Annotated in this window: 59 protein-coding genes (2 of these 59 only partly in view); 38 read left to right on the plus strand and 21 right to left on the minus strand. The window is 61.8% G+C overall.

Annotated features, from left to right (window positions below):
• The 8 genes from HL657_RS09450 to HL657_RS09485 all read left to right on the plus strand — a co-directional run.
• Nucleotides 1–1,063, plus strand: partial view of a PEGA domain-containing protein gene (locus HL657_RS09450; protein ID WP_317296569.1) — the end only. Its footprint begins 1,523 nt before the window's first position; only the last 1,063 of its 2,586 coding nucleotides appear in the window; its start codon lies beyond the left edge, outside the window; its stop codon occupies nt 1,061–1,063.
• Nucleotides 1,060–2,259 carry a metallophosphoesterase family protein gene (locus HL657_RS09455; protein WP_317296570.1) on the plus strand — a complete coding sequence of 400 codons (1,200 nt, stop codon included), beginning with the start codon at nt 1,060–1,062 and terminating at the stop codon, nt 2,257–2,259. Before HL657_RS09450 ends, HL657_RS09455 begins: the two co-directional genes overlap by 4 nt.
• A 17-nt stretch (nt 2,260–2,276) precedes the next feature.
• Nucleotides 2,277–3,095: an argininosuccinate synthase gene (locus HL657_RS09460; RefSeq protein ID WP_317296571.1), complete on the plus strand. Its 819-nt coding sequence runs from the start codon at nt 2,277–2,279 to the stop codon at nt 3,093–3,095.
• Complete coding sequence (locus tag HL657_RS09465) at nt 3,092–3,661, plus strand: molybdopterin-dependent oxidoreductase (RefSeq protein ID WP_317296572.1); 570 nt, start codon at nt 3,092–3,094, stop codon at nt 3,659–3,661. The genes HL657_RS09460 and HL657_RS09465 overlap by 4 nt, the downstream gene beginning before the upstream one ends.
• Nucleotides 3,658–4,656, plus strand: coding sequence for a tungstate ABC transporter substrate-binding protein WtpA (gene wtpA, locus HL657_RS09470; protein ID WP_317296573.1), 999 nt, complete (start codon nt 3,658–3,660; stop codon nt 4,654–4,656). Before HL657_RS09465 ends, wtpA begins: the two co-directional genes overlap by 4 nt.
• Before the next feature lie 202 nt (nt 4,657–4,858).
• Nucleotides 4,859–6,148: a phenylacetate--CoA ligase family protein gene (locus HL657_RS09475; protein ID WP_317296574.1), complete on the plus strand. Its 1,290-nt coding sequence runs from the start codon at nt 4,859–4,861 to the stop codon at nt 6,146–6,148.
• Nucleotides 6,148–7,449: a phenylacetate--CoA ligase family protein gene (locus HL657_RS09480; RefSeq protein WP_317296575.1), complete on the plus strand. Its 1,302-nt coding sequence runs from the start codon at nt 6,148–6,150 to the stop codon at nt 7,447–7,449. Before HL657_RS09475 ends, HL657_RS09480 begins: the two co-directional genes overlap by 1 nt.
• Nucleotides 7,449–7,880 carry an ACT domain-containing protein gene (locus tag HL657_RS09485; RefSeq protein ID WP_317296576.1) on the plus strand — a complete coding sequence of 144 codons (432 nt, stop codon included), beginning with the start codon at nt 7,449–7,451 and terminating at the stop codon, nt 7,878–7,880. The genes HL657_RS09480 and HL657_RS09485 overlap by 1 nt, the downstream gene beginning before the upstream one ends.
• A 6-nt stretch (nt 7,881–7,886) precedes the next feature.
• Here the strand turns inward: HL657_RS09485 and HL657_RS09490 are convergent, their stop codons facing one another.
• The 4 genes from HL657_RS09490 to hxlA form a co-directional block, all read right to left on the minus strand.
• The gene (locus HL657_RS09490) at nt 7,887–8,255 is read right to left on the minus strand and encodes a P-II family nitrogen regulator (RefSeq protein ID WP_317296577.1); all 369 of its coding nucleotides are present in this window, start codon (nt 8,253–8,255) and stop codon (nt 7,887–7,889) included.
• Nucleotides 8,252–8,983 carry a DUF1538 domain-containing protein gene (locus HL657_RS09495; RefSeq protein WP_317296578.1) on the minus strand — a complete coding sequence of 244 codons (732 nt, stop codon included), beginning with the start codon at nt 8,981–8,983 and terminating at the stop codon, nt 8,252–8,254. The genes HL657_RS09490 and HL657_RS09495 overlap by 4 nt, the downstream gene beginning before the upstream one ends.
• On the minus strand, nt 8,980–9,672 hold the full coding sequence (locus HL657_RS09500) for a DUF1538 domain-containing protein (protein ID WP_317296579.1): 693 nt from the start codon (nt 9,670–9,672) through the stop codon (nt 8,980–8,982). The genes HL657_RS09495 and HL657_RS09500 overlap by 4 nt, the downstream gene beginning before the upstream one ends.
• 77 nt (nt 9,673–9,749) lie before the next feature.
• Complete coding sequence (gene hxlA / locus HL657_RS09505) at nt 9,750–11,039, minus strand: 3-hexulose-6-phosphate synthase (protein ID WP_317296580.1); 1,290 nt, start codon at nt 11,037–11,039, stop codon at nt 9,750–9,752.
• Between the two features lie 102 nt (nt 11,040–11,141).
• Here hxlA and HL657_RS09510 point away from each other — a divergent pair, with 102 nt between their 5' ends.
• Nucleotides 11,142–12,104, plus strand: a complete 963-nt coding sequence (locus tag HL657_RS09510; protein ID WP_317296581.1) for a TIGR03557 family F420-dependent LLM class oxidoreductase — start codon at nt 11,142–11,144, stop codon at nt 12,102–12,104.
• A gap of 555 nt (nt 12,105–12,659) precedes the next feature.
• On the opposite strand, the gene HL657_RS09515 is transcribed toward HL657_RS09510, so the two are convergent.
• Both HL657_RS09515 and HL657_RS09520 read right to left on the minus strand, forming a co-directional pair.
• On the minus strand, nt 12,660–12,998 hold the full coding sequence (locus tag HL657_RS09515) for a P-II family nitrogen regulator (RefSeq protein ID WP_317296582.1): 339 nt from the start codon (nt 12,996–12,998) through the stop codon (nt 12,660–12,662).
• Nucleotides 12,999–13,008: 10 nt separating this feature from the next.
• Nucleotides 13,009–14,202, minus strand: a complete 1,194-nt coding sequence (locus HL657_RS09520; RefSeq protein ID WP_317296583.1) for an ammonium transporter — start codon at nt 14,200–14,202, stop codon at nt 13,009–13,011.
• A 144-nt stretch (nt 14,203–14,346) separates the two neighbouring features.
• Here HL657_RS09520 and HL657_RS09525 point away from each other — a divergent pair, with 144 nt between their 5' ends.
• Entirely contained in the window at nt 14,347–14,895 is a 549-nt protein-coding gene (locus tag HL657_RS09525) for a DUF2115 domain-containing protein (protein ID WP_317296584.1), read from the plus strand.
• A gap of 65 nt (nt 14,896–14,960) precedes the next feature.
• Here the strand turns inward: HL657_RS09525 and HL657_RS09530 are convergent, their stop codons facing one another.
• The 5 genes from HL657_RS09530 to cobT form a co-directional block, all read right to left on the minus strand.
• Nucleotides 14,961–15,488, minus strand: a complete 528-nt coding sequence (locus tag HL657_RS09530) for a nitroreductase family protein (protein ID WP_317296585.1) — start codon at nt 15,486–15,488, stop codon at nt 14,961–14,963.
• Nucleotides 15,489–15,563: 75 nt separating this feature from the next.
• A complete protein-coding gene (locus HL657_RS09535; protein WP_317296586.1) occupies nt 15,564–16,760 on the minus strand; it encodes a TraB/GumN family protein in 1,197 nt (398 codons plus the stop codon).
• Complete coding sequence (locus tag HL657_RS09540) at nt 16,753–17,295, minus strand: YkgJ family cysteine cluster protein (RefSeq protein WP_317296587.1); 543 nt, start codon at nt 17,293–17,295, stop codon at nt 16,753–16,755. Before HL657_RS09540 ends, HL657_RS09535 begins: the two co-directional genes overlap by 8 nt.
• On the minus strand, nt 17,283–17,837 hold the full coding sequence (locus HL657_RS09545) for a GMP synthase subunit A (protein ID WP_317296588.1): 555 nt from the start codon (nt 17,835–17,837) through the stop codon (nt 17,283–17,285). Before HL657_RS09545 ends, HL657_RS09540 begins: the two co-directional genes overlap by 13 nt.
• Nucleotides 17,838–17,874: 37 nt before the next feature.
• Nucleotides 17,875–18,891: a nicotinate mononucleotide-dependent phosphoribosyltransferase CobT gene (cobT, locus tag HL657_RS09550; protein WP_317296589.1), complete on the minus strand. Its 1,017-nt coding sequence runs from the start codon at nt 18,889–18,891 to the stop codon at nt 17,875–17,877.
• A gap of 321 nt (nt 18,892–19,212) precedes the next feature.
• On the opposite strand from cobT, the gene HL657_RS09555 reads away from it, so the two are divergent.
• The 3 genes from HL657_RS09555 to HL657_RS09565 are packed head-to-tail and all read left to right on the plus strand — an operon-like array spanning nt 19,213 to nt 21,279.
• Nucleotides 19,213–19,656, plus strand: a complete 444-nt coding sequence (locus HL657_RS09555) for a phosphatidylglycerophosphatase A (protein WP_317296590.1) — start codon at nt 19,213–19,215, stop codon at nt 19,654–19,656.
• Nucleotides 19,653–20,363, plus strand: coding sequence for an adenosylcobinamide-GDP ribazoletransferase (gene cobS / locus HL657_RS09560; protein ID WP_317296591.1), 711 nt, complete (start codon nt 19,653–19,655; stop codon nt 20,361–20,363). Before HL657_RS09555 ends, cobS begins: the two co-directional genes overlap by 4 nt.
• Nucleotides 20,364–20,403: 40 nt before the next feature.
• On the plus strand, nt 20,404–21,279 hold the full coding sequence (locus HL657_RS09565) for a 4Fe-4S binding protein (protein WP_394804653.1): 876 nt from the start codon (nt 20,404–20,406) through the stop codon (nt 21,277–21,279).
• A 70-nt stretch (nt 21,280–21,349) separates the two neighbouring features.
• Here the strand turns inward: HL657_RS09565 and HL657_RS09570 are convergent, their stop codons facing one another.
• Nucleotides 21,350–21,652, minus strand: coding sequence for a hypothetical protein (locus tag HL657_RS09570; RefSeq protein ID WP_317296593.1), 303 nt, complete (start codon nt 21,650–21,652; stop codon nt 21,350–21,352).
• 178 nt (nt 21,653–21,830) lie between these two features.
• Here HL657_RS09570 and tuf point away from each other — a divergent pair, with 178 nt between their 5' ends.
• Genes tuf through HL657_RS09585 form a run of 3 tightly spaced genes read left to right on the plus strand, consistent with a single transcriptional unit; the run spans nt 21,831 to nt 25,143 of the window.
• A complete protein-coding gene (gene tuf / locus HL657_RS09575) occupies nt 21,831–23,108 on the plus strand; it encodes a translation elongation factor EF-1 subunit alpha (protein WP_317296594.1) in 1,278 nt (425 codons plus the stop codon).
• Between the two features lie 31 nt (nt 23,109–23,139).
• Complete coding sequence (gene rpsJ, locus HL657_RS09580; RefSeq protein WP_011843573.1) at nt 23,140–23,448, plus strand: 30S ribosomal protein S10; 309 nt, start codon at nt 23,140–23,142, stop codon at nt 23,446–23,448.
• A 12-nt stretch (nt 23,449–23,460) separates the two neighbouring features.
• A complete protein-coding gene (locus tag HL657_RS09585) occupies nt 23,461–25,143 on the plus strand; it encodes a flippase activity-associated protein Agl23 (RefSeq protein WP_317296595.1) in 1,683 nt (560 codons plus the stop codon).
• Nucleotides 25,144–26,093: 950 nt separating this feature from the next.
• Here the strand turns inward: HL657_RS09585 and HL657_RS09590 are convergent.
• Together HL657_RS09590 and HL657_RS09595 are read right to left on the minus strand one after the other, a co-directional pair.
• Entirely contained in the window at nt 26,094–27,185 is a 1,092-nt protein-coding gene (locus HL657_RS09590) for a hypothetical protein (protein ID WP_317296596.1), read from the minus strand.
• A 9-nt stretch (nt 27,186–27,194) separates the two neighbouring features.
• A complete protein-coding gene (locus HL657_RS09595) occupies nt 27,195–28,361 on the minus strand; it encodes a tubulin/FtsZ family protein (RefSeq protein ID WP_317296597.1) in 1,167 nt (388 codons plus the stop codon).
• Nucleotides 28,362–28,475: 114 nt separating this feature from the next.
• Between HL657_RS09595 and HL657_RS09600 the strand changes: the two genes are divergently transcribed.
• From HL657_RS09600 to HL657_RS09670, 15 genes are all read left to right on the plus strand, one after another.
• Nucleotides 28,476–29,708: an NAD(P)/FAD-dependent oxidoreductase gene (locus tag HL657_RS09600; RefSeq protein ID WP_317296598.1), complete on the plus strand. Its 1,233-nt coding sequence runs from the start codon at nt 28,476–28,478 to the stop codon at nt 29,706–29,708.
• Nucleotides 29,701–30,420, plus strand: a complete 720-nt coding sequence (locus tag HL657_RS09605; RefSeq protein WP_317296599.1) for a dolichyl-phosphate beta-glucosyltransferase — start codon at nt 29,701–29,703, stop codon at nt 30,418–30,420. Before HL657_RS09600 ends, HL657_RS09605 begins: the two co-directional genes overlap by 8 nt.
• The gene (locus HL657_RS09610; protein WP_317296600.1) at nt 30,404–31,384 is read left to right on the plus strand and encodes a lysylphosphatidylglycerol synthase transmembrane domain-containing protein; all 981 of its coding nucleotides are present in this window, start codon (nt 30,404–30,406) and stop codon (nt 31,382–31,384) included. The genes HL657_RS09605 and HL657_RS09610 overlap by 17 nt, the downstream gene beginning before the upstream one ends.
• The gene (locus HL657_RS09615; protein ID WP_317296601.1) at nt 31,374–33,374 is read left to right on the plus strand and encodes a DUF2298 domain-containing protein; all 2,001 of its coding nucleotides are present in this window, start codon (nt 31,374–31,376) and stop codon (nt 33,372–33,374) included. Before HL657_RS09610 ends, HL657_RS09615 begins: the two co-directional genes overlap by 11 nt.
• A gap of 182 nt (nt 33,375–33,556) precedes the next feature.
• Nucleotides 33,557–33,925, plus strand: a complete 369-nt coding sequence (rpl7ae, locus tag HL657_RS09620; RefSeq protein WP_250988318.1) for a 50S ribosomal protein L7Ae — start codon at nt 33,557–33,559, stop codon at nt 33,923–33,925.
• 10 nt (nt 33,926–33,935) lie between these two features.
• Nucleotides 33,936–34,145, plus strand: coding sequence for a 30S ribosomal protein S28e (locus HL657_RS09625; protein WP_011843564.1), 210 nt, complete (start codon nt 33,936–33,938; stop codon nt 34,143–34,145).
• Nucleotides 34,146–34,147: 2 nt separating this feature from the next.
• Nucleotides 34,148–34,339 (plus strand): 50S ribosomal protein L24e, encoded by a 192-nt coding sequence (locus HL657_RS09630; protein ID WP_317296602.1) that lies wholly within the window; start codon nt 34,148–34,150, stop codon nt 34,337–34,339.
• 5 nt (nt 34,340–34,344) lie between these two features.
• Nucleotides 34,345–34,794 carry a nucleoside-diphosphate kinase gene (ndk, locus tag HL657_RS09635; RefSeq protein ID WP_317296603.1) on the plus strand — a complete coding sequence of 150 codons (450 nt, stop codon included), beginning with the start codon at nt 34,345–34,347 and terminating at the stop codon, nt 34,792–34,794.
• A 711-nt stretch (nt 34,795–35,505) separates the two neighbouring features.
• The gene (locus tag HL657_RS09640) at nt 35,506–36,159 is read left to right on the plus strand and encodes a MarC family protein (protein WP_317296604.1); all 654 of its coding nucleotides are present in this window, start codon (nt 35,506–35,508) and stop codon (nt 36,157–36,159) included.
• Nucleotides 36,156–36,356 carry a hypothetical protein gene (locus tag HL657_RS09645; RefSeq protein WP_317296605.1) on the plus strand — a complete coding sequence of 67 codons (201 nt, stop codon included), beginning with the start codon at nt 36,156–36,158 and terminating at the stop codon, nt 36,354–36,356. The genes HL657_RS09640 and HL657_RS09645 overlap by 4 nt, the downstream gene beginning before the upstream one ends.
• Nucleotides 36,357–36,358: 2 nt before the next feature.
• Nucleotides 36,359–37,156, plus strand: a complete 798-nt coding sequence (locus HL657_RS09650; RefSeq protein WP_317296606.1) for a nitrilase-related carbon-nitrogen hydrolase — start codon at nt 36,359–36,361, stop codon at nt 37,154–37,156.
• Between the two features lie 9 nt (nt 37,157–37,165).
• Nucleotides 37,166–37,912: a metal-dependent hydrolase gene (locus HL657_RS09655; protein ID WP_317296607.1), complete on the plus strand. Its 747-nt coding sequence runs from the start codon at nt 37,166–37,168 to the stop codon at nt 37,910–37,912.
• A 61-nt stretch (nt 37,913–37,973) separates the two neighbouring features.
• A complete protein-coding gene (thrC, locus tag HL657_RS09660) occupies nt 37,974–39,179 on the plus strand; it encodes a threonine synthase (protein WP_317296608.1) in 1,206 nt (401 codons plus the stop codon).
• Between the two features lie 17 nt (nt 39,180–39,196).
• Nucleotides 39,197–39,733, plus strand: coding sequence for a DUF5803 family protein (locus HL657_RS09665; RefSeq protein ID WP_317296609.1), 537 nt, complete (start codon nt 39,197–39,199; stop codon nt 39,731–39,733).
• Complete coding sequence (locus HL657_RS09670) at nt 39,730–40,305, plus strand: LysE family translocator (protein WP_317296610.1); 576 nt, start codon at nt 39,730–39,732, stop codon at nt 40,303–40,305. The genes HL657_RS09665 and HL657_RS09670 overlap by 4 nt, the downstream gene beginning before the upstream one ends.
• Here the strand turns inward: HL657_RS09670 and HL657_RS09675 are convergent.
• The 7 genes from HL657_RS09675 to HL657_RS09705 all read right to left on the minus strand — a co-directional run bounded on the left by HL657_RS09675 (nt 40,280) and on the right by HL657_RS09705 (nt 45,784).
• Entirely contained in the window at nt 40,280–41,188 is a 909-nt protein-coding gene (locus HL657_RS09675) for a thiamine pyrophosphate-dependent enzyme (protein WP_317296611.1), read from the minus strand. The two genes, HL657_RS09670 and HL657_RS09675, sit on opposite strands and share 26 nt — an antisense overlap.
• On the minus strand, nt 41,189–42,343 hold the full coding sequence (locus HL657_RS09680) for a transketolase C-terminal domain-containing protein (RefSeq protein ID WP_317296612.1): 1,155 nt from the start codon (nt 42,341–42,343) through the stop codon (nt 41,189–41,191).
• The gene (locus tag HL657_RS09685; RefSeq protein ID WP_317296613.1) at nt 42,343–42,603 is read right to left on the minus strand and encodes a 4Fe-4S binding protein; all 261 of its coding nucleotides are present in this window, start codon (nt 42,601–42,603) and stop codon (nt 42,343–42,345) included. The genes HL657_RS09680 and HL657_RS09685 overlap by 1 nt, the downstream gene beginning before the upstream one ends.
• The gene (locus tag HL657_RS09690; RefSeq protein ID WP_317296614.1) at nt 42,603–43,148 is read right to left on the minus strand and encodes a pyruvate ferredoxin oxidoreductase subunit gamma; all 546 of its coding nucleotides are present in this window, start codon (nt 43,146–43,148) and stop codon (nt 42,603–42,605) included. Before HL657_RS09690 ends, HL657_RS09685 begins: the two co-directional genes overlap by 1 nt.
• A 129-nt stretch (nt 43,149–43,277) precedes the next feature.
• Nucleotides 43,278–43,895, minus strand: a complete 618-nt coding sequence (gene hxlB / locus HL657_RS09695; protein ID WP_317296615.1) for a 6-phospho-3-hexuloisomerase — start codon at nt 43,893–43,895, stop codon at nt 43,278–43,280.
• 74 nt (nt 43,896–43,969) lie between these two features.
• Complete coding sequence (locus HL657_RS09700) at nt 43,970–44,842, minus strand: methanogenesis marker 12 protein (RefSeq protein ID WP_317296616.1); 873 nt, start codon at nt 44,840–44,842, stop codon at nt 43,970–43,972.
• A gap of 66 nt (nt 44,843–44,908) precedes the next feature.
• Complete coding sequence (locus tag HL657_RS09705; protein ID WP_317296617.1) at nt 44,909–45,784, minus strand: DUF368 domain-containing protein; 876 nt, start codon at nt 45,782–45,784, stop codon at nt 44,909–44,911.
• 310 nt (nt 45,785–46,094) lie between these two features.
• Between HL657_RS09705 and HL657_RS09710 the strand changes: the two genes are divergently transcribed.
• The 7 genes from HL657_RS09710 to HL657_RS09740 form a co-directional block, all read left to right on the plus strand.
• A complete protein-coding gene (locus tag HL657_RS09710) occupies nt 46,095–47,024 on the plus strand; it encodes an NAD-dependent epimerase/dehydratase family protein (protein WP_317296618.1) in 930 nt (309 codons plus the stop codon).
• A 64-nt stretch (nt 47,025–47,088) separates the two neighbouring features.
• Nucleotides 47,089–48,243, plus strand: a complete 1,155-nt coding sequence (locus HL657_RS09715) for a cofactor-independent phosphoglycerate mutase (protein WP_317296619.1) — start codon at nt 47,089–47,091, stop codon at nt 48,241–48,243.
• A gap of 71 nt (nt 48,244–48,314) precedes the next feature.
• A complete protein-coding gene (locus HL657_RS09720) occupies nt 48,315–49,862 on the plus strand; it encodes a beta-ribofuranosylaminobenzene 5'-phosphate synthase (protein ID WP_317296620.1) in 1,548 nt (515 codons plus the stop codon).
• Between the two features lie 153 nt (nt 49,863–50,015).
• Nucleotides 50,016–51,065 (plus strand): glycosyltransferase family 2 protein, encoded by a 1,050-nt coding sequence (locus tag HL657_RS09725; RefSeq protein WP_317296621.1) that lies wholly within the window; start codon nt 50,016–50,018, stop codon nt 51,063–51,065.
• Between the two features lie 649 nt (nt 51,066–51,714).
• Nucleotides 51,715–53,916 (plus strand): CARDB domain-containing protein, encoded by a 2,202-nt coding sequence (locus HL657_RS09730; RefSeq protein ID WP_317296622.1) that lies wholly within the window; start codon nt 51,715–51,717, stop codon nt 53,914–53,916.
• Between the two features lie 242 nt (nt 53,917–54,158).
• A complete protein-coding gene (locus HL657_RS09735; RefSeq protein WP_317296623.1) occupies nt 54,159–55,775 on the plus strand; it encodes a hypothetical protein in 1,617 nt (538 codons plus the stop codon).
• Nucleotides 55,776–55,947: 172 nt separating this feature from the next.
• Nucleotides 55,948–56,143, plus strand: the start of a protein-coding gene (locus HL657_RS09740; RefSeq protein WP_317296624.1) for a hypothetical protein. Its footprint extends 1,739 nt past the window's final position; only the first 196 of its 1,935 coding nucleotides appear in the window; it begins with the start codon at nt 55,948–55,950; its stop codon lies beyond the right edge, outside the window.

Genomic DNA, 56,143 nt, shown 5'->3' on the forward strand with positions numbered 1-56,143 from the left:
CGGGATATTTCCGTTCTTCGGGACAGGGGAAGACCTACCAACCACGCCGGGGCCGGAGAGCACCCCCGATCCGGGCGAAGATTCCGCAACCCCCGTGCTGACCAGCACCCCTATGGTCCCCGTACCGACGCCGGATGATACCCGGAGCGTAAAGAACCACTCAGGCGGAATCTATGTTACGTCGCACCCTCCGGGTATGACGATCGTCGTCGACAACCGGAGACAGATCTGGCAGACGCCCCGCATCGTCTACGGTCTCCGTGAAGGCCTGCACAGCATCAGGGTTGAGAAGAGCGAATCGGATCGGAGCGGCGAAGATTCCAGCTTCCAGTTCGAGACCGTTCAGACCTGGGTCTACCCGGACACGATCACCCCGGTCCATCTCGACGGTGTGACACCCTCGTATAAGAAGACGATCCGTATCGATTCGGAAACCTGCCGTGGTGAGAAGTTCACGATGAGCGGGTCCTTCCCTGCCGCCACCATCCCGGATGATGCGGAGATCGAAGGGGCAAAGTCCTGGGTTACCGTCTCCCGGGACGGAGTCTATCACTCATTCGCAATTCCTTACGGTATCGGAGCAGGCAGGACATTCTGGATTGAACCCGAGGATGCCGATACCGTTCCTATCAGTATCAACTCGAACCCCGAAGACGCCGCGGTCTTCATCGACGGGTTCCCCACCGGGAAATGTACTCCGTGTCGGGTGGAAGGCCTCTCCCCCGGTCAGCACCGTATCCTGGTATCAAAACCCGGGTATATCACTGCCGAAGATGTGATCACAATACCCGAGGGGGCCAGAACCGGCGGTGCCGTCACCTGCACGCTCCGTGAGTATATCGACGGGGATCTCCTTGTCGAAAGCACGATCCCGGATGCCAGGATCTACCTCTACGGGCGATACACCGGGGAGAAGACGCCGCATACCTTCACCGGGATGAGTATCGGTACCTACGAAGTCCGGGTCGTCACTGAGAACGACTCTAAAACGATCGAAGATGTGCTGGTGAAGCCAGGGGAGACAACCCGGTGCCTGGTGAACTTGAAGGAGGATAACTCGTGAACCGGTGCCGGAAAGCCCGTGTCATGGCGGCGATCGCGGTGCTGTTCGCGCTCCTCTCCCCGGCGGCATCAGCCGCCATCGTATGGGGCCCGTACGTCACAAACACCACGGAAGAATCAGCGGTGGTCAGTTGGAAGACGACCTCCCCGGTGGAAGGGTGGGTGGAGTACGCTCCCGAAGGCAGTGAGAGTGGTGATGTCGGCCGTATCTCCTCCCCAGAGGAGGCCATGCATCATGTCCTGCTCACGAACCTTAGCCCGGCGACCACCTACCGCTACCGTATCAGTACCGGAGATGAAACAACGGAAGACCACAGATTTCGAACATTCGGAGAGCAATCGTTCACCTGCATCATATACGGCGACACCCGGGGGCAGAAACCTTACTTTGCCCAGGCCGAACGGCATGGTCTGGTTGCAAAGAGGATAGCCGCAGAGGAGGATATCCTCTTCGTAATCCATACCGGCGATTTTGTCTGCGGAGATGAGGAATGGGACGAGTTCTTCTCGGTCGCAGGACCGATGCTCCGGAACACGACCCTGGTGCCGGTGGCGGGCAACCACGAAGGATCGGCGGAGGCGTTCTCCGCCATCTTCAGCCTTCCCGCTTACTACTCTTTTGATGCCGGCAGCCTCCATGTGACCGTTCTCGACAGCAACGATTGGGCGTGGCCGGATATGGACACACAGACCGCATGGCTTGAAGAAGACCTCGCATCCCCGCTCCCCTGGAAGATAGCGGCATTTCACCACCCGCCGTTCAGCTCCGACCGGAAACGCCCCGGAGGGGATCAGGCGATCCGGGCCGAGTGGTGCGGCATCCTATCCCAAAACAACGTCGACGCCGTCGTTAGCGCACACACCCATGCCTACGAGCGCTACCGGGTGGACGGAACAGAGTACTTCATCATCGGGTGCGGCGGCGCACCATTCTACCCCCTCGCTGAGGAGAAGCTTGAAGGGCACCAGGCGGGCCGCGAGCAGACCCTCGGCTATCTCCGGGCCACCGTGAGCCCGGAATCGATTGTTATGGAGATGGTGCCGGTTGCGGAGATCACAGAGGACGGTGAGGTGACGATGTACCCGGCAGGGACCGTCATCGACACCGTCCGCCTTCCAGCACCCACATCCGGCGAGTGGTGGAACGTGCTGGCATCCCTCCACCGTATACCCGGATTATCGGAATTATGGAGATGATAGTTATGCATACAAACATGACACGAATTCTGCTTGCGCTCCTCTGCGTGAGCATGCTGGCATGTGCCGCCTCGGCGGCACCGACAACCGAACTGCACGTCGTAAAGATTGCAGCAGACGGAGAGACGATCCTTAATGAGACGACAGTTGACTATCGCTGGATGGAAGCACACTTCCCGATCCTCGGGGATGGGGTGACACACTACTACCATCAGGGACCGGTCTTTGAGGGGGACAAATGGGATCCCAACGAAACAACAAACTTCAAGGACAGGGGAGCCGTAAAAGGGACGGATATCCGTGATCTCGCTGAACTGGTCGGCGGCGCCGAACCCGGGGACGAGATCATGGTCCGGGCGGCCGACGGCTACCACGTCGAGTTTGCCTACCAGAATGTCTACGAGCCCGATCCCCGCCAGGGCCCCATGGGTGTCTGCTGGTACAACGGTGCCGAGACGGGAGCAGGCGAGCGGCAGGGATGCGGTTACGTCCCCGACTACTACACCGGAATGCGCCTCGTCTTCTTCGCCGACGACTCGACCAACGCGGAAGGCCTCCACATCTACGGGAACTGGGACATGCACGAGACGCTCCCGGAATCTGCACAGCACTTCTACGACCTCTACCCTTCCACCGGCGGCCTCACGGTGAAGTGGATCGATGAAGTCCGGGTCTACACCGGCGGATACCACGGAGATCGGGGGGCCCTCGCAGGATCCCTCGACGGCACGGAAACAGGGGCGACGACCGCGCCGGTAGAGTCTCCATTCTCGCTCGTGGCAACGTTTGCCGCGGCCCTCGGAGCGGCAGCGCTCCGTGCCCGGAGAGGAGCATGATCCCGGTACGCCGGCTCCCCCCGACCCTTTTTGCCGTGATGCTGCTTGGCGCCGTAGCCCTCGCATGTGGATGCCTTGGCACGGCAGAAGATGCCGACGCTCCGGACTGGAACCTGACGCTTGCCGGAGATCAGGAGACCGTTCTCACATTCGCCGAGATCAGGGCGTTGCCTGCCGTCGAAGGCTACGGCTACTCGGTCTCGACGGTCGGGATCAAGTACGGCCCCAACACCTATCGCGGTGTGCTTCTCGCCGATCTCGTTGAGATGGCGGGAGGAGCAGGTGCAGAGGACCTGATCTACGTCTCCGCGGAAGACGGCTACCTCTGGGTCTTTGATACGGCTCAGTTACAAGGAGAGGAGTTCTTCACCTTTGATGAGAATCTCCGGGAGATTCCCGCACCGCCGCTCAAGGTGATTCTGGCTTACGACCAGGATGGAGAACCTCTGGCATATGAAGAGGGTGGACCGCTACGCCTCGTCGTCATCGCCGAGACTCCAGACGTCATCACCGAAGGTAGCTCCTGGGTGAAGTGGGTCGATAGGATAGAGGTCCATAGAAGATGATCCGGCCGGCAGTGACGCTCGCGTTCATCGCTCTCGCCGTCCTGGCGGCAGCCGCAGGCTGCACTGACACCGAGCCGGAGCGCACCGTCCTCACGGTGATCCCGGCAGGGAGCCTTCTGCACCCGCTCGAGGAGATAGAGGCCGCATTCGAAAATCAGCACCCGGATATCGATGTTCGGATCGAAGGGCATGGGAGCATCCAGGCAGTTCGGCAGGTGACAGACCTCAGGCGGGATATCGATGTCGTCGCGGTCGCAGACGCCTCGCTGATCCCCGATATGATGTACATCCCGATGACCGAGGGGGGGGAGAATTATACCGACTGGTATGCCCCCTTCGCCGGAAACGAGATCGTGATCGCCTACACCGACCAGAGCACCGGGGCAGAGGAGATAACATCGGAGAACTGGTATCGGGTTCTGGCTCGCCCGGACGTGCGGGTAGGGTTCTCAAACCCCATGCTCGATGCCTGCGGTTACCGCGCGCTCATGGTTACGGCGCTTGCCGAGGAGCATTACGGTGAGCCCGGGCTCTTTGAAACCATCATCGGGAACGCCTTCGACCCACCGCTTACCCCCACCCACGCGGACGGGATAACGACGATCACCCTGCCGGAACGGATAAGGCCCGCAGACGAGAAGGTTGTCATCCGGGACGGGAGCATTTACCTCCTCTCGCTCCTCGATGCCGGAGGGATCGACTATGCCTTCGAATACCGGAGCGTCGCTGAGGAGCATGGGCTCCGCTGGATTGATCTCCCCCCCGAGATAAACCTCGGCTCCGCTGAGCTCGCCGACGATTACCAGAAGGTGCACGTGACCCTTGGATTCCAGCGATTCCGGTCTATTGGGAGCGAGCGGATAGGACAGCCGATTGTCTATGCCATCACCATGCCCCGTAATGCACCCTACCCGGACGAAGCGCGAATGTTCGTGGACTTCGTTCTGACTGCGTTCCATGAGAGGCGGGCAGGATGGCCCACTCCAATCGAGTAAAAACCGGATGCTGCCATGACGTACCACGCCACCCTTTGACAAACCTTTTTTGGCACCGGCTGCTCATATAAAGGTAGAGCAGCCCGGCGGCGTGGCTCCAGCGGGCCATCGAACGGCCGCCGGGAGTACCGGATAACAGATGCCGGGCAGTATGCGGCCGGGGACATCATCTTCTCCGGCTGCCGAAACACGATGGGGTATCATGTTCTGGAATAGAGCAATGGAAACGATCCGACCGAATGAACTCGCGGATCTTCAACTAAAGCGGCTGAAATGGTCGCTGCATCAGGCACAGAACGTAGGGCTATACCAGAGAAAGCTGAAAGAAGCAGGTGTCTCGCCGGACGACGTCAGGACACTCGACGACATTGAGAAACTTCCCTTTACTAACAAGAAGGAACTCCAGGCCGGATACCCGTTCGGCCTCTTAGCGACCTCCTTAAAAGAGATTGTCCGGATCCACACCACCTCCGGCACGACAGGGAAGCCGACCGTCGTCGGCTACACCCGGCAGGATCTGGAGAACTGGTCGGAGTTGATCGCGCGGAACATGACGATGATCGGCCTTGGGGAGGACGACGTCTTTCAGAACGCAGTTAACTACGGCTTATTCACGGGGGGGCTCGGGTTCCACTACGGCGCCGAGAAGATCGGGGCGACCGTGATCCCGAGCGCGACCGGAAACACCCGCCGCCAGATCGAGATGATCGAGGACTTCGGGGTAACCGCCATCCACTGCACGCCAAGCTACGCCCTCCACCTCGCCGAGGTGGCCGAGTCGATGGGAAAGACGCTCGACACCCTGAAAACGGGGATATTCGGGGCCGAACCCTGGTCGGAGAGCATGCGGGCAGAACTCGAACGGCGTCTCGGAGTGAAGGCCTACGACAGTTACGGGCTCTCGGAGATGTACGGGCCGGGGGTGGCGTTCGAGTGCCCGGAGAGGGACGGACTCCATATCTGGCACGACAGTTACCTTGTGGAGATCATCGACCCTGAGACAGGGGAGAGGCTCGCACCCGGAGAGCGGGGCGAACTCGTCATCACGCCGCTCGTCAAGGAGGCCCTGCCGCTCATCCGCTACCGCACCGGCGATGTGACCCGGCTGATGGAGGACGGGTGCGCCTGCGGGCGCGGGCAGAAGATCGAGCGGATCACGGGCCGGAGCGACGATATGCTGGTCATCCGGGGGATCAACGTCTTCCCATCCCAGATCGAGCACGTGCTGCGGGCCCTCCCTGAGGTCGGGGAGCAGTTTATCGTATATATTGATCGCGTCAAACATCTTGATGAAATGACTATCGAGGTAGAGATGAGCAGAGCCGGGTTCTCCGGTGAACTCCAGGATCTCGCTCGCATGCAGAAGAATATCACCGGCGAGCTTCACAATACGCTCGGCCTCCGGACGGCGGTGAAACTGGTGGAACCGGGGTCGCTGCCCCGGTTCGAGGGGAAAGCAAAACGGGTGATCGACCGGCGGGGGGCAATCTGATGGCGCCCTGGAACCCAAGGACGGAGGGGATGCCGCTCGACGAGTTGCGGCGGCTCCAGTTCAAGCTCGTCAAATCCCTGGTATACCGGCTCTACAGCTTCAACGACTTCTACCGGCGCCGGATGAAGGAGCAGCAGGTTCACCCCGACGATATCAGGACGCTTGAGGATGTCGCGAAACTCCCGTTCATGTACAAGAGCGACCTGAGGGACGGCTACCCGGACAGGATCTTCTCCGCAGAACAGAACGAACTGGTCAGGTACCACGTCTCATCCGGGACGACGGGAAAACCGACGGTCGTTGGGTACACAGAGCGCGATATCGAGAACTGGAGCGAGTCCCTGGCACGGGCGTTCTCCTCCTGCGGCCTCGGGCGGGGCGACGTGATGCAGGTGAGTTACGGCTACGGCCTCTTCACCGGTGGCCTCGGTGCCCACTATGGCGCCGAGCGTGTCGGCGCGACCGTCCTTCCGACAAGCGTCGGAAACACCGAGCGGCAGATCGAACTCATGCAGGATCTCCGCGTCACCGCCATCGCCTGCACCCCCTCCTACCTCCTCCACATGGGCGAGGTGGCGGAGAAGATGGGCGTCTCGATCAAGAACGACACCGACCTTCGCATGGGCTTCCTCGGCGCCGAGCCCTGGTCGGAGCAGATGCGGGGCAGGATCGAGGACTGGCTCGGGATCCGCGCCTACGACATATACGGCACAAGCGAACTCTCCGGCCCGATGTTCACCGAGTGCACCGAGCAGCAGGGGATCCATATCTGGGGCGACCTCGCGCTCGTGGAGATTGTGGACCCCGCGACCGGCGAGGTGCTCCCGACCGGCGAACAGGGCGAGCTGACCGTTACCATGCTGCAGAAAGAGGCACTCCCCATGGTCCGGTACCGTATCGGGGACCTCACCGCCATCGAGGAAGGTGTCTGCCCCTGCGGCCGGACCCATCCACGCATCGGCCGGATTCGCGGGAGGGTGGACGACATGCTGATCGTCCGGGGCATCAACGTCTTCCCCTCGCAGGTGGAGCACGCGCTGCTCGAGATCCCCGAGGTCGGCAGGCATTTCCAGATCGTCGTCGACCGTAAAGGCGCGCTCGACTCCATGCTTGTGCGGGTGGAGGTGAGCGAGGAGGCGTTTTCCGACAAGATCACCGATCTCATGGTGATCAAGAGGGCGGTGGAGCATCGCCTGCGGGGTTCGCTGAACGTAAGTGTGGACGTCGAACTGGTCGAACCGGGAACTCTTCCGCGGTTTGAGGGCAAGTCTAAGAAGGTTGTTGATAGGAGGTCACTATAATGGAAAAATCGTATATCGTCAAACAGATCTCGATCTTTTCGGAGAACCGCCCGGGACGCCTCGCGGCAATCGCCGGCGCGTTGCGTGATGCAGGAATTAACATATTTGCGTTCAGCATCGCCGAGGCGGACGGGTTCGGGGTCGTCCGTGCGCTCGTCGACCGGCCGGACGATGCATACCGGACACTGACCGATCTCGGGTTCCGCGTCTCGTTCACCGACGTCATCGGCGTAAAGATGCGCGACGAGCCCGGCGGCCTCTCGGATATCGCATCGATCCTCGGGGATGCCGGGATTAACATAGAGTATGCCTACGCCTACTCGGGAAAAGATGCGGCCGTCCTGATCCTGCGCGTGGACCAGGTCGAGGACGCCGTCCGGCAGATCCTCGGCCGCGGCGGGGAACTCCTCAAGGCATCCCTCTCGCAGTAACCCGGATCACATAGGGGCCCGGGGCGCTCCCGGACCCTCGGCCTCGTCCTGGCGGAACATATGAACCCTGCCCGTGACACACCTGATCGGGAGGACAAACGCAAGGCCCATCCCCGGCTGGTCCAGTTCTGCGGCGGCGACGATCGCCTCGAGCACCGCATCCGTCCGGTCAGCGGTGACGACCGTCAAGATGATCTCTTTCTCAGGCTCGATGGCGATCCCGAGAAGCGTCTTTACCTCATGAATACCGGTCCCGCGGCCAAGGAGGATGGTCCCTCCCTCGGCCCCGGCACCGCGGGCTGCCGCGAGCACCGGCTCGGACCAGCCCCGTTTTACAATCGTGACGATCAATTCGTTATCGCAATTGTTACTCATGTTTCTTCACCTCGTGTTCTCCGGTAGAGGATGCCGAGCATCAGCACCGAGAGGATGGGTGCAAGCGCAATCAGCGCGATCAGCCCGAACCCGTCCACGACGGGGTTGCGGCCCTCGATCCCCGCCGCAACCCCGACGGCGAGGGAGAGGAGGAAGGTGACCGCCATCGGGCCGGTGGCGACACTCCCTGAGTCGAACGCTATCCCGACAAACTCCTTATCGGTGAAGAGAAGAAGGACGATGACCAGGAGGTAGCCGGGGATAAGGAGCCACAGTAGCGGGATACCATAAACAAGGCGGGCCATACCGAGCGATACGGAGACGGCGACCGCAAGAGAGAGGGTATAGAGGATCAGCGATTCCTTGATGTACCCGCTCGACGATTCCTCGACCTGATAGCCGAGAACTCTGACCGCGGGCTCCGCATAGGTTGCAAGGAATCCGAGGAAGAACCCAAACGGGATGAGCAGCCACCGCTGGTCGAACGCGGCTACGGCCTCACCGATCTCCCTGCCCGCCGGGAGAAACGCGACGTTGACGCCCTGGAGAAAGAGAACCATGCCGAGGGACGCGAGCAGGATGCCTTTGGCGAGGTTCACGACGTAGACTCGCGGAAGTTTCAGGTAGAGCACCTGGAAAACCGAAAAGAAGATGACCAAGGGAAGGAGTGCCTGGACAACCTCGAGGGCAACCAGGTCGATCCCGGCGAGAAACGCCGCTGCGATCATGCGTAGACCAACCCCATTACCATGACACCAAGGATGGGGGCGATCGAGGCGAGCCCGATCAACCCGAACCCGTCTGTGAGGGCCGAACGTCCGGCAAGAACCGCACTGACGCCGGTTCCAAGCGCCAGGATGATCGGGATCGTCAGGAGCCCGGTGGTAATCCCTCCCGCATCAACAGCGACCGCGAGAAACTCAGGCGATGAGAACGGCGCAAGGAGGAGGATTGCGCCGTACCCCACAACGAAGAGATACGCGAGAGGAAACCCGAAGATGATCCGGAGGACTGCGACGGTGATGACGAACCCCACACTGACCGCGATCGCGAGGAGCAGGGGGCCCGAGGGGATACCGGCTCCGGGCACGGCATCAAGCATCTCGGTGAGGACACGGAGGTTCGGCTCCGCCACGATCGTCAGGAACCCAAAGAGGAACGAGCCTGCGACGACCAGCAGGAGCGAGCCCCGGGCGGGCAGTTCCGAGCCTATCGCCTCGCCGACGGGCAGGAGGCCCGCCTTCACACCGGAGAGAAAGAGTGCGATCCCGAGGATGACCATACCGCTTCCGAGCAGAAAGAGGAGGAGATCGGACGGCGGAACCCGGAGGAGGGCGATCTTGAAGATGGTGATGACGAGGATTATGGGGAGGACTGCCCGAAGAACCTCAAAGACTGTCTCCCTGATATCCTGCATCACGCTACCGTTCCTCCCCGGTGCCGGTGATCAGGTATTCTGTCGCAAACAGAGATAAAAGCGGTGCCCGCCGCAGATCAGTGCCGCTTCTCCCATTTCAGGAGTTCGGAGACCTCCGAGAGCGTCCGGCCGCGCCGGATCTCTTCGCGGATCCGCTCCTCGTTCTTCCTGACCTCCATCGCCCGGCGTGCGATCTCGTAGGCCCGCTCCCGCGGGACCACCACGACACCGCTCTCGTCGGCGACGATCCAGTCACCCGGCCGCACCTCCTGTCCGCAACAGACGATCTCGGTGTTGATCTCTCCAAGACCCTTCGGGTCTCCGGCGTTCGGGACGGTCGCCGTGGCGAAGAGCGGGAACTTCATCTCCCGGATATCGTCGACATCCCGCACCGCTCCGTCGATCACGACACCGGCAACCCCCCGGTTCTTCGCGGAATGTGTGGCGAGTTCTCCCCAGGGGGCGACGTCCGTCTTTCCGTCATTGCTGATGACGAGAACGTCTCCCGGCCCGGCGACGTCGATCGCCTCGACGGGTTTTGCCCAGTCTCCGGCGACGGTCCTGACGGTCACCGCCGGGCCAACCGCCTTGACCCGGCCGCAGATGGAGACGATGCCCGCCATCGCTCCTTTCCGGTGCATGGCGTCAGTGACGTTCGGTGCGGAGACCCCTTCGAAGAGGCGGCGGATCGCGGCATCCCGGCTCTCCTCCTCCCGCGGCCGGATCTCGGGCCGGTCGATGGCCTCCCGGACCCGCCGCGCCGCCCCGGTCACGTCGGCGGCCTTGACGATGTTTCCACCAACAATGACGATCGAAGCACCGGCGGCGACCGCCTCGGACGCGGTCTCTGCATCAAGCCCGCCCGCGACGGCGACGGGCGTGCCCACCTCCCCGGCAAGGCGGCGGAGGAGGTCGAGCGACGACCTGCCGATCATCTGCTGGTCGATGCCGACGTGGGCGTTGATGTAGTCGACACCGAGCGCGGCAAGTTCCCGCGATCGGGAGACAGGATCGCCGACGTTGATGAGGTCGGCCATGAGCCGGACGCCGTACTTGCGGGCGGAGCGCACCGCCTCGACGATCACGGTATCGTCGGCGTCGGCGAGGATGCAGACAACACCGGCGCCGGACTTCGCCGCCATCTCCACCTCGACCGCCCCGGTATCCGCGATCTTCATATCCGCGACGATCTCGTGGCCGGGGAAGCGTTCCCGGAGCGTCCGCACGGCCTGCATCCCCTCGCTCTTGATCAGGGGTGTCCCGACCTCAATCCAGTCCGCACCGCCGCGGACCGCCTCATCTGCGATCTCAACCGCACGATCAAGCTCGAGGAGATCGAGCGCCACCTGGAGAGTGGGTGTTGCCATGCAGTACAGTATGGCGAGGGTTCTATTTATCTGGTGCCGGGCCGGGGAAACCTATATGCCGTGAGATGCTTGAGGGGGGCGCCGGCACGGATGTGATGACGGATGGTCGAGATCGGTTATAAACTGGCTTGTGAGGAGCACGGTCCGCTTGATCTGGTCTGCAACGGCCGCCAGGCGGAAGATGCCGGGTTTGCGTTTGCCATGATATCGGATCATTACCACCCCTGGACGAGCAGGCAGGGGCAGAGCCCGTTTGTCTGGGGCGTCATCGGCGGCATCTCGCAGGTGACGGCGGATCTCCGGCTGGTGACGGGCGTCACCTGCCCGACGATACGGATTCACCCCGGCATCATCGCCCAGGCCGCCGCAACCGCCGCCATGATGATGCCGGGACGGTTTGCCCTCGGCCTCGGGTCGGGAGAGAACCTCAACGAGCACGTCTTCGGTGACCGCTGGCCCCCAGCGCCGGTCAGGATCGAGATGCTCGAGGAGGCGGTGGAGGTGATCCGGGTGCTCTGGAAGGGCGGGATGCAGGACTATTACGGCGCCTTCTACACGCTCGAGAACGCGCAGGTCTTCTCGCTTCCGGAGGAGCTCCCTCCGATCTACATCGCGTCGGAAGGTCCGATCAGCGCGTCCCTGGCCGCGCGGGTCGGCGACGGGTTCATCAACCCGGGCAGCAACGCCGAGGAGAACCTCATCATCTTCCGCGACTCCGGGGGCGCCGATAAACCGGCATACATCGAGAACTCGGTCTGCTGGGCCCAGACCGAGGAGGAAGGGCAGAGGACGGCCTACGAGCAGTGGCCGATCCCCGCAAACACGGGAGAACTCAACCGGCTCCTCCCCACGCCGACCCACTACGAGCAGGCGGCAAAGATGGTGACGCCGGAGGACGTGGCGGAGCACGTCGTCTGCGGCCCAGACCCGGAGGCGCATATCAAGAAGATCGAGGAGAGCATCGGGAAGGGGTTCAACCACGTCTGCATCCACCAGATCGGGCAGCAGCAGCGGGAGTTCATGGAGTTTTACGCGAAGGAGGTTCTGCCGCATTTTGGGAAATGACGGCGCTACAGAAGAGGGTTTTGGAGGCACAAACCCGGGCGAGGGCAAGCCGCGGTAGGCGGAAAACACCAGTGATTGTGGGTCTTGCCAAGTAAAACCTACAAATGAGGAGAGATCCCAGTGCAGTGGACCGTGGGGCTACGCACCTTCGGTGCTCAAACTCCTGCCGTTCCAGCAGTCGTTCCCCGCCCCGGGGGCGGGGGCAGTCATGGCGATATCCCCACGGTCCACTGCACCGGGACTTTTCCCTCGCTTTTTTCGCATTTTGGCTGTCGCCACTCGCATCTGGCAGCGTTTGTACTCCTATCTTTCGACCCGTTAGATCTCCATATGCCGTTCTTCGGAGTATCGCCTGCCCAATGCACGGATTTCAAGGGGATATCGCCCTTGGGGGTGGGGCTGACGGGGAGGGGGGAGCATCCCCCCTCCCCTGTCTCCAGCCCATAATTGTGATGCTACGCTCACATGTGACAGCAGGCGGAACGTCCTGATCTTAAACATTCTATGCCACTAACCACCCCCGGGCAAAGCCCCCCCGAACCAGCCCAAAAAAAGTTATAATTCCTCCGGATCCTCCAGATCCGTCCGCACCCGGCAGATGCTCTCGACCGGCAGGACGAAGATCCTCCCGTCGCCCGGCTTGCCGGTCCGGCCGTTCGCCCGGACGATCCCGACGATCCTCTCGACATCGCCGTCCCTGACGACCATATCGATCTTCACCTTCGGGATGAGCTCGACCGGCACCGTCTTTCCCCTGAACCGGAGGGCGATACCCTTCTGCGCCCCCCGCCCCATCACCTCGCTCACGGTCATCCCGTAGATGCCGTCGGCCTCGAGCGCCGCCCTCACGGCATCGAACATCTCGGGCCTGATGACTGCGGTAACCATCTTCATTCACACCACCTCACACCCGCACGGACTCGCCATGCTGGGCGATGTCCAGTCCGACATACTCTTCCTCCTCGGTGACGCGCAGCCCCATCGCCAGATCGACGACCTTTGCGATGACGTAGGTCACGCCGAACGAGTAGGCCACGACCACGGCCACATCCAGCATCTGGATGAGGAACTGGGCCGGATTTCCATACAGCAGACCGTCCACGCCGCCGATAGCCGCGACCGCAAAGACTCCGGTTGCGAGGGCGCCGAAGATGCCTCCCATGCCGTGGATCGCCCACGCATCGAGGCTCTCGTCGAGTCCCTCACGAACCCGGAAGAGCAGAGCGCCGTAGCAGACCAGACCGGCAGCGGCCCCGATGGGAATCGCAGCCATGGGCGTGACGAACCCGGCCGCCGGAGTGATGGCGACGAGCCCGGCAATCGCCCCGCTGATGATCCCGACCGATCCGGGTCTGCCGCGAACCCAGGCGGCACAGAGCCAGGCAAGTGCCCCGGCAGCGGCGGCGATGTTCGTCGCGACGAACGCGTTCGCCGCAAGGCCGTCCGCGGCAAGAGCGCTCCCGGCATTGAACCCGAACCACCCGAACCAGAGGAGCGCCCCGCCGAGGAGAACCATCGGGATGTTGTTCGGCTCCATGCCGTGGCCGCCGAACCCGAGACGCTTCCCGATGACGAGCGCAAGCGCGAGCGCAGAGAAGCCGGAGCTGATGTGAACGACCGTACCGCCGGCGAAGTCGAGCGCACCGAACTGAGCCGCCCATCCGCCGCCCCAGGCCCAGTGGGCAAGCGGGTCGTAGACCAGCGTCGTCCAGAGCAGACCGAAGACGACGAACGAACTGATCTTTATCCGTTCCGCAACCCCGGACGTCACGATTGCAAGCGTGAGACCCGCAAAGACCATCTGGAAGGCCATAAAGAGCAGGTCCGGGATGCCGTCGCCGTCCATCCCGACACCCTGCAGGAAGGCGTACTCCAGACCCCCGATCAGCCCGTTGATGTCGGCGCCGAAGGAGAGGCTGTAGCCGCAGACGACCCACTGGATGCTGACAAGGGCAAATGCGATGAACGAGAGTGCGATCATCGAGATGAAGTTCTTCCGGCGCACGAGCCCTCCGTAGAAGAGCCCCACTCCCGGGGTCATCAGCATGACCAGTGCCGTACAGACCAGGATAAACGCCGTAGCGCCGGAGTCGATCATGCCCCGGCCTCCCGGCTCACCCACAACGTGTTCTCGCCATTCATCGGAAGGAAGTTTCCTTCTTACCAATATAAATTTTTCTATTTTCGCGCGTAACGGAAGGACTGATGCATCTGGAGGTACAAATCATATCTGCGTGATGCGATGATCACGAAGAGCGATGTCCGGCGGGTCTGCGCCCGCCTGCGGTCAGCAGGGAGCCAGAGAGAACTCGCAAAGATCCTCTACCGTGAGGTGTCCGGCTACTCGCTCTTCGACCTCCAGGAGATGCGGGGGAGGGTGGAGCGCGACCTCCGGTCCGTTCCCGCCGGATACCGGCGACGCCTCTACCCGAGCGTGATGGAGCAGATCTTTACGACGCATCACACCCTCATCGTCGCCGCCCGCCGGGGAGATCCGGGAGACGGGGAGAGGCCGCTCCCGGGCGAATACCAGGACTTCTGCGATATGGTCGAGAAGACATGCCTTCGCGGAGACGAAGGGGAGCGGCACCTCGAACTCCTCTACTTCCTCCTTGCCGCCTTCAACATCTTCGTCCTCGACCGCCCCGCTCACCCCGTGGGCACGCCGTTTCCCGGCGGATTCGAGGTCGAGGCCAGGAACGGGGAATACCTCTGCCCGGTCAGGGAGAAAGCCGACGACGTCGAGAACGCCCTCTGCCCCTACTGCCCGGCCAAGCAGAGCGACGGGTGAGAGAGCCATCTGGTACCGCCTGGACGCCTCAAACGGAGCAAAAAAGTAATATCTCTTATACCAGCCTACTCTTCCTCGTAACGCTCGAAGAACGTGACCTCGTCGAGGATCTTCTTCTTCGCGATCTGGATCTCCTCGGGGTATCCCGCGGGCACGAGAGATACAAGTGTGTATTCCTCCGGGACATTGAGGAGTTTCCGGACATCCTCGGCATAATCCTTCTTCTCCCCCGCAACCCAGCAGGACCCGACACCCCACGCCTGGAGCGCGAGGAGGAGCTGCATCGTCGCCGCACAGCAGTCTTCGAGGTAGTACTTCGCATCCCTCTTCCCGAAGACGGCGAAACAGATGGGGGCATCGGCGATGAACCTGGCGTTCTCGGCGAGATCGGCAATCGCCTGCAGCGTATCGCGGCTCTGGATTGTCCCGAAAAGCCAGGGCTGCTCGTTTCGTGCGGTCGGGGCAAGCCGTGCGCAGTCGAGGGCGTCTTTGATGGTTTTCTCCTCGATCGGACTGTCCTTGTACTTCCGAACGCTGTGCCTGCTCCGTATCACGGTGACACCGAGATTAACCGTTCCACCAATCGGACTCATGCAACGATGGTGGGCACTCCAGGCCTAAATACCTTGGGGAAATGGAGTAAGGAAGGGGGCGGCAAAAAGGCCGACCTAGAAGAGGCCCTGTATCGTCTCTACCATGTTCGAGAAGCCCTCGACGATGACCACAGTCGGGTCGATTCCGAGAACCGGGAAGATGAAGAGGAAGTAGAGGATTGTACCGAGCGTGCTCCCGACGTTCGCGAGGGCTGCAACCAGCACCACTCTAAAGAGCGGAATCCGCCGCATCTCTGTGAGAGTCTCCGCCTCAATGATTTGCCGGAATTCTCCCGCAGCAGGCTTCCTGATCTTCGCCTCGACGATGGCGGCAAACCATCCCGCCGCAAGCAGCGGGTTGAGCGATGTCATCCAGGAGACCGCAAACGCCGTGGCGGCCGAGAGAGGATGCCCGCCGGCAACCAGGGTGAACACAGCACACAAAACCCCGTTGATCAGAACCCAGTAGAGGAGAGCGGTCAGCAGGACGTCGAGCCCAAGACCCGAAAAGGCTATCGCGGCGATCAGGAGGAGGAAGAGGGCGGTGACGCCCGCCCCGAGGATCTTCGCCCACGGGAGACCCTTCACCCCGGCTGTCAGGGAGGGGAGCGGCGGCAGCGTCTCCGGTGCGTCCAGATATTGCTGCACACCCAGGATATGTCCAGCACCGACGACGGCGAGCACCCGCTCGTACCGACCCGTGAGCATCAGAACCTGGTGGGCCAGATAGGCGTCCCGTTCGTCAATCAGGGCCTGGGCGCCCTGGGGGGAGAACTTCCGGAACTCTTCCATCGCAGCGCTCACCACGTCTTGATCTGTGAACTCGTCGACATCGATCTTTTGCCCCTCGACGCTCACGAGCGAATATATCAGGGCTCCGATGAGCTTGATCTTCTCCCAGATACCCATCTTGCCCCAGAACCGGGAGAGCGTGATCCGGATGTCCCGGTCGATGAGCGCCACGGGCTTCTGGTGCGCCTCGGCTTCTTCGACGGCGGCGAGCATCTCGGCACCGGGCTTCACGCCCGTTTCGGCACCGATTCGCTGCTGGATGTAGGTGAGCACCCACTGAACGAGAAGCTGGCCGAAGTTCCCGCCCTTCAGGATCTCCCCCACCGAGGGTTCGGCCGTCTCCTCTGTGAGCGATATGAACCGCCCCCGGTCGAGCTCGACGCCGACGATATCGGGCTGGAACTCCTCTATCGCGGACCGAACCTCCTCGACACTCTTCTGCGAGACATGCGCCGTCCCGACGAGGCGGATCTCAGCCATCAAGCACCTTCACGCCTTCGCTGTCGATCACGACGCGCTTTCCCGGCGGCACCGTCGCTTCATGGAAGACGGCGCGGATACCGTCTTCCTCTACCCCCTCAGCAACCTGCCGCCTGCAGAGATCGGCCGCCGCATTGCGCGCATCGTAGGGAGAGAGCGGCGTACCGAGGCCGGGGCACTCCGAGACCCGCAGGTCATCGTCCACCAGCATAAACGGGTAGGTGCGGCAGATCCAGGGGCGGTGAGCGTAGATCGAGCACCGCCCGTCCTGGAGGAAGATGCAGGCATCGGCCGTTCGCCTGAGACACCATGCAAGGGTGTACTCCGCGCCGTTATCGGTGCCAATGAAGTCGGGGTAGGGCTCGGCAACCTCACCCCAGGCCATACCGGTCGCCGCCATGATCGTCCGGACCTCGGCAGGGCTCACCAGCACGAGGTTCGAGTCCTCCGCAACCCGCCGGCAGCAGGCGCCGCACCCTCTGCAACGAAATCCAATCGACCCGAGTTGAGCCGCAACGTCATCTACTCCGAGCATATCCTGTCAAAATTCTCAAAGAGAAGCCGTCCGTTGACGGTATGGCTGACCTCCGGGTGCCACTGGATGCCGTAGAGGTGTTCATCGGGAGATGCAATCGCTTCCACGCCGCAGATGGACGATTTTGCAAGCCGGACAAACCTTTCCGGCACAACCGAGACCTCATCCGCGTGCGATGCCCATACCTGCATCCGGTCGGAGTAGCCCTGGAGGAGAGGGCTTTGTTCGAGGATCTCAACCTCGACCGCACCGAACCCGCCGCTCGCACCCCGGCGAACCGCACCGCCCCGGGCCGTCGCCATGATGTGCAGCCCAAGGCAGATGCCGAGAACAGGAAGACCGAGATCGAGGTATGCCGGAGCGACGCCGGCGCGCTCAAGGGTCGGGCCGCCGCCGAGGATGATCCCCCGACACCCCCGGGCAACCTCGGCCGGCGGGGTCTCGTTTGAGACCATCGTGGCCTCGATATCCATGTCACGAAGCGTCCGGAGGATCAGGTGGTTGAACTGTCCGTGATTGTTGACCACATAGAGTGGAAGCATTGCTTATAGATGGATGTAAAAAGGTATAGTCCTTCCCTCAGGCGTACTTCTCGACGAAATCGAAGACTTTCCGGGTGATCTCCTCGGGCTCGTGGCCCATGAGGAACGCGAGCGTCAGCGCCCCTCCGGCCCCCATCCCCTCCTTGACTTCGCCGATGCAGTAGCGGGCGAGCCCGACGTGCCCAAGCTCGGCGAAGTTCGGATCGACGTAGCACGCGACGGTGCCGACATCGGCAACCGACCGGACGAACCCGGCGGAGGGATCGTCCCTGACGTAAACCGTCGTCGCAAGACCGGGCACCCGTCTTCCGAGCGCTTTCAGGATGGCCGCAACGGCAAGCATCTGGGTTCCGCCGGCAAAAAGGATCTCGCCGGCATAGGTGCTCGCGATCCCCGCCGCCACCGGCATCATGGGATCGCCCGCGGCACGAAGGATCTCGAGGGGGCCCCTTGCACCCGTCGCGTCTATCCGGGCGAGCGCTTCCCGGCAGACGGCGTCTTTCAGGCCGAGGGGGTTCTCTGCAAACGCGCTGCTGACCGAGGCATCATAACCGAGCGCCCGGAGAACGCAGAGAGCGGTGGTCGTCCCGCCGGGGACGCACTCCCCAAGCATCAGAAAGTCGCTGTACTGCGAGAGCAGCCTCCCAACCGCTTCGCCCCGCTCAAAGAGGAGCGCCGCCTGCGGCACCGCGTCCTCCTTCCTCGGATCGCCGCCCGGGCTCCCGTAGACGTCAAGGCAGGGGACGGTGGGGGTATGGGCGAGCCCCGCGTTGATGATAACGGGGGCAAGCCCGGTCAGTTCTACCATCGACCGGGTGATGCTCGCCGGCGTCGGGCAGCCGGTGGGGGTGTTCGGCCGGGCCGCGACGCTCGTGATCGCACCGGTCGTGACGAGCTCCGCATCCAGGTTCGGGGTGAGCAGGGTCTTTTCGGGGGTCGGCCCTGCGCCGGATATGCCGGGGACGGTGGAGAGCATGGTGTTGCCGAGGACGAGTGCCAGCATCGGACGCTCGGGCCTTATCTCGGGGTCCTGTGAGAGGAACGGGTTAGACATCTGGTACAGGGTAGGCGCCGCGGGATAGAAGAGGTTGCTGTCGGAGCGTGGTGGTCGGGCGTGGGCGGGGAGGGGGGCGCAGTGGAGGGGCGTGGCGGAGCATCGCGATCTGGCGGTGCTCGCACTTCGGCACCTCAGAGCGTCGCACTCGAAAACGCTTCGCGTTTTCTCGAGCTCCGGCCGTTCGCACCGTCTGGTGCGAGCGCCAGTCGCTGCTCGCACCTGCGGTGCTCAACCTCCGCTCCTCGAAGACCTTCGGTCTTCTCCGAGCGTCGCTAATACCAAACCCAAAAATACCTCCCCAAACCAAATACTTCAACAATGTTCGAGATAGAGCGCAGATTGGAAGAGAAAGGCATCGTAAGGAGAGATATCGTCGGCGCCGCGATGGAACTCTACGTCCCCCACGGGATAGGGGCGGATGAGGCCGCGCGCAGGCTTGACGCAAAGATCGGGAAGGCGCTTGAGGATCCAAACATATCATCGCTCCTCCTCGGGGCCCTCCTGCTCGAGGACGAGCTCTACGTGAAGCGGAAAGACTCCGAGATCGCCGACGACCCGGTCTTCCTCCTCTCCGACGAGATCATCGGGATGGCCATTGCCGAGGTGATCGGGGGGACTTATGCGCGGTTCGAGTTCACCCGCTACGACCAGAAGAAGCCGGGGATCCTGAGCAAACTCGGACCGTTCCTCGACGATGCCGTCGCCGGGCTGATCGCCGGCTGCACGTCGCGCCTCTACAGCGAGTCGATGGGATCGATGTGAAATCGGTCCTCGCCCTCCTCCAGTTCTGCACCTCGCTCCCCCTCGGGAGACCGGTCGACTTCGAGCACTTCGCCCGCCGCTCCTACCTCTACCCGCTCGCCGGGTACGTCATCGGCGGGGTAGCGGCCGGCATCACGTACTGGATAGCATCCCCGACGGTGGGTGCGGCCGTCGCCCTCGCCGTGGTGCTTCTCCTCTCCGGGTGCAACCACTTCGACGGGCTGCTGGATTTCGGCGACGGGCTCATGGCCCACGGGAGCCGGGAGAAGAGAGTCACGGCCATGACCGACCGGACGACCGGGGCCGGAGCCGTTGCGGCGGGCATCGTCGTCACACTCCTCTTGTTCGCCGGACTCCAGACCGCCGCGAACCTCCCGGCGGCCATCCTCATCGCCGAGGTCTGCGCGAAGGCCGGGATGTCCTGGCTCACCACACTCGGCGCGCCGTTCCGGGAGGGGATTCACTCCTACCTCCATGGGTTTGCAAAACCGTGGTTCCTTGTCCCGGCCACCCTGCTCATGCTGCCGCTCTTCCTGCTGCCGGTGCCCCGGGCGAGTGTCGCCCTCACCCTCGCGGCCACGGCAGTCATCGCCGCGCTGATGCTGCTCCTCTCCCGGCGGCTCTTCGGCGGCGTCAACGGCGACGTCGTCGGCGCCGCAAACGAGATCGTCCGGGCAGGAATCATACTCCTCCTCGCCCTCTCGTAATCACCTTTTTTATCCCGGCGACCGCTACTACTGTAGAATGATGCAAGACCCTACCCTCCACTCCCGGGGAGGGATCATCACCGAGCGGAACGCAGACTATGCGACAGTACGGGTGCGGATTCCGGCAGGAGTCCTCTCCGCGGCCCAGGTCAAGCAGCTTGCTAAAATCAGCGAAAAATTTGGGGACGGCTCACTCCACCTCACCATGCGGCAGGCGGCGGAGATCCCGCACGTGAACCCCGATAACCTCAAGAAGATAGCCAAAGCCCTCGAGAAGAACGGGACACCCATCGGGGCGGAGTACAACGAAGTTGTCAACATCATGGCCTGCCCGGGCACGGAACGGTGCAAATATGCCAACTGCGAGACGATTGACCTTGCCAGGAAGATTGACGAACGAGTCTTCGGAAAGGAACTCCCAATACGACTCCGCATCGCCATATCCGGCTGCACCTACATGTGCAACAGCCCGCTCTTAAACGACATCGGGATCATCGGCAGGATCCGGCCGCTACGTATTCCAGGCCTCTGCACGGGGTGCGGCACCTGCGTGGAGTACTGCAAGCAGTGCGCCATAGCACTGAAGAACGGCATATCGGTTCTCGACGAGAGCAAATGCGTCCAGTGCGGTATCTGCATCCACTCCTGCCCCTACCATCTCCTGAAGTCCGAGTACGCCCACTACCAGATCACGGTCGGCGGCCGGCGTGGATCCTCCCCTACCGCAGGAACGGAGCTCATCACCGTCGAGACCGAGGAGGAGGTCGTCGAGGTTGTCGACCGTATCATCTACTGGGTCTACCGCACCGCCTGGAGCGGCCGGCCCCTTGCCGACCAGATGGACGAGATCGGGTATGACAGGTTCGCGGAGGGGATTCGAAAAGAGTTCGGGCCGAACGTCCCGGAAGCGGAGTAGTGAAGGATAGCCGGTATGCCGGAGGCGGCCCGAGACAGATAGCCGCTCCGGTGAAGAACCGGCGCCAGATCTAGCGACGGTACATAGAGTGGAACCCTTCGCCTGCATCGTCCTCGCACTCGAGAGCATTACCGTCCCGGACAAGGGTGTTAAACATGGTGGCAGCGTTTAGCAAGTTCTCATCGGGGTCCACGCCCCTCATCACGCCGGAGAGAGCCTGGCGCTGTGGCGTCGGGATCGTTCGCCTGCCCACCCGGACACCTGCGCAGTGCCGGCAATAACCGCAGTGTGAGTGGACCGACACCTCACGATCTGCGCACGTTACCGTCACCCGATCCTTTGCATCGTCACGGTGAAACTCAAGTATCTTCATGGTATGAGGAACGTAGATTTCCGGAGAATAAGATTCTGTCGATTACCCGGTGTATTTAGGAAATGCACGCAATTGCCGCGCATAGAAATGCTTTATATGGAGGACGTCATACGTATAAGTTACTCGCATAAGCAGGCTGTTCGAGCTGACAGGCCTATTTGAGTGGAGGATACTATCTATGGCAGTTGAAAAGCCCCACATGAATTTAGCAGTTATCGGACACATCGACCACGGGAAGTCTACTACCGTGGGTCGATTGCTCTTTGAGACCGGAACCGTACCGCCCCACATCATCGAGACATACAGGAAGGAGGCCGAATCCAAGGGTAAGGGCTCGTTCGAGTTCGCCTGGGTCATGGACAGCCTCAAGGAAGAGCGTGAGCGCGGTATCACCATCGACATCGCCCACAAGCGGTTCGACACGGACAAGTTCTACTTCACCGTCGTGGACTGCCCCGGGCACCGTGACTTCGTCAAGAACATGATCACGGGCGCATCCCAGGCAGACGCCGCACTGCTGGTCGTCGCCGCACCCGACGGCGTGATGGAGCAGACCAAGGAGCACGTTTTCCTGTCCCGTACGCTCGGCATCAACCAGCTGATCATCGGCATCAACAAGATGGATGCCGCCAAGTACGACGAGAAGCGCTACAACGAGGTCAAGGAGCAACTCTCCCAGCTGCTCAAGATGGTCGGCTACAAGCCCGACGACATCAGTTTCATCCCGATGAGCGCGTTCGTCGGCGACAACATCGCGAAGAAGAGCGAGAACACTCCCTGGTACAAGGGCCCGACGGTGCTCGACGCACTCAACGCGCTCAGCGAACCCGAGAAGCCCACGAACCTGCCCATGCGTCTCCCCATCCAGGACGTCTACTCCATCTCCGGTATCGGAACCGTGCCCGTCGGCCGTGTCGAGACCGGTATCATGAAGAAGGGAATGAAGGTCAGTTTCATGCCCGCGAACAAAGAGGGTGAGGTCAAGTCCATCGAGATGCACCACGAGGAGATCGCGCAGGCAACCCCGGGCGACAACGTCGGGTTCAACGTCCGCGGTATCGGCAAGGGTGACATTCGCCGTGGCGACGTCTGCGGTCCTGCCGACGTACCCCCAACCGTTGCAGAGGAGTTCATCGCACAGGTCGTCGTGCTCCACCACCCCAGCGCCCTGACCGTCGGGTACACCCCGGTCTTCCACTGCCACACCGCCCAAATCGCATGCTCCTTCGTCGAGCTCATGAAGAAACTCGACCCGCGGACCGGCCAGGTCAAGGAAGAGAACCCCACGTTCCTCAAGACCGGCGATGCTGCAATCGTCAAGATCAGACCCACTCAGCCCATGGTCATCGAGAAGGTCAAGGAGATCCCGCAGCTCGGCAGGTTCGCGGTCCGTGATATGGGATCCACCATTGCAGCAGGCGTGTGCATGGACATCACGCCCAAGCAGATGAGATAAGAAGGTACCTATAATTTTTTGGTGGTTAAACATGCAGAAGGCCAGAATACGTCTTTCCGGAACCGACTTCGAAAAAATCGAGATGGTCTGTGACAGGATCAAAGAGATAGCAGAGCGTACCGGCGTCAATCTGGCAGGTCCGATCCCGCTGCCCACGAAGAAACTCGTGGTCCCCACCAGGAAGAGCCCTGACGGCGAAGGTACCGCAACCTGGGATCGCTGGCAGATGCGGGTGCACAAGAGGCTCATCGACATCGACGCCGACGAGCGTGCACTGCGCCAGCTGATGCGCATTCAGGTTCCGAAAGACATCGGCATTGAGATTGTGCTGGAGAGTTGAGGTGAGAGCGGCGTGAAGGCCGCCGTGTTCGCGGCACGGGCCCGTGAACGACTCTCATTCGAGGGGCTTTTTCTCCTCATACTTCTGGTCACAATTGTTCTCCGTTTTTACGCACTCGACGTAAAGTTATTTCACCACGACGAGGCTATTCACGCGTGGTTCTCCTATCGGCTCCTGACCGAGGGGATCTATAGTTATGACCCCATGTACCATGGGCCGTTCCTCTACTACATGACGGCCGGGATCTTCTCACTTCTTGGAGACTCCGATCTCATTGGCCGGCTCTTCCCGGCGCTGCTCGGCACTCTGCTCGTCCCGCTGCTCTACCCGATCTACAGGCTCGGCTATCTCGATAAGAAGCAGACCATTGTCGCGGCGCTCTTCCTCGCCGTGTCGCCGAACATGGTCTACTTCTCGCGGTTCCTCAGAAATGACATATTCATCGTTTTCTTTACAATGGTGCTCCTCGTCGCCCTCCTCTACTACTTCGAGCGGCAGAAGATGCAGTATGCGCTCATCGCCGGGGCGGCGATCGGTTTCGGGATGACCACGAAGGAGAACATGCCGATCATCGTCCTGATCTTCGGGGCGTACCTCCTTTACCTGGTCTGGACGAGAAAGGTCAGGCTCCCGAAACACTGGATCCGGGATCTCGCACTCGGGGCTCTCGTCGCGGTCGGGATCATGGCGGTCCTCTACTCGTCGTTCGGCGCTCACCCCGAGGTGCTCATGGACGGGTGGCTCCGTGCCATCGAGCATTGGACCTCGATGCACCAGGCACAGCGCCTCGGGGGCCCGCCGTACTTCTACATCCTGCTCTTCCTCCTCTACGAGGTGCCGATCCTGATCCTCGCCGTGGTCGGGACCCTGCAGTTCGTCGATATCCCCGGCATCGTCTCCCGCTGGAGGGAGAAGAGGATGAATCAAACAGAGAGCCCCGGGGGGACAGAAGGGGCGGCCGAGATAGAGGAAGAAGCGCCCTCTGAGACTGCAGCCCAACCCATAGAACAGACCCAGGGCTTCAAAGACCGGCTCCGCGATATCCTCTCGGGCACCGGGGAACTCCGGCCGATCGACCGGCAGAAGGAGTTCGCGAGGTTCGCCATCTTCTGGATGCTCCTCTCGCTTGGAGTCTACGCCTACATCGGCGAGAAGGTGCCGTGGCTGATCCTCCACCAGCTCCTGCCCATGATCTTCGTCGCGGTCTATATGATGACCACGAAGAAGGCGGTCGTCGCAGTCGTGGCAGGGATCTTCCTGGTCGCCATGATGTTCCATGTGGCGTTCACCCCGGCGGATATCAATGAGCCCATCGTGCAGGTGCAGAACTCCGAAGACCTGCGGGAGGTCTTTGCAAAGATCGACGCCGCGGATAAGGTGGCGGTCGCGACCGACTCCTACTGGCCGCTACCCTGGTACTACCGTGGTGATAGCGCCTCGAAGCTTGCCTACTACAGCCAGAAGGTGAGCGAGTCGACGATATACGGAGGAGATTTCGACGTCGTGATCACCCACGACGCCGATACCTACCCGGCTCTCGACGGCTACGTGAAAGAGACCTACCGGCTGAACTACTGGTTCTCCTACGAGGAGAACAAAGACAGGCTGCTCGAGTACTACTTCCTGCGGGACGGGAAGATGGGGAGCAGAAACCTTGAGATCTTCTCGAGGGTCCCCGCGGGGGCGGCTGCCTGACACTCGCAAGGCCGTTCGCAGCCCGGGAGGTTGCACCGTCATCACTGATGGTGCAGGCCCCAACAGTCACCACAGGTGTAGATTTGGGGTGTACCCCACCCTGCTGATGCCCTCCACTCTTCTTCGCGGTTCGCGTGAGATTTCGTCGCCATCCGTAGACAGGTTGGTCACATGAAGGCACGAAGATGCGAAGTCTGCGTGGGACTTCGTTAATGCCTCCACCGTCAACTCATGCGAAAGACGACGCTCCTGGGAGCGTCGTCGGAGCACCCTAGGCGCAAGCCGGAACGGGCCAAAGGGCCGGAGTTCGAGCACCGTAGGTGCGAGGTGCGACTGTCAGAACGACAGGAGTTAGAGAAGGCCAAAGGCCTTCGCTTTGTGACAAACAGAGCAGTCAAAATAGGAGAAATATCACGGTGCAGTGGACTGTGGGGATATCGCCATTGGGGGAGGGGCTGACGGGGAGGGGGGCGTGCCCCCCTCCCCTGTCTCCAACTCATACCATTGATGCTCAAACTCACTGTGTTAACACTCCTCGTCAACCCCCGCCCCAAGGGGGCGGGGGCAGTCATGGCGATATCCCCTCGGAATCCGTGTCTGAAATGCAATCAATGACTCTCCTGAGAGGTTTTCAACAAGCCCCAAGTTTCTCAAGTTCCTGCCTTCATACCTGACGGTGCTCAAACTCCGGACATCTACACGCCCTCAGTCCGGCCGAAACTCGAAGAGTTTCGAGTGGAGACCAGGGAGATGTGACCGGACACAGAGTTTGAGAAGACCGAAGGTCTTCAGTGGCTGCCCCTCCCGGCAGAGGCATTTTCGAGCGACCTCCCCAGCAACAATCGAACGCGCACCGGAAGTCAACCCGAATGTGCAAGCATCGGCCAAAGAAACCTGATCAAAAAATGGGGAAACCGGGGGGAGGTGCGAAAAAGAGTGAGGGGCCAGGGTTATCCGAGCTCATCCCATCCAGTCTTCTTCCGGTAGATCACGACCCCCGCAACAATGAGGACAATGATGACTCCGATACCGATGTAGAGGAGGAGATCGCCACCGAGGCCGAACCCCTCGCCTATCCTCTCTCGGAGAGCGGTCGCGTCGGCCAGAGCCTCGTTCGCCTTGCTCAGGCCGTCGCTCGCTTTCGAACGTGCCAGCGGATACTTCTCGGCATTCAGGTTGTCCTGTGCCTGGGAGTAGAACTGGACGGCGCTCTCGCGCTTGGTCATGATGGCGACCACCTGCGGGTCAGAGCTCATAGAACGGTTCTCGACAAAGTAGGTGATCATCCCGTCGAGGGACTCGATTGTCGCGCCGGTGTCGGCGACAGACTTCTGAGCCCATGCCTTATCGAGGAGCGCGATCGCCTCGTCTATGTCGGTCTTGGCGGTGGCGATGTAACTCGCCGCCTGTGACGGGCTTGCCGACGCAGCGCTGGTGAGGGCCTGGCTCGCGGCGTTGTACTCGGCCTGAACGGTGGTGACATCAACTCCGTCTGCAGCCTTCTCGTCCATGTCAGCTTTCAGGTCCTTGAGGCGCTGCTGCTGGGCGGAGAGGGAACCCGCAACCTGGGTCGAACTCACGACGTCGCGGGTCACGGAGTGAGTGTCTTTCACCTCTTTATCCCGCAGGTGCTCGATCTTAATCACCAAGATCTTCCCGTTCGCGCTCGTGGGCACGGTGCCGCTCATCTGGATGTCCAGTTCGACATCCTGATCGCCGTATGCGATCTCATACTCTGTCAGGACCCGGCGATGCGTCCCCATCCCCTTTGGATTATTAATGGCAACCCCATCGCGGTAGACAGTGAAGTCCCAGGAGGGGTTCTGCAACCCGGTGCTGATCTCAAACGTCTCATCGCTGAGGTCAGCAGGGGTTATCATGTCATACGAGAGTACGTAGCGCGCGGTCACCCGCTGGTCGGGTTCGAGAGCGCCGCTCGCAGGATTGATGGTCTGGGTCTTGATCTCAAACGCCGATGCCACCTGCACGACACAGAGCAGTGCCAGCAGGAGAATGATCCATCTGCTGATGTTTGCCTTCATAACGTCCCCTCACTCGAACAGCGGTTCTATGCCATCGTCGAACATGGTCGAACGCTTTTCCTTCGACTTAAGGACATCTTCCTTCGTAGCCTTTGCAATCTCAAGGAGATCGGTGATCCGGGGAGCGTTCCCGATCGTCGCAAGAACCACCACCGCAGCGATATAATCGCTCTGCACCGGGTAATCACCGCCACGCACCTCGACGCCGGCGATATTCTCCTCCACCCAGCTCTTCGACTTCTCCACGCCCTTACGATCCATCTCATTGGGCGGACCCGCGAGAAGAACGAGACCCCGCTCGGCCGTCGAATAGTCGCACGGGAGAGTGAGACGCCCGAGCATGGCACGCCTGACAAGGGCGATGATCTTTGCCGACTTATCCTCCCCGGTCAGCACCTCCTCGGTCTTCTCCTTCTTCCGCATCAGGCCGGAGAGAAGCCCCTGATTCTGCTTCGTGCGCGGACCGACCTTCTCACTGATGGCATAACCGACGGTGCTGATGCCGCCGCCACGCAGGGTGTTGATGACCTCGCTCGAATCTACGACCATCTCACCGACACCCGCCTTGCCAACCTCACCCGCACGGAAGAGCACGCCGAACCGGCGGACGATCTCGTCGTTCAGCCGGCTATAGGCATCCTTGACGCTCTCTCCTTCATTTTTCCAGGCACTGTTGTCAAAAATGAAGGTATTATCCGCCTCGTTCACCAGGGTGCTCAGGGAACGGGCTGCGTTGTACGAATAAAGCCGGCCCTCTTCAGGAGCGGGCAGGATGCCGATCGCATAGACGGGCTCGCGGTAGATGCGCTTTAAGTGCCGGGCCAGAACAGGTGAACCACCGGAACCCGTTCCGCCACCGAGACCGGCGATGATGACGAAGGCGTCGACATCGTGCGTCCCCCTCGAGTCGATCGCGTTGATGATGGCATCAATCTCATCGGCGGTCACCCGCGCCCCGGTAACGTTGTCGGTCCCGACACCATGGCCCTTGACCACTGTCTGGCCGATAAGAAGCCGGTCTTTGAGCTCAATGTATTTAAGTCCCATCAGGTCAGTGCGCGCCGTGTTTACCGCGATTCCCCTGAAACTCTGGGTCTGCATTCGCTTGTCCTGTTCAATGAACATATCGACAATTTTGCCCCCAGCCTGACCGAATCCTATGAAGAAGACCCTCATTCAGCTTCACACCCTCATATTGACTAATTAATTATATCGACGCTTATGTATAAAGACGTTGTATACATTATTACCCAAAAGTGTTCTTATAATTTTCAGACATAGTGATGAACGATGAAGGTCTGCATTGTGGGGGGAGGTCTATCCGGCCTGGTCTCGGCGCTTGAACTTGCCGGATTACATCAGGTAGATCTCTTCGAGCGAAGGGCCGTTCCGGGCGGCTGCCTCGGTTCGTACCGGATCGGAGATTACTGGATCGAGGAGTATTACCACCATTGTTTTGCCGGCGATACCGCCCTGCTCAGTCTCTTCGATGCGCTGCAGGTGGCCGACCGGCTTGTATGGCTCAAGGGATCCACCGGCTACTACATCGACGAAACCATCCACCCGCTCACCACTCCAACCGAGATCCTGCGCTACCCCCATCTCACGCTCATGGAAAAGGCCCGTCTCGGCCTGCTGACCTTGCGCTCCCGGCGGCTCGATGCGAGAGCCCTCGACGGGATAACCGCAAAGGACTTCATCCTCGACAACCTCGGCCCTGGCATCTATGCCTCGTTCTTCGAACCACTCTTGAAGAGCAAGTTCGGAGACCGCGCTGGCGAGGTTTCGGCAGCCTGGCTCATATCCCGTATCGCCATCCGGTCCGACCGGGGTGCCGGGGGCGAACGCCTGGGCTACCTGAAAGGGGGGTTCCGGCACTTCATCGCGCGGCTTGAGGAGGAGGCGGCGCGACAGGGTGCTTCGATCAAGTCGGGCTCTCCTGTTGAGGAGATACACCGGGAGGGCAGCAACTGGCTCGTCAACGGAGAGGCCTACGACTGTGTCGTGTCGACGCTCCCCCCCCAGGTAACTGCGGACCTTACCGGTCTCGATATCGCCCCGATACCTTACCAGGGCGCCGCCTGCATGACCCTCGCACTCGACAGGGACGTGACCGACGGCATATACTGGCTGAACATGAAGGATGCAGCTCCTTACGGTGCGGTGGTCTCGCACACCAACTTCGCCCCGCTTGAGTGGTACGGCGAGCATATCGTCTACCTTGCATCCTATTTCACCGGCCGGCTCCCGGAAGGGTTCGAGCAGTCGATGCTCAACGACTTCTGCAAGCGATTTTCCGTCGACAAAGACGAGGTGCACTGGCACCGGCTCGCGGTCGACCCGTATGCAGGCCCGGTCTACACGACCGGGCTTCGGGACCGGCTGCCCGCCTACGAAGAGCACGGGCTCTTCCTCGCCGGGATGTTCAGCCCCCCGAACTACCCGGAACGGAGCATGAATGGTTCAGTCGTCGCCGGGCAGGAAGTGGCAAAGAAGGTCCTTGCGAGGTTTGTGGATGCGTGAGGTCGAGGTGAGCGCCGTCCTGCCGGCCTACAACGACTGTGCGGCGCTCAAGACCGCCATACCGCAGTCGATCGAGACGCTCGAGGCGATTGCGCCCGGGCGGTTTGAACTGATCGTCGCCGAGGACGGGAGCAGCGACGGGAGCACGGAGTTTGTCAGGGGCTGCGAGGCCGAAGACTCCCGAGTCCGCCTGCTGCATAGCGATGAGCGGCTTGGGCGAGGCAGAGCGCTCAACCGCGCGTTTGACGGAGCGGCAGGTTCGATCGTCTGCTACTATGATGTCGATCTTGCCACCGACATGCAACACCTCGTCGAACTGATCGGTGCCATCCGGGACGGCTACGATGTCGCAACGGGATCCCGTCTTCTCCCGGAAAGCGATATCGTCCGGAGCGGCGGTCGGGAGATCGCGAGTCGCGGTTATAACACGCTTGTCAGGACGATCCTCGGGAGTTCGCTTCACGATCATCAGTGCGGGTTCAAGGCGTTCCGTCGTGACCGCCTTCTTTCCCTGCTCCCGTCGGTGACCGCAGATCACTGGTTCTGGGACACCGAGGTGCTGGTGCGGGCGCAGAAGAACGGCTACCGGATACGCGAGTTTCCCGTGCAATGGCGGCAGGGCGAGGGGACGACGGTTCGGAGAAAAGACGTGGTTGAAATGGGATCGGCGATTCTTCATCTCTGGTGGCGGCTCCATGTGGAAAAAGGCTAGCGCGGTCGTCATCCCCACCCTGATCGCGGTCGGGATCGTCGCCTATATGCTCTACCGCGTATGGGACGACCTCCTGCTGACGCTTGAGCACGCCGTAATACCCTTCCTCTTTGCCGCCGTCGGGATCTGCGTCACCGCCTGGATCTTCCGGGGGTACCGGTACCGGTTCATCCTGTACGGGCTTGACGTCAAAAAGAGCCTCTGGTTCTCGATCGCCTGCATCTTCATCTCCCAGACGGCGAACCTCATCGTTCCCGCGCGCCTCGGTGATTTCGTGCGGATGCTCATCCTGAAGCACGAGGACGACGCCACCTACTCGCAGGGGTTCTCGTCCCTCGTTGTCGAGCGTGTCTTCGACATCCTGATGATCGCGGTGCTCGGTGCCTTCGCGCTCCCGTTCGTCCTCGCCGTCCTCGACGTCCCCGACTGGTTCATCACGGTTATCCTCGTCCCCCTCGCCGCTGGGGGGATCTTCTTCGCCGTGCTCCTCTGGTCGGGCAGGATGCAGTCCGAGAACCGGATCGTCGTTGCCGTCCAGAGGATGCTCGACGAAGTGAAGCGGGCCTCCCTCAATCCCCGGGCCCTTGCCGTGCTCAGCGGCTCATCGCTCCTGATATGGCTCGTCGACGTGCTGGTCTGCTACGCGGTCGTCCTGATGTTCCAGGAGCCGGTTCCATTCGGCATCGTCGTCCTTGCGATCGTCATCGGCAACCTCGTCAAGGCGGTCCCGATCACCCCTGGTGGTGTTGGGACCTATGAACTCGCGCTCGCGCTGACCTTCGGGCTCGCAGGAACGCCGGCAGTCACGGCAACGCTGATAGCGGTCATCGATCACCTTATCAAGAACCTGGTAACGCTCGTCGGGGGCGTCGGGTCGATCTATTACTTCGGCGACTGGTCGATGGACCTCTTAAAGAAGGCTTTTTCCAGGGAGATCGAGAAGGAGGATACGTTTGGCGGGTGAATTTATCGCCGCCGTACTGCTCTGGCTTGCGGCCGTCAAACTGCTCCAGCTCGCCGTCTGGCCGGCGCTCGACCGCACCCTCAGCAATCTCTCGGCCGCCGCTGCATACCCGGCATCGATCCTCCTCTTCACACTCGTATCCTGGTACTGTGGTCTTTCGGGCCTTCCGATCTGGCTCGCCCTCCTGCCATTTCTCGCCGCAATCGCCTACGCAGGATCACGGCGGTTCTTCACGAGGGAGCGCATGCGGTCCGCGCTCTCCTGGGATCTCACCTTCCTGATCCCCTTCCTCTTCATGCTCGAGGTGCGCTGGATCAACCCGACCATCTCCTACGCCGAGAAGTTCATGGACCACGCAATCCTCGCGTCGATCATGCGCCAGCCAATCGTCCCACCGCTCGACCCCTGGTACGCGGGAGGGACGCTGGACGTCTACTACTACCTCGGCTACTGGATGAACGGGGCGCTCGGGCTTGTATCCGGCGTGCCTTCGACGGTCGCGTTCAACCTTGCCCTCCCGACGGTGCTCGGCCTTGCCGTCGTCGCGCTCTACGCTCTCGGGCACCTCCTGCTCGATCGCTACCGGTGGCTCCCGGTGCTTGCGCTCTTCATCCCGAACCCCTCGGCAATCTACCATATCCTGATCGGGGACGCCTGGTTCGACGTCCTCTGGGGGAGCACCCGGACGATCGCGAACACCATCAACGAATATCCGATCTTCTCGATGCTCTGGAGCGACGTGCACCCGCACGTCATGAGTTTCTTCAACCAGGGGTTCCTGCTCTTTCTCCTGGTCTTTGCCTATATGCGGTGGGGGAACCTCTCCATGCGGGGGCGGGCAGTCCTCTGCGGGCTTGCCGCCCTCTCCCTCGGGTCCATGCCGGGGTTCAACTCCTGGGACGTGCTGGTCTATGCCCCGGTCACGCTGGTCTTCGGCCTCCTGGTCTGGCGGCGCTACGGGAACTTTTCGTGGGATAGCGAGAAGTCCTGGATGGTGCTTGCGGCGGTGCCGCCGCTCGCGATTGCGACCTACCTCCCGTTCTACCTGCAGCTCAACAGCCCCGGCGTAGAAGGGATCGGGATCGTCCCCATACCCTCCGAACCGGTGGAGTTTCTGCTGGTCCACGGATTCTTCCTCGCGGTGCTGGTCGCTTACTGCGCTCCGGACATCAGGAAGCGGCCCTACCTCCTGCTCGCCGCGGTGCCGTTCGTGCTCGCCGGCTACCCGGCCGCGGCCATCGCCGCAGTGCCGCTGGTCTACCTCCTCGCCCGCCGCCGGTTCTCGGCCACCGATACGCTCGCCATCCTCGGGCTCGTGATCGTCCTCGCTACCGAACTCATCTACCTCGTGGACAATATGGGGGAGACCTACTTCCGGATGAACACAGTCTTCAAGTTCTACCTCCCGGCATGGTTCCTGATGGGGACGGCGAGCCTCACCGTCATCGGCGAGTGGCTCCGGGGCGCCGGGATCGGCCGGCGCATGCCTGCCGGGGCGGACAGGGTGTTGCCGGTGCTGGCCGCCGTAATCCTCCTCGTCGCGCCTTTTGCGATCAACGTCGACTTCGGCTACGGGAGCCACACCCTCGACGGAGCGGCATACCTCGAAGGCTCGCACCCGGGGGATGCGGCGGCGATCGCGTTCCTCCGGACTTTTCCCGGCGATCATGTCATCGTCGAGGCGGAGGGAGGAGATTACACCTACTATTCACGGGTATCGTCGTTCACCGGGATCCCGGCCGTCATCGGAATGCCGTTCCACGAGTACATGTGGCGGGGAGACGAGGGACGCATAAGCGAACGGAGCGCCGATGTACGGGCGATATACGAGCAGCCGGCGCGGACCATCGACCTTGCGCGGACCTACAACGCCACACTCCTGTACGTGGGTGCCGAAGAGCGCGATCGCTATGACGTCTCGATCCCGACGGAGGCACTCGAACTCATCTACGACGCAGAGGGAGTCCGGATCTACCGGATCCCTGCATAAACCATCAGCGGCCACGTTCATGCGGGCAGGCGGAAGAATGGCGGAACCGGACCTCGCATTTCGGGGCAGAATGACAAACCTTTATCACTCCTCTTATTGACATAATACAGCGCATTCGATCAGCTACGCTACTGATGAATGATGACGGAGCAGCAGAGGGCTGCCCCTGAAAGAGGTGAGTTATGGCAAAGGCATATGTAAAATTCGAGATTCCGGAAGAGATCCAGAATAAGGCCCTTGAAGCCCTTGAGATCGCTAGAGATACAGGGAAGGTAAAGAAAGGATCCAACGAGGCAACGAAAGCAGTCGAGCGGAACATCGCCCAGCTGGTTCTCATCGGCTCGGACGTTGAGCCTGAAGAGATCGTGATGCATCTGCCGCCGCTCTGTGAGGAGAAGCAGATCCCGTTCGTCTACATCACGAAGCAGAACGACATCGGTTCCGCGAGCGGCCTTGAGGTCGGCTCGGCGGCCGCCGCGATCGTTAAGTCCGGCAAGGCAAAGGACCTCGTCGAAGAGATCGCGAAGCAGATTGCTGCATTAAGAGAGTGAGGATTAGATTATGGCAAACGACGGAACGCCCGCAGAAGTTATCGAGATCATCGGCATGACCGGTATGCATGGCGAAGCCCAGCAGGTCAAGTGCCGGGTCCTCGATGGCCCGAACAAGGGGCGGATCATCACCCGCAACACCGTGGGCCCTATCCGGGAGGGAGACATCCTCTCGCTTCTCGAGACCGAACGTGAGGCCAAGAAACTCTCGAGGCGGTAACCATGGTCGACAAGTACGTCTGCAGTTTCTGCGGGGAGACCCTGGAACCCGGCACCGGTAAGATGTTCGTCAAGAAGGACGGAACCATCTACTACTTCTGCAGCACCAAGTGCCAGAACAACTACAGGCTCGGCCGGGTGCCGCGCCGAGTTGAGTGGACCGCGATGGGACGCAAGGCCCGCGGCAAAGAGTGATCGGCATGGACCGCACCTTTGTGATGGTCAAGCCCGACGGCGTCCAGCGCGGACTCGCCGGGGAGATCATCTCCCGGTTCGAGGCGAAGGGCCTCAAACTCGTCGGAGCGAAGCTCGAACTCCTCCCCGAAGAGCGGGTCGTCGAGCAGTACCGGGAGCACCTGGAGAAGCCCTTCTTCCCGGGCTTGAAAGCCTACATCATGAGTGGGCCCTGTTTCCTCATGGTCTGGGAGGGGAAGGGTGCCGTCGCGGTCGTCCGCAGGATGGTCGGCGCCACCAACCCCGCGGAGGCTGCACCGGGCTCTATCCGCGGTGACTTCGCGCTCGATATCGGGCGGAACGTGATCCACGCGTCCGACTCCCCCGAGAGCGCCGTTCGCGAGCTCGGCATCCACTTTGAGGCCGAAGATCTGGTCGGTTACTCGCGGATCGACGAGCCCGTCCTCTACGAGTGAACGGCTGAACCGCCGGATGCCGGCGGAAAACCGTTTCCTTTTCTTGAACGTTTTGTTGCGTAGCGGTGCCGGGGGTTTTTTCGCCCGGGAATGAAAGGCGTAGGCCGGACCTTTGCTCGCACAGCGCCAGGCTACTGGATTTGTATATGACACAAAGGGATTTGCACCGATAATCACCATATAGGGAAGAGTTTTGGGGTGAGTTGCGACAAAGTGGTCAATGCAAGGAAAGACCCCGTGCAGTGGACCGTGGGGATATCGCCACGCACTGCCCCCGCCCCTCAGGGGCGGGGGAGGAGGCCGAAGGCCGGGCGGGGTGGGGGTTACAGACATTCATTCCGACGTGGAGACAGGGGAGGGGGCGTGCCCCCTCCCCGTCAGCCCCACCCCCAATAGCGATATCCCCTTGAAATCCGTGCCAGATGCAACCAAAGAAAATCGTCAGGTACGCAACCCCCACGGTCCACTGCACCGGGCTTTTTCCGCGGTGTGACTGTTCTTGCATCCCTCCTCTTCATGCCCACTTGCGTTCGCGACATGACGACCACAAGTCTCGGTCGCCAGCGAAGCCTCCGCAGGGATATCCCCACGTCAACGCGGCCTGCCGGCGGAAAAATTCTTTACCGGAGCAGGTTTCCTGAGAAACAGATCGGCCGTTCTCCCCCCAAACCACAAGTGCTAATATCGAACCTACTGCATACCTGATCACGAATGGCTGATCTCCTGAGTTTTTCGCTGCTGAGTTTCTCTTCGATCCTCATCGTAGTGAACCCGCTCGCAGCTACCCTGATCTTCGTCTCCCTCACCGGCACGATGGACCAGGCAGCGAAACTCAAGGTTGCACATGACGCAAGCCAGTTTGCCCTGGTCATTCTGCTGATCTTCACCGTTGCGGGCGGCTGGATCCTGCAACTCTTCGGGATCTCTATCGAAGCCTTCCGCATTGCCGGCGGCCTCCTCCTCTTCGGCATAGGCATGGACATGGTCTACGCAAAGACCTCCCGGACGAAGATGACCGCTACCGAGAAGTACGAAGGGCAAGACGCGGACGAAATCGCCGTCATGCCGCTTGCAATCCCGATGATCGCGGGGCCCGGCGCCATCACCTCCGTAATCGTGCTGATGAACGAGGCAATGGGCATGAGCGTCGCCGCAATTGCCGTCGTGCCGCTCGCTGCCGTTGCGGCCATCGGGATCACGTATGCGATGATGCAACGTTCCGATGTCATTGTCCGACGCATCGGCCAGCGGGAGTATCGCGCTGTCAACCGGCTGATGGGAATGCTCCTTATCGCGATCGCGGTCCAGTTCATCCTGGTCGGTATCAGAACCGCCTTCCCCATACTCACCGGAGGGGCCGCATGACACCCGACCTTACACTTCCCGGAGCCACCCTGATCAGCACCTGCATCATTGCAGGCGGAATCCTCATTGCAGCGCAGATATTCGCTGTAGAAGTCCCGTTCGCCTCGTACGTCATGGTAGCACTCGCGATCTTCATCGTCCTCGGCGCCGGCATGCTCGTTCTCTCCTGCAGGAGCCGGGGCGCAAACCCGTCCTGACGATGACAAAGATAGCGCTTGCCCAGGTTGCCGGCGGTGGGGAGAGGCCGGCCAGAATGCTTGAGGCTGCCGGTCGGATGGCCAGGGAGGCCGCAGCAGCGGGAGCATCGCTCATCTGTTTCCCCGAACAGTTCGTGACCGGATGGTCACCGGAGGTCCTGCAGGGTTCCGGCGAGCCCCTGGGTGGCCCGCTCACGGCCGCATTCGGACGGATTGCACAAAAAAACGGCATCACAGTCGTGGGATCGATCGTCGAAGCGGGAGAGGGGCGCCTTCCTAAGAACACCGTCGTGGTGCTCGATGCAGACGGTGAACCCCTCGCCGCCTATGCGAAGATTCACCTCTTCTCCCCCGACAGGGAGGACCGACACTACACCGCAGGCGATCGGATCGCCACATTTACCGTCGACCATACGACATTCGGGCTTGCCGTCTGCTACGACCTCCGGTTCCCGGAACTCTTCCGCATCTACGCCATAGCAGGGGTGGAGTGCATGCTGGTGCCGGCCGCGTGGCCGTGTTGCCGGCTCCCTCACTGGGAGATCCTGCTCCCCGCACGGGCTCTCGAGAACCGGTACTACGTGGCCGGGGTCAACACTGCCAGGGGACCGGGCGGGCCCTACTGTGGAGGGTCGCTCATCGCTGACCCGGACGGCACCGTTGTTGCCCGGGGCGGGAACGGCACGGAACTCCTCTTCGTGGAAGTCAGCCCGGCAGCAGTCCATGAAGCCCGATCAAGGCTCCCTTCACTTTCAGACCGCAGAAGTGACCTTTATCACCAACTGCTCTCCAAACTGTAGAGATATTCCATGCGGGGTGACCAGCACGTCTCACTCAGTCTTGCCACGGCAGCGCTCCTTATCGCTCCCTGGGTCACCAGCACCGACCCGGTCCTGCTCGCTGTCCTCCTCTTCGGCATCTTCGTCGGATCGCTTGCGCCGGATGCGGATGCCGTCGACGCGGCAATATTCAACGGCCGAATTGCCGGGGCGAAAGGGAAGAGAGGCCAGGTCGTCAACGGCTTTGCCGTGGTACTGCCGATCTTCGGGTATACCATCAGGTATCTCATCTACTACCCGCTCTCCCTCGTATTCCTGCTGCTCCTCCGGAAGAGTTACCGGCACCGGCACCGAGGGCTGCTCCACTCGTTTTCGGGTGTCGGGCTGACCAGCCTGATCCTCTCCGGCTACCTGGCCCTCATCCTCATCTGGCTAGGGTGGCCGCTCACGCTCCTTCCGGCTTTCGGGTGCGCATTCTTTGCAGGCTGCGTCCTCCACCTCATGGAGGACACCTGCACCCCCGCCGGCGTCGCCTGGCTCTATCCCTTCTCCCGGCGTCGGATGGCAGGCCGCGTTCGGGCACTGGGGGCCTTTGAGATGCGTCCGACAGCCTTCACCATCGTGCTCGCGATAGCAGCGGCCGGGATGATCATCGCACCGTTCGTGACCACCGCATCACCGGAGGGACTCGGGTGCCTTGCGCTCGTCACCACTTCCGCGCTCTGGCTGCTCTTCATGCTCGTTTCTCGCGTCCGGCGCGAGCGACCTCGCCGGTAGCGCGATCGGTCCCGGCCCCCGATACCATATCTATACGTATCCGCGCGATCAACGATTTTCCATGTACCGTCTCGTCTGCGTTCATTGTGGTGCAACCTACACACCGGACCAGATCATCTATACGTGCAACCGCTGTGGACATCTGCTGACCGTCGAATACGACCTGGACGGCATCGACGTTTCACGTGACAAATGGAACCGGCGCTCCCTCTCAGTCTGGCGCTATCGCGAACTCCTCCCGGTTCGGGGAGAACCGGTCTCTCTCCAGGAAGGAGGCACCCCGCTCTATCACTTGAAGAACATCGGCAAAGAACTGGGCCTCTCCGAACTCTACGCCAAACACGAGGGGATGAACCCGACCGGATCGTTCAAGGACCGCGGCATGACCGTGGGCGTCAGCATGGCCCGCGAACTCGGGATGACGACCGTCGCCTGCGCGAGCACCGGGAACACTTCAGCAAGCCTCGCTGCCTACGCAGCGAAGGGCAGCATTCCCTGCGTCGTCCTCCTGCCTGCGGGGAAGGTGGCTCTCGGCAAGGTCGCGCAAGCGCTGATGCACGGTGCGCGGGTCATCTCCATCCGCGGCAACTTCGACAAAGCGCTCGAGATGGTACACGAGCTCTGCATCAGCCAGGGCCTTTATCTCTTAAACTCGGTCAACCCCTACCGCCTGGAGGGGCAGAAGACGATCGGGTTCGAGGCGATCGACCAGTTCGGCGGCGAGGTGCCTGACCGGATGGTCCTCCCTGTCGGGAACGCCGGCAACATCTCCGCGGTCTATAAGGGGCTCCGGGAACTCGAGGCCCTCGGGTTCATCGACCGGCTGCCGATGATGACCGGCATCCAGGCGGCCGGTTCGCAGCCGGTGGTGAGGGCGATAGAACAAAATCTCGAGGTACTGGTCCCGGAGTCCGCGCCCGAGACCGTTGCGACCGCGATACGGATCGGCGCCCCGGTGAACGCGGAGAAGGCGCTCGTCGCCATCCGCGAGACCGGCGGGACGGCGGCGGCCGTGACCGACGAGGAGATCCTTGCCATGCAGCGGGACCTCGCGAGGAAAGAGGGCATCGGAGTCGAGCCCGCCTCAGCAGCCTCGGTTGCCGGAATACGGAAACTTGCCGAACTCGGCCTGATCGATAAGGATGAACGGATCGTCTGTGTGGTGACCGGTCATCTCTTAAAAGATCCTGAAACAGTGGTACGACAATGCGAGCCTCCCATCGAGATCGACGCGGACCTGTCCTCGCTGCTCTCTGCCTTGCGCTGATCCTGATCTGCGCCCCGGTGACGGCACAAGAGGCCGTCATCCGGGTACTCCCGGACGGCACCGCCTACGAGGCCTCGGTAGAGGTCATGGGGAGCGAGCACGCCTTCTGGACCCCGGGCATGATGGGTGAGCGGGTCCCGCTCCAGGTCGAAGATCTCGAGGTGCTCGGGTCCGCAGGACCGATCGATTACCGGGAGACGAGGAGGGGTGTCATTGCTTTCCCGGAAGGGAACTACACCATCACCTACCGGGCTCCCGTGAGAGACAACCTCCTTGTCGCGACCTTCGATACGCCGTATGCCGTAACCGTTGCTCTTCCCGAAGGGGTTGACGTCAGAAACCCGCTCATCGGTATGGTCAGCGCCGGCGGGGTCATCTCGTCCGGGCCAAACGGGACCACGGAGATTGCCTGGGAGCGGATAACGGTTGCGGAGGTCCGCTTCTACACCCCGGACCGAGAGATCCTGCTCACCACGTTCGGCACCATCTGGCTCGCGGTCGCGCTTGTCCTGATTCTTCCCCTCCTCATCTCGCGGAGGAGGGGGGGCGAATGATCGAGATCGTCGCCGCATCGTTCCTGATCGGGTTCTCCGGGGCCGCATCACCCGGGCCCATGACCGCCTCGGTTCTCGGCCTCGGGTCACGGGAACCGGGGCGGTTCGTCGCGGGGCTGGTCGCGGGGCACGGCATCCCCGAAGCCGTCATGGTCGCGGCCATAGCCTTCGGCGTGCGCGATGTTCCATACATCGATACTATTGCCCTCCTCGGATCGGGCGTGCTCATCGCGCTCGGCACCATGCAGTTTCTCCATGCAGGAGATGCTGTCGCCGCGAAAGAGGAGACACGGACGCCGGTCGCTTTCGGGGTGGCCTGTACGCTCGGCAATCCCTACTGGTGGGTCTGGTGGCTTACATTCGGCGTCGGATTTCTCGCGCTCCACCCTTCATTTATCGAGTTCTACGTCGGGCACATCGGTGCGGATATCGTCTGGCTCGGGCTCCTTGCCTTTGCAGTCTCACGGGGAGCGAACGTTCTCGGTCCCCATTACAAAAAAGTGGTGCAGGCGAGCGGACTCGCCATGGTTCTCTTCGGGCTGTATTTTATTCTGACGATTCTTTTCGCTTGATATCGATCCCGAACCGCTCGGCATTCGCGTCGGCGATTGCCTGGATCTGCGCGATCACGTCGTCCCGGCGGGCGGGCTTGAAGAGGTGCCGGAAACGCTTCTGCTTTTGGAGATACTCCTCGACGGGCTTCCGACTCACCTTCTTCGCCTTCTCCACCACACCGTCAACCATCTCGTAGTTCACCCAGAGACCGGTCTCGATGGCGAGTTTAGCCATGTTAAGCGTCTCGCCGGCCTCAAAGCCCCACCCCGTGCAGCAGGGTGTGTGCACCTGGATATAGCAGGGGCCGGGGGTGTTGATCGCCCGCTCGACTTTCTTCATGAAGTCGTTTGGGTAGGCGATCGAGGCGGTCGCGACGTAGGGCGCACCGTGAGCCGCGAGGATCGCGGGCATGTCCTTCTTCGGACGCGGATTGCCGAGCGAGCACGCCCCAACCGGGCTCGTCGTGGTGCTCGCGCCATACGGCGTCGCGCCCGACCGCTGGATGCCCGTGTTCATGTAGGCCTCGTTGTCGTAGCAGATGTAGGTGATGTCGTGGCCGCGCTCGAAAGCGCCGCTGATGCAGAGCACTCCGATATCGAGCGTGGACCCGTCGCCGCCGATGCAGACGACCTTCTCCGTTCGTCCCTGCCGCTTCAGCGCGGCCTCGATGCCGGAGGCAACCGCTGCAGGATTCTCGAAGAGCGAGTGAATCCAGGGGACGCCCCAGGCCGTCTCCGGGTAGGGCGTGGAGAAGACCTCCATGCACCCCGTCGCGGCAGCGATGATGACGTTCTTTCCGGTCGCCTTGAGGAGGAGCCGGGCCGCAAGCGCCGGGCCGCACCCGCCGCACGCCCGGTGTCCGGCCGAGAAGAGCTCGCACCCCTGTTCTACCTCAGCCATTTAGAGCACCTCCGTCCGTAGTCCATAGAATATATCCCCTTCCCCCTTCTCGGCGAGGTCAACGACCGCGGCGATATCCCGCTTCCGGACATCGCGCCCGCCGAGAGCGATGATGTAGTCGTATACAGGTATGCCGGAACCGTAGAGCGCCGTCTTCACCTCGATGCCGACCGCTCCGCCGTTGCCAAGCGAGATGTTCTTGTCGAGCACCGCCACCGTCGAAACATCTTTGAGCGCATCCGCGATCTCCTGAGCAGGGAACGGCCGGAACACCCGGATGTTCAAGAGCCCAACCTTCCGTCCGTGCTCGCGCATCTCATCGATGGCGTCTTTCGCGGTGCCGCAGATGGAGCCCATGGCGACAAGCGCGGTGTCGGCGTCCTCGAGGCGGTAGCCCTCGACGAGCCCGGAGTAGTCCCTGCCGAACCGTTCGCCGAACTCGCGCCCGGCCTTGATGAACGCCTGTTTGGCACGCTGCATCGCCCGGTCGACCTCATATCGGAACTCCATGTAGTACTCCGGCGTCGCGTACATCCCCAGGCTCAGGGGATCTGCGGCGTCCAGCCGCTGGTACGGGCTAAAGGCCGGCAGGTAGGCATCCACCTCCTCCTGGGAGGGGAGGGCAACCGGCTCGTAGGTGTGCGTGAGGATGAACCCGTCAAAGCAGACGAACGCTGGAAGGAGGATATCGTGATCCTCGCAGACCTTATAGGCGATCATGTGAAGATCAGCAGCCTCCTGGTTGTCCTCCGCATAGAACTGCAGCCACCCGGAGTCACGCAGGGATATCGAGTCCTGCTGATCGTTCCAGATCGAGAGCGGCGCACCGAGCGAGCGGTTCGCGATCGTCATCACGATCGGCTGGCGCATCCCCGCCGCGTTGAAGCAGACTTCAAACATCAGGGCGAGCCCCTGCGACGTCGTTGCCGAGTAGACCCGGGAACCTGCCGCACTCGCACCGAGGCAGGCGGAGAGGGCCGAAAACTCGCTCTCGACCGTGATATACTCAGCATCGATCTCACAGTTCGCCACCATCTGGGCAAGATCTTCGACGATGTGCGTCTGCGGCGTGATGGGATAGGCTGCGATCACCTGCGGGCGGCAACGCTTTACGATCTCGGCCACCGCGTGCGACCCTTCCATAAACTCAAGCATTATTTCTCCTCCTTCTCCATCCGGATGCTTTTCTTCGGGCAGGTCTCCACGCAAAGGCCACAACCCTTGCAGTAGTCGAGGTCGGGCTCGAACGTGCCCTCCTCCGTCTCGTGGACGCATCCTTCAGGACACACCAGGGCGCACATGCCGCATTTTGTGCAGTTCTCGGGATCAAAGACCGGTTTGAAGACACGCCAGGCGCCGGTCTTATTCTCGAGAGATCTGCCCGGAGCCGCGGCGCAGCCAACCCGTAGCGCCATTACGCGGCACCTCCGACCAGGTTGTACGCGCGTTCTGCTGCTTTGACATTTTTATCCGCCATGCTCCCCGAGAACCGGTTTCGCAGTGCATGCTCGAGTGACTCCAGCTTGATCTCACCGGTGGCTGCAGCGAACGCACCCATCAGGGTTGTATTGGTGATGGGCACACCAAGTTCTTCGAGCGCGATGGTGGTCGCATCAATGGTGTAAATCTTGACGCCTTCCGGAACCCGGGAATCGAAGTCAGGCTTCTCGGTGTTGACGATAGCGAGGCCGCCCGCTTTCATGCCCTTAAAGACATCCACATCCCCTATCAGGGTTGGGTCCTGCACGATAATGTAGTCTGGTTCGTAAATCTGGCTGCGCAGCCGGATCTTTTCATCGCTGAAGCGGACAAACGCCTGAACCGGGGCCCCGCGCCGCTCCACGCCAAAGGCCGGGAATGCCTGGGCGTACACGCCACCTTCAAATGCTGCGAAAGCAATGAGTTCGGCGGCGGTCACGGAACCCTGGCCCCCCCTGCCGTGAATGCGTAACTCTCTCAAACAAAAACCCCCTTTAAATCTTAATGATTAATAATATAAATACCCCGGCACCCACCAGAGCCACGGGCGTGACGGAACACCTGTTGCCCGCGAGACAGCATAATTTTTGCCGGGGCCGGGTTGCCCCACTTACTGGACGTTCGCAAGCCGGCTCCTGAGCTCCTCAGGGGTGCAGTGCCGCACTTCCATCAGGGCGGAGACGACCGCGTCAGAAAAGACCAGTGCTGCAGTCTCGAAAAGGGTCCCGAGAGGGGCAAACGATCCGGAGATCGACCGGTACTGTCCAGTGAGCTGGCGGATCTCGAAGTCGCGCGGGATATTTGTATCCTTGAGCCGGTTGTTCCCAATCTCCACGATACAGTCAGCCATGCGCCCAATATGCGAGTCGGGCGTCGATGTGACGAGGCAGATCTTCCCCCCGATCTCCCGGGCGGTCTCGCACGCGTCCACGACGGACTGGGTCTCCCCCGAACCTGAGAACGCAACGAGCACGTCTTCCGGCCCGAACGCGGGCGTGATCGTCTCGCCGATGACGTAACTCTCAAACCCGAGGTGCATCAGCCGCTGGGCAAACGCTCGTGCGACAAGGCCTGACCGCCCGGCACCGGCAAGATAGATCCGCTTTGCGCTGAGGATCACATCGAGAAACTGGCCTGCGCTCTCGAGATCCATGGTACGTGCCGTCTCTTCGAGACGCGACGTCATCAAGAGCATGAGATCGGCGATACTGGGGCAATCCTGCTGCATGGTTCCGGCCTCTCCCCTATTGAATCCACTATACTACCCGGCACCACATAAAGCAATATGAAGCCGAAGGGGCGCTACCGTTCAACCGCGAGTCCGAGAATCGCGGTTGCTCCCAAGAAGACATCGCGGGCGATCCGGGCAAGCCCCCTGGAGGCGCACCACTCGTCGTAGACGGTGACGTTGCAGGAGAGGAGTTCCCCCACCCGCGGCGCGATGGCGGGCGCCATGGTGCCGGCGAGAGCGACCTTCGCGCCGGGGTTGAGGAGAAGCATCGCTGCGCACTCCATCGCGGCAAACATGGCCATCGTCTCCGTCCGCAGGTCGGGAGGCACCGTGTAGTTCACACCCGCACGGAGAAAAGCGTCGTTCGCCGATGATTCACCCCGATCAATCCGACGGATGGCATCCACATCGAGAGCACCATGCCGGGTTCCGGGAGCGAAGATGCAGGCATCGAACGCCCCGGTGATCCGACCATTGGTCACGAGGAGGGTGACGGTGTTCGAACTCGCGTCACAGACCACGACGTCGTTCTCGAGGTCGTGCACGACCTCATACAGGATCCCGATCTTCTCGGGGCTCGCCTGGTGGGAGTAGGCCTTGAACCGCGGATCGGTCGGCGATGCGCGGTGCAGTCCGGGGACCACGACGGCCGGAAGTCCGCTCTCCTTAATCTCGTCGTAGACCCGGGTGCCGCCGCCGATGTGCTTGCCAGCGCCCTCCCGGGAGATGATGCCACGGTTTTTGACGTTCCCGATATCGGTTACGGCCGAGATGCCGTCGCCCATCGAGTAACAAACGGCGATACCCTCGATCTCATCGAGAGGGGCGAGGCGGGCAAGATCGTCGACCGAGAAGTCCCTGGCCTCTTCGCGGGAGATCTTGAACTCCTCTTTGCCGGTGGAAAAGCGCATCGCGGTAGTGCCGTGGTCGATGCCGATGAACATGATATAGCTCGTTGCACCCTCGATAGGAAGTAAGTTTTCGGATCGGCCCGTGAGGGGAGGCGGGAATCAGGCCAGTGTGGCCTGATTGCGCCTCTTCATGTATTCCACCGCGCCGACGGCGGCGATGCCCGCAAGGAAGAAGATCCAGCCGCCGGCCACCATATCCCCGGCCGCAGCCCCTTTCTCCCAGAGCATCCTCGCCGAACCGAGCATCAGCCCGGTGAGCAGGGCAAGCATCGCCCCGTGGTAGGTCGCGAGAAGGTACTTGAGGGCTTTCGTGAAGAGGAGGAGCCCTGCAACACCGCCGGCGATGTAAGCGAAGATCTCGGGAAGGGAGAAGGACCGGAGCGCTTCAAGCATGAACTCGTACTGGTTGAGAACGAGGGTTATGTAGGCGCCCGAGACTCCGGGCAGGATCATGGCGCAGAGCGCCGCCATCCCGGTGAGGAAAAGGACCGGAAGGGAGTGGCCGACATCAAGGTGCCCGAGGCCTCCGAGGAGGTAGCCGGCGCCGGTTCCGACGGCGAGGAAAGCGAGGGTGCCCGCGTTCGGGGAGCGGATCTCGAGGAATATGGCTACCGCAGAGGCGATGATGAGGCCGAGGAAGAAGGAGTAGGTCTCCACCGCATGGTAGGTGAGCAGGGAGAGGATCACCCGGGACATCAGAAGGAAGGCGGTGCCGATCCCGGCAAGGAGAACGACGAGGAACGGGATATCGATCTGCTCAAGGTCCGCCCGGAAAGACCGGAAGTCGCCCTGAAGAAGGTGCTTTGCCAGAGCCGGGTCGATGCTGCCGATAGCCCCAACCAGCCGCTCGTAGATGCCGGTGATGAGGGCGATAGTCCCTCCCGAGACGCCGGGAACGATATCGCAGGCTCCCATCGCGAGACCCCGGAGATAAATCCCGGCGTGTTCCCGTATACTGTCCGGGCGCAGGGTCATCGTCCGGCTCCGCTCGGGCTATCGGCGAACGCAGAAACTCGGCTCAGCAGGCTGACGGCGGCTAAAAGCAGGTCGAACCTGCAACAGGTGCATGCCTCTCTCAATCGGACAACTCCTTGTGATTCATCATATGTTCGGAGGCAATCATGAAAAATATGCCCCGAACGAGGGTATCGGATCGTGGAGTGAACCGCGTACGGGCATTAACCTTTCCCCGTGTCGTACTCCCCCGCATGTGCCGGATGACGGGTGCTTTTCCCCGCTCCACACATAAGTAAACCCTATAGCGTGAGAGGAAGATTACTCTATGATGTTCTGTATCGTAACGGGCGGTGCCGGTTTCATCGGTTCGCACGTCGTCGACGCGCTGGTCGCGGCGGGAGACGATGTGCTGGTCATCGATGACTGCAGTGCGGGCACCGAGAGGAACCTCGCACACCATGCGGCGGGCGGGCGGGTCGCCTTCGTCAGGCAGAACCTGCTCGACGACGGGTGGCAGGAACGATTCTCAGGCGCAGACCGGGTTTACCATCTCGCCGCAGACCCCGACGTCCGGCAGAGCGCCGTGACACCGGACTCCCAGATCAGGAACAATATCGTCGCGACGCACCGGGTGCTCGAGGCGATGCGGGCGCACGGCGTGCCGGAACTGGTCTTCACCTCGACCTCGACCGTCTACGGCGATGCCATCGTCATCCCGACGCCGGAGACCTACACCCCGCTCGAACCGATATCGGTCTACGGCGCGACGAAACTTGCCTGCGAGGCGCTCATATCGTCCTACTGCCACTCGTTTGAGATGACGTCCTGGGTTTACCGGTTTGCAAACATCATCGGCGAGCGGAGCGGGCACGGCGTCATCTCCGACTTCATCCGGAAACTCCGGGAAAACCCGCAGGAACTCGAGATCCTCGGCGACGGCAGGCAGACAAAGTCCTATCTGGAGGTCGGGGAGTGCGTCCGCGCCGTGCAGTTCGGGATCGAGCACTCCCACGACCCGGTGAACACCTTCAATATCGGCTCCGAGGACTGGATCGATGTTGTCCGGATCGCCGATATCGTCACGGAGGAGATGGGTCTCTCCGGCGTCCGTTACCGGTTCACCGGCGGAGCGCGCGGCTGGGTCGGCGACGTGCCGAAGATGCAACTCTCGGTCGAGAAACTCAAGGGCCTCGGGTGGCGGTGCGGGACAACCTCAGAAGAGAGTGTGCGCACGGCGGTCCGCGTCATGCTCGGATAGAAAGGGACAAAGTCCTATCCAGGCCGGAATTCCAGACATTACAAGGATTGCATAAAGGGCTTACATGAAATACATCATTATTCTCGGAGACGGCATGGCGGATGAGCCGCTTGCTGAGCTGGGGGGCCGGACCCCCCTCGAATACGCAGAGATACCGAATATGGACAGGATCGCCCGGGAAGGGCGGTGCGGTATGCTCAGGACGGTACCTGAAGGGTTCGAGCCGGGGAGCGACGTCGCGAACCTCTCCATCCTGGGCTACGATCCGCGCACCTCCTACACCGGGAGGGGACCGCTTGAGGCGGCCAGCATGGGTATCGATCTCGGGGACGCCGAGATGGCCTACCGGTGCAACCTGGTCGCGATCCACAGCGGCGTGATGGAGGACTTCAACGCCGGGCACATCACGAGCGCCGAGGGTGCCGAACTCCTCCGCGACCTTGATGCCGCGCTCAGCGACGTCCGGGTCTACCCGGGGATCAGCTACCGGAACCTGATGGTCGTTTCCGGAGCGCGCGGCGCCGTCACCACCCCGCCCCACGACATCGTCGATCAACCAATCGCGGAATTTCTCCCACGCGGAGACGACTCCAAAATCCTCCTCGACTGCATGGAGCGGTCCCGGGAGGTCTTTGCCGGTCATCCGGTAAACCGGCACCGCGTGCAGGAGGGAAAGACTCCGGCAACCGAGATCTGGCCGTGGAGCGGCGGGAAGAAGCCGTCCCTTGCGCCCTTCCGCGAGAAGTACGGCCTTGCTGGCGGGGTGATCTCCGCGGTCGACCTCTTAAGCGGCATCGCCCGCCTTGCCGGGATGGAGGTGATCCACGTCCCGGGCGCCACCGGGTTCACCGACACCGACTACGAGGCGAAGGCCCGGTACGCGGTCGACGCCCTCGACCGCCTCGACTTCGTCTACATGCACGTTGAGGCCCCCGACGAGGCCGGGCACATGGGGAGCGTTGAGGAGAAGGTGCGGGCGATCGAGCGGCTCGACGAGGCGATCGGGGTCATCCTCGACCGCCCGGACACGACCGTCGCGGTCCTCCCCGACCACCCGACGCCGATACGGTGTAAGACCCATACCGCGGACCCGGTGCCGTTCGCGGTGCTCGGGAAGGGGAGAGACGATGTCTCCGCGTTCTCCGAGCGGGAAGCGGCAGAGGGTTCGTTCGGCCTTCTGCAGGCCCCGGAACTCCTCTCCCTGCTCTTTTCGCCATGAGGCCCTCTGAAAGGGCCGGATCTTCCGACATCATCTTTTTGTAGTCTCCATACACAACGCTACCCAAGGCTATGGAACCCCTGACGGCAGACAGGATCGTCGAGAAGATACGGGAGATCGAGCAGGGCGTGGGAAGGCTCTCCCCGATGCAGAAGGTTCTCATCGGGACCGATGGGTCGGTGACCGGCCTGCTCGAGATGGCGACGGGCCATCCCGTCACCATTACCACCCTGGTGCAGGACGTCGTCGGCGCCGATACCGAGGCGGCGGCGGCACTCGATATCGAGCAGGGCGACGAGGTCAACTACCGCGTCGTGGAGCTAAAAGACGGCGTAACGGGAGAGGTGCTCATCTATGCGGTCTCCTGCACCCCGCTCCAGCGGCTTGCACCGGAGTTCAGGCAGGACCTCATGCGGGCCGATATCCCCATCGGAAGGATCCTCCGCCGCCACCGGATAGAGTCACGCCGGGAGATCACCGATGCCCGCGTCATCCGTGCCGGCGCGGACCTGGCCCGGACGTTCAACGTCCACCAGTGCGAACCGATGCTCTCGCGGAAATACCGGATCATCCACCATAAAGAGCCGCTGATCGCCATCGAGGAGGTCTTCCCCTGCACGGCGTTCACCGATGAACTCAGGGTGCTGGTCGATGCTCCGTCACGGATTCATATCACCCTCCTCGACATGAACGGCACGTCGGGCAGGGTGGACGGCGGGGTCGGGGTCACCCTCGACGAGTCAGGGTGTGTCCTGGATGCGCGGAAAGCCGCAGAGATCAAGGTGCGCGGCGGTGACGAGGAAACACGCCGCAGGGTTGCCGGTGCTGCCCGGGAGGTGGCGGAGGGGCTCGGACTCCCCGGGGGTGCAGAGATCGCCCTGCATACGACCGCACGGCAGCACGCCGGGCTCGGGAGCGGGACGCAGGTTGCTCTCGCTACGGCCGCCGCCCTCTGCCGGCTCTACGAGCGGGACGTCTCCGTATGTGATCTCGCGAAGGCCGTTGGGCGCGGGGGGACGTCCGGCATCGGCACGGCGGCGTTCGAGCAGGGCGGGTTTATCCTGGACGGCGGGCACCGGTATGGGTCTCCGGGCGGTAAACAGGATTTCCGCCCGTCGGCGGCGTCACGGGGCGTCGCGCCACCGCCGGTCCTCGCCAGGCACCGGTTCCCGGATGACTGGCGTATCCTGCTCATGACGCCGGAGGTCAGTGCAGGGGCGCACGGGGGGAGAGAGGTCGACATCTTCCGCACGCATTGCCCGGTGCCGCTCCGCGAGGTGCAGGAGGTCTGTCATGAGGTGCTCATGCGGATGATCCCGGGCCTCATCGAGCACGATCTCGACCTCTTCGGCTCGGCGATCAACCGGACACAGGCTCTCGGGTTCAAAAAGGTCGAGGTGGCGATGCAGCACCCGGTCGTCTCCTCGCTCCTCGAGGCGGCGGTGCAGGCCGGGGCCGCCGGAGCGGGCCTGAGTTCGTTCGGGCCGACGGTCTACGCCGTCGGGGATTCCGGGATGGCGGACGTTGCCCGGGCGGCGAAGGAGGTGCTCGGTGACCGAAAAGGCTCAGTGCTCCTGACGCGGGCGAGGAACTGTGGGGCGGTCGTGCGGACGGGGTGACGGGCGGGGGCAAGGCCGCGTCTGATGGGGAGCAGGGCGAGCCTCCGGCGTTCTCGGTCCGGGCTGCAGAAACGGGCCATGTTCAGACTTCAGTGCCCCCGATTCAGCAAGAACCCGGAATATTTTAATAGTCATATACTGTTTCCGGTATAAATGCCTGCACGCGCCAGAGATGCCGTAGGGCGGTCGGTACCTGCAGATTCCCGGAGCAACCGCACCGGTTCGGAGTTTGTCCGCGAGTACTCGACCGAGGGGGATCGAGAGGGGGAGATGGCGCTGCCGGGTGTTTCGGTTGTCATCCCCCTCTACAACAAAGGCCCCTACATCGCCCGTGCTTTAGACTCGGTCTTCGCCCAGACCTTCCAGGATTTCGAGGTGATTGTGGTGGACGGCTCCACCGACAACGGGACGGAAGTTGTCAGGGGACTCGACGACCCCCGGATCCGGCTGCTCCGAGAGGTGAGCCGGGGAGTGTCGGCGGCGCGAAATCAGGGAATTGCGGAGGCCCGGGGTGAACTGGTTGCATTTCTGGACGCGGACGACGAATGGACGCCGCGGCATCTTGAAGCCCTGCTACGACTGCGGGAGAAGTACCCGCAGGCGGGGGTGTACGGGACGGCATACCTCTTGAAAGAGAATGAGTCGACGAACCGGGCGCCGTCATACAGTCCCGCCATACCCCCGGAGCCGTGGGAGGGGCTGCTCCCCAACTACTTTAGCGACGCTATCCTTGGCAGCCCGCCACTTTTGACATCAATCGTTGCCGTCCCGAGGTGCATCCTGAACGAACTGGGCGGGTTCGACACCGGCGCATGGTACGGAGAAGACGTGGACCTGTGGGGACGGATTGCCCTGAAATATCCTATCGCGTTCACCTGGGCCGGCATGGGGATCTACCATACGGAGGCATCGAACAGAGCCTGCAACAGGAAAGAGCCGATCCGGGAGCATGCCTTCGTAGCCTCCGCACGGAATGCACTGCAGGCGGGGGAGGTGCCGCCGGAGTTGACCGAGAGCGTTCACGAGTTCGTCGCGTCCAGGCAGATCCAGGTTGCATGCAGGAATCTGGAAGCCGGCAGGCCCGATCTCGCGAGGAGGAATTTGAGACGTTGTAAGACACGGCGTCTATGGAGATCTAAATGGTGGACGCTGCTTCTCGCGCAGATCCCCTCTGGAGTATATCTTGCGCTGCGGGGCCGGTGAACGCGGATAAGGGGTGTTTTGACAGGGGTGCCGGGAGTTGAACCGCGCGACGAACGTGATCCCGGGTGACCGGGGCGCTGCATAGCATTGTTACGGAAACCCGGACGTACACAGACGTCTGCGCTCCGGAAAAAGGCCCATATCCCGGCATCAGGGCTATTTTTCGTCTCATCGGGAGCGTAACCGCGGGTCCGGTGCGACACCTTCCCCCTGCGCGCCGGATCACGCCGTCCCCGACGCCGGCGATCTTGAAAGCGCCAGATTGAGCGTTTGCTCACTGGTTACGACCGGAGATCGCAGCAGACCTGGAGACCACGGATCGCGCAAAGGACCCGTTTAACTCCAACATACGCGATCGCATTCTCGCGGGAGAGCGCATCGCGCCATCAACCCGCAGGGAGGGGATCTGCCATTAAAATAACTATTCAATATATAACTATATCTATTACAGCAACCTCATTTTTAGTCAGAGTTAATTGGAATCCGTGAAATTATAATCAACAATGGCATCATTAAACAGTATTCTGAGGGTTTTAAGAACCAATTAGTATATATACGAGAGTAATAAATTAATTTTGAGGGATCCACCCTCACCTGCCTGCCGGGAGGCCAGAAGGGGTCCTCCCGGGGCGGATCTAGGAGATTACGCATGAAGAAACCCCTATTTCTTGCGATAGCCCTGTGCATGGCGCTCGCACTCGCTGCACCGGCACAGGCCGCGCAAAGTGAAGTGCTCTCGGAAGGTACCTACGACATCGTTGTGTACACCGACGGCACGACAATCATCGCAGAAGACAGCAACGGCCAGGTGATCAGCAGCGGAACAGCGGGAATGGATGACAGCAAGGTCGTCCAGACCGCAGTACAGGCCGTCGGCGACGGTACCGTAGTCCTTCTGGCAGGAACCTATGCCCTGCAGAGCCCCATCGAGATCGGGGTGTCCAATCCTACCCCGACGCCGACACCGACACCGACGCCTACCGCGACGCCCACACCGGGAACGCCCGATCTCGTCGTGACCGACATCTCCTGGGAACCGGCAAGTCCGGCACCGGGTGATGCAATCACGATGAAGGCAACGATCCGGAATCAGGGCACCGGTGCAACACCCGCAGGCGTGATTCACGGCGTGGCCTTCACGGCGGACGGGAACCTCGGTTCCGCGGTCTGGTCGGACAGCCACGTGGCGTCCATCGCCCCGGGTGAATGGGTTACGGTGACCGCGAACGGCGGCGTTGACGGTGCAACCTGGACCGCGGCCGCAGGCACGCACACCGTCACCGCGACGGTCGACGACGTCGACCGCATGACGGAGAGCAACGAGAACAACAACGTGCTCACGAAGACGATGACGGTGACTGCGGCGGCCCCGACACCAACGACGACGCCCACGCCGACACCGACGCCTACCGCGACGCCCACACCGGGAACGCCCGATCTCGTCGTGACCGATGTCTCCTGGGTACCGGCAAGCCCGGCGCCGGGTGATGCAATCACGATGAAGGCGACGATCAAAAACCAGGGCACCGGTGCAACGCCCGCAGGCGTGATCCACGGCGTGGCCTTCACGGCGGACGGGAACCTCGGTTCCGCGGTCTGGTCGGACAGCCACGTGGCGTCCATCGCTCCCGGGGCATCGGTCACCCTGACCGCGAACGGCGGCGTTGACGGTGCAACCTGGACCGCGGCCGCAGGCACGCACACCGTCACCGCGACGGTCGACGACGTCGACCGCATGACGGAGAGCAACGAGGACAACAACGTGCTCACGAAGACGATGACGGTGGCTGCAGCAGCCCCGACGCCAACGGCGACGTCCACACCGAGGCCAACCGCAACGCCGACGCCCGCACCGACTCCCGGTCAGAACACCTACGGAGCGGACGCCAACCCGACCGGAAACCCGATCGGGGGAGGGGACGGCTATAAGAACATCGTCAGCCGGAGCAACGCAGACTTTATCGTCGACACGACGAGCGAACTCGTGAGCGCCCTCGGCTCGGCGCAGTCCGGCGACATCATCTGGGTCGAGGAGAACGCCAACATCGACATGAGCGGTCGGACCTCCACGATACGTGCCGGGGTCACCCTCGCGAGCAACCGTGGCGAGGACGGATCGAACGGCGGCAGGATCTACCAGACGTCTGCCGGAACCAGGCTGTTCACGATCGGCGGCCAGAACGTGAGGGTCACCGGCCTTCGTATCGAAGGACCGCAGAAGAGCACAAGTTCCTCAGGTTCGACAAATGTCGGTCTTTATACCTCCTACCGGAACCTCGAGGTGGACAACTGTGAGATCTTCGGCTGGGGCAACGCTGCAATCGGTATTGCCGGGACCGGCGGATCCGACATGAAGACCGGCGCGTACATCCACCACAACAACATCCACCACAACCAGGTGGCAGGTCTCGGGTACGGCATCTGCTTATCCAGCGGCGGTGTAGCTCTCATCGAGGCGAACTACTTCGACTACTGCCGGCACGCCATCACCGGTGCCGGGATGGCCGGAGACGGCTACGAGGCACGCTACAACATCTGCGGCCCGAACTGGATCTCGACGTCGCCCCACAACTTCGACATGCATGGAACCACATCTGGTTCCACCACGATCGCAGGGGACACGATCAGGATTCACCACAACACGTTCCTGGGTACAACCTCGCAGATGCCGACGTGCATTGCCATCCGGGGCGTTCCCCGTGACGGTGCGTACATCGACCACAACTGGTTCTACTTCACCAGGGATGCCCCCGTCTGGCAGACAGGCGGAACAAGCGGCATCAGCATGACGAACAACCTGATCGGCGCGAACGGGGTTCTCTCCACATCGGGTCCGATCAAGTATTACTGAACGGGAAGAGTCGGAGGATTGGCCGGAAGCAACTCTCCGGCACCCCTCCTTTCCCACAGCCGGGAAATTTCTTCAACCCATCCCTGTTCTTAACACGTTGAAACCGTTTATGTAATCCGGCTGGCGAACGAGATTTGCCTGCGGTGAACTACCCCCGCTGAAGGGCAAGGCATTCCACTCCGTCCCCCTCACCCCCGTAAGACAAAGTTTATTAGGCTTACGGGCACCAGAACGGAGATCGCGTGCGTTCCAAAGAAGTGGTTCTCGTTGCTCTGATCCTCCTCTATGCAGCCCTGGTCACCCCGGCGGCCATCGAAACCCTTTCCCGGGGACAGGGCGGGGCAGATTCGCCTGATTCGGCTTTTTCCAGTCCTTTTGCGGATCGTCGGGATATGGCAGCCGCCCATGCCGATGGCGATCAGGCATTCGGCGCCGAATCGAATCCCACGGGCAGTCCCGTCGGAGGAGGCGAAGGCTACCGCGAAAGAGTCGCGACGCCCGACCCGGAGGAGGACATCATCGTTGCGACCACGGACGAACTGCTTTCGGCTCTTTCGAGCGCGAAGGACGGCGACGTCATCCATATCGACGAGATGGCCCGGATCGACCTTACGGATACCCCGGGCGGAGCAACCATTCCGGGAGGCGTGACGCTCGCCGGCAACCGGGGAGGGAGAAGTACGACTGGATCGGCGGTATATCCGTTCGAGGTCGAGGAGCCGGACGAGTATTTCTTCTGGGTCCGTGCGTCGGCGCCCGGTGAGAAGAGCAGTCCCGTCTGGGTCTCGATAGACGGGGAAGGAACCTGGCGATGGGATCTCGAAACTGGTTCCGACTGGCACTGGAACGATGGAGGGGCCCACTACCTTTCCGGCGGCCGGCACAACCTGACCCTCCACTGGCGCGAGGACGGTTTGAAGGTCGATGAGATCCTCATCACCGGCGATGCAGACTACCTCCCCGATGCTGCCGGGCAGACGGGAGAGGTGCAGGCCAGGATGGAGGCGGAATCCGGGGAAATCTCCTCCCTGATGAAGGCAAACCCGGACGCCGCGGCATCGGGAGGCGCGTATCTCTCGCTCACGGATGATCCCGATGGAGAGGAATACCCCCTCTCCCCGGGCGGGACGATTTTCCAGGGAGCGGAAGTCTCCGGCGGCCCGGTCGCACTCATCGCCGGAGGAGAATACGTGAGGATCACCGGGATCCGCCTGGAAGGGCCAGATATGACGACCAGAAGGATTCGTCATCCGGGTCTCGGGATCTATTCGGCCTACCGGAACCTCGAGGTCGACAACTGTGAGATCCTGGGCTGGAGCGGTGCTGCAATCGGCATTGCCGGCACCGGCGGATCGGACATGAAGACCGGCGGGTACATCCACCACAACGACATCCACCACTGCCAGATGAAAGGGCTTGGATACGGTGTCGTGGTCTCCGGCGGGGCGGTGAGCCTGATCGAGGCGAATTACTTCGACTACTGCCGGCATGCGATCGCCGGAAGCGGGGTCGCCGGAGACGGTTACGAGGCACGCTACAACATCTGCGGCCCGAACTGGGTCTCGACGTCGCCCCACAACTTCGACATGCATGGAATAACATCCGATTCCGGCACGATCGCGGGAGACACCATCCGGATCCACCACAACACGTTCATGGCCACCGGCCCCATGAACGCATTCCCGGTTGCTATCCGGGGCGTTCCCCGCGACGGGGCGTACATCAACCATAACTGGTTCTACTACGACCTGGCGCCGCCGGTCAGGCAGACGGGAGGGGAGGGAAACGTCTTCGTAACGGACAACCTGATCGGGCAGAACGGGGAACTCTCGGCATCGGGCCCGATCGAGTATTACTGAACCGTCGCGAGAGCATCCCGATCTGCCCCGGAACGGGCATGCCGATGCCGCCGCACCCCGCGGAGAAGGGGGCGGAACATCCGCCATGCCCGATTCACCGGAGACTGCAAGCTCACCTTTATTAGGGTTGAGCAGCGAACGAGGGGCGTCATGAGTGGGGGCAGGGTGCGGAATGAAAAATCGATTGCTCGAGAAACTTGCCGATGCATTTCCGTACCTGGTATTGTCCGCCTACATCGCAGGCTGTATCTTCTGCATCCTGGTCGACAGGATGAGTTACCTTATCAACGGTTCGATCCTGGCGATCCCGGCAATCATCGGGTCGTTTGCATTCCTGGCAATTAAAAGAGAGGATATCGATCTCGCGG

The organism is Methanoculleus nereidis (assembly GCF_032944295.1).
Lineage (GTDB): Archaea > Halobacteriota > Methanomicrobia > Methanomicrobiales > Methanoculleaceae > Methanoculleus > Methanoculleus nereidis.

Excerpts from the sequence above, each read along its gene's own strand:
- HL657_RS09545 (WP_317296588.1), bottom strand. The coding sequence starts at position 17,837 with ATGCTTCCACTCTATGTGGTCAACAATCACGGACAGTTCAACCACCTG.
- HL657_RS09495 (WP_317296578.1), bottom strand. The coding sequence starts at position 8,983 with ATGATCGCAGCGGCGTTTCTCGCCGGGATCGACCTGGTTGCCCTCGAG.
- HL657_RS09480 (WP_317296575.1), top strand. The coding sequence starts at position 6,148 with ATGGCGCCCTGGAACCCAAGGACGGAGGGGATGCCGCTCGACGAGTTG.
- HL657_RS09630 (WP_317296602.1), top strand. The coding sequence starts at position 34,148 with ATGGTCGACAAGTACGTCTGCAGTTTCTGCGGGGAGACCCTGGAACCC.
- HL657_RS09625 (WP_011843564.1), top strand. The coding sequence starts at position 33,936 with ATGGCAAACGACGGAACGCCCGCAGAAGTTATCGAGATCATCGGCATG.
- HL657_RS09475 (WP_317296574.1), top strand. The coding sequence starts at position 4,859 with ATGTTCTGGAATAGAGCAATGGAAACGATCCGACCGAATGAACTCGCG.
- HL657_RS09710 (WP_317296618.1), top strand. The coding sequence starts at position 46,095 with ATGTTCTGTATCGTAACGGGCGGTGCCGGTTTCATCGGTTCGCACGTC.
- HL657_RS09540 (WP_317296587.1), bottom strand. The coding sequence starts at position 17,295 with ATGCTCGGAGTAGATGACGTTGCGGCTCAACTCGGGTCGATTGGATTT.
- HL657_RS09655 (WP_317296607.1), top strand. The coding sequence starts at position 37,166 with ATGCGGGGTGACCAGCACGTCTCACTCAGTCTTGCCACGGCAGCGCTC.
- HL657_RS09680 (WP_317296612.1), bottom strand. The coding sequence starts at position 42,343 with ATGCTTGAGTTTATGGAAGGGTCGCACGCGGTGGCCGAGATCGTAAAG.
- HL657_RS09515 (WP_317296582.1), bottom strand. The coding sequence starts at position 12,998 with ATGAAGATGGTTACCGCAGTCATCAGGCCCGAGATGTTCGATGCCGTG.
- hxlA (WP_317296580.1), bottom strand. The coding sequence starts at position 11,039 with ATGGCAACACCCACTCTCCAGGTGGCGCTCGATCTCCTCGAGCTTGAT.
- HL657_RS09590 (WP_317296596.1), bottom strand. The coding sequence starts at position 27,185 with ATGAAGGCAAACATCAGCAGATGGATCATTCTCCTGCTGGCACTGCTC.
- HL657_RS09675 (WP_317296611.1), bottom strand. The coding sequence starts at position 41,188 with ATGGCTGAGGTAGAACAGGGGTGCGAGCTCTTCTCGGCCGGACACCGG.
- HL657_RS09605 (WP_317296599.1), top strand. The coding sequence starts at position 29,701 with ATGCGTGAGGTCGAGGTGAGCGCCGTCCTGCCGGCCTACAACGACTGT.
- HL657_RS09500 (WP_317296579.1), bottom strand. The coding sequence starts at position 9,672 with ATGCAGGATATCAGGGAGACAGTCTTTGAGGTTCTTCGGGCAGTCCTC.
- HL657_RS09570 (WP_317296593.1), bottom strand. The coding sequence starts at position 21,652 with ATGAAGATACTTGAGTTTCACCGTGACGATGCAAAGGATCGGGTGACG.
- wtpA (WP_317296573.1), top strand. The coding sequence starts at position 3,658 with ATGATCCGGCCGGCAGTGACGCTCGCGTTCATCGCTCTCGCCGTCCTG.
- HL657_RS09705 (WP_317296617.1), bottom strand. The coding sequence starts at position 45,784 with ATGACCCTGCGCCCGGACAGTATACGGGAACACGCCGGGATTTATCTC.
- rpsJ (WP_011843573.1), top strand. The coding sequence starts at position 23,140 with ATGCAGAAGGCCAGAATACGTCTTTCCGGAACCGACTTCGAAAAAATC.
- HL657_RS09610 (WP_317296600.1), top strand. The coding sequence starts at position 30,404 with ATGTGGAAAAAGGCTAGCGCGGTCGTCATCCCCACCCTGATCGCGGTC.
- HL657_RS09600 (WP_317296598.1), top strand. The coding sequence starts at position 28,476 with ATGAAGGTCTGCATTGTGGGGGGAGGTCTATCCGGCCTGGTCTCGGCG.
- HL657_RS09685 (WP_317296613.1), bottom strand. The coding sequence starts at position 42,603 with ATGGCGCTACGGGTTGGCTGCGCCGCGGCTCCGGGCAGATCTCTCGAG.
- HL657_RS09555 (WP_317296590.1), top strand. The coding sequence starts at position 19,213 with ATGTTCGAGATAGAGCGCAGATTGGAAGAGAAAGGCATCGTAAGGAGA.
- HL657_RS09565 (WP_394804653.1), top strand. The coding sequence starts at position 20,404 with ATGCAAGACCCTACCCTCCACTCCCGGGGAGGGATCATCACCGAGCGG.
- HL657_RS09720 (WP_317296620.1), top strand. The coding sequence starts at position 48,315 with ATGGAACCCCTGACGGCAGACAGGATCGTCGAGAAGATACGGGAGATC.
- thrC (WP_317296608.1), top strand. The coding sequence starts at position 37,974 with ATGTACCGTCTCGTCTGCGTTCATTGTGGTGCAACCTACACACCGGAC.
- HL657_RS09595 (WP_317296597.1), bottom strand. The coding sequence starts at position 28,361 with ATGAGGGTCTTCTTCATAGGATTCGGTCAGGCTGGGGGCAAAATTGTC.
- HL657_RS09700 (WP_317296616.1), bottom strand. The coding sequence starts at position 44,842 with ATGTTCATCGGCATCGACCACGGCACTACCGCGATGCGCTTTTCCACC.
- HL657_RS09650 (WP_317296606.1), top strand. The coding sequence starts at position 36,359 with ATGACAAAGATAGCGCTTGCCCAGGTTGCCGGCGGTGGGGAGAGGCCG.
- HL657_RS09460 (WP_317296571.1), top strand. The coding sequence starts at position 2,277 with ATGACACGAATTCTGCTTGCGCTCCTCTGCGTGAGCATGCTGGCATGT.
- HL657_RS09645 (WP_317296605.1), top strand. The coding sequence starts at position 36,156 with ATGACACCCGACCTTACACTTCCCGGAGCCACCCTGATCAGCACCTGC.
- HL657_RS09485 (WP_317296576.1), top strand. The coding sequence starts at position 7,449 with ATGGAAAAATCGTATATCGTCAAACAGATCTCGATCTTTTCGGAGAAC.
- HL657_RS09525 (WP_317296584.1), top strand. The coding sequence starts at position 14,347 with ATGATCACGAAGAGCGATGTCCGGCGGGTCTGCGCCCGCCTGCGGTCA.
- rpl7ae (WP_250988318.1), top strand. The coding sequence starts at position 33,557 with ATGGCAAAGGCATATGTAAAATTCGAGATTCCGGAAGAGATCCAGAAT.
- hxlB (WP_317296615.1), bottom strand. The coding sequence starts at position 43,895 with ATGCAGCAGGATTGCCCCAGTATCGCCGATCTCATGCTCTTGATGACG.
- HL657_RS09490 (WP_317296577.1), bottom strand. The coding sequence starts at position 8,255 with ATGAGTAACAATTGCGATAACGAATTGATCGTCACGATTGTAAAACGG.
- HL657_RS09510 (WP_317296581.1), top strand. The coding sequence starts at position 11,142 with ATGGTCGAGATCGGTTATAAACTGGCTTGTGAGGAGCACGGTCCGCTT.
- tuf (WP_317296594.1), top strand. The coding sequence starts at position 21,831 with ATGGCAGTTGAAAAGCCCCACATGAATTTAGCAGTTATCGGACACATC.
- HL657_RS09520 (WP_317296583.1), bottom strand. The coding sequence starts at position 14,202 with ATGATCGACTCCGGCGCTACGGCGTTTATCCTGGTCTGTACGGCACTG.
- HL657_RS09725 (WP_317296621.1), top strand. The coding sequence starts at position 50,016 with ATGCCTGCACGCGCCAGAGATGCCGTAGGGCGGTCGGTACCTGCAGAT.
- HL657_RS09465 (WP_317296572.1), top strand. The coding sequence starts at position 3,092 with ATGATCCCGGTACGCCGGCTCCCCCCGACCCTTTTTGCCGTGATGCTG.
- HL657_RS09730 (WP_317296622.1), top strand. The coding sequence starts at position 51,715 with ATGAAGAAACCCCTATTTCTTGCGATAGCCCTGTGCATGGCGCTCGCA.
- HL657_RS09530 (WP_317296585.1), bottom strand. The coding sequence starts at position 15,488 with ATGAGTCCGATTGGTGGAACGGTTAATCTCGGTGTCACCGTGATACGG.
- HL657_RS09670 (WP_317296610.1), top strand. The coding sequence starts at position 39,730 with ATGATCGAGATCGTCGCCGCATCGTTCCTGATCGGGTTCTCCGGGGCC.
- HL657_RS09640 (WP_317296604.1), top strand. The coding sequence starts at position 35,506 with ATGGCTGATCTCCTGAGTTTTTCGCTGCTGAGTTTCTCTTCGATCCTC.
- HL657_RS09715 (WP_317296619.1), top strand. The coding sequence starts at position 47,089 with ATGAAATACATCATTATTCTCGGAGACGGCATGGCGGATGAGCCGCTT.
- HL657_RS09535 (WP_317296586.1), bottom strand. The coding sequence starts at position 16,760 with ATGGCTGAGATCCGCCTCGTCGGGACGGCGCATGTCTCGCAGAAGAGT.
- ndk (WP_317296603.1), top strand. The coding sequence starts at position 34,345 with ATGGACCGCACCTTTGTGATGGTCAAGCCCGACGGCGTCCAGCGCGGA.
- cobT (WP_317296589.1), bottom strand. The coding sequence starts at position 18,891 with ATGTCTAACCCGTTCCTCTCACAGGACCCCGAGATAAGGCCCGAGCGT.